The sequence below is a fragment of the Oliverpabstia intestinalis genome (assembly GCF_009696065.1).
Taxonomy (GTDB): domain Bacteria; phylum Bacillota; class Clostridia; order Lachnospirales; family Lachnospiraceae; genus Oliverpabstia; species Oliverpabstia intestinalis.
Map to the genome: position 1 here is coordinate 115,007 of NZ_VUMS01000004.1, position 56,590 is coordinate 171,596.

General features: G+C 46.5%; 48 protein-coding genes, 1 pseudogene and 1 riboswitch. Of the genes and pseudogenes, 9 read left to right on the forward strand and 40 right to left on the reverse strand.

The window, feature by feature from the left end; translation table 11 throughout:
* Positions 1 to 123: 123 nt before the first annotated feature.
* The 4 genes from metK to FYJ57_RS03110 all read right to left on the reverse strand — a co-directional run bounded on the left by metK (position 124) and on the right by FYJ57_RS03110 (position 5,566).
* Positions 124 to 1,311, reverse strand: a complete 1,188-nt coding sequence (gene metK, locus FYJ57_RS03095; protein WP_022171844.1) for a methionine adenosyltransferase — start codon at positions 1,309 to 1,311, stop codon at positions 124 to 126.
* 150 nt (positions 1,312 to 1,461) lie between these two features.
* A riboswitch (SAM riboswitch) is annotated at positions 1,462 to 1,559 on the reverse strand.
* 101 nt (positions 1,560 to 1,660) lie between these two features.
* Complete coding sequence (locus tag FYJ57_RS03100; protein ID WP_154431487.1) at positions 1,661 to 3,046, reverse strand: MATE family efflux transporter; 1,386 nt, start codon at positions 3,044 to 3,046, stop codon at positions 1,661 to 1,663.
* Positions 3,047 to 3,309: 263 nt separating this feature from the next.
* Complete coding sequence (gene glgD / locus FYJ57_RS03105) at positions 3,310 to 4,425, reverse strand: glucose-1-phosphate adenylyltransferase subunit GlgD (RefSeq protein WP_022398745.1); 1,116 nt, start codon at positions 4,423 to 4,425, stop codon at positions 3,310 to 3,312.
* 1 nt (position 4,426) lies between these two features.
* On the reverse strand, positions 4,427 to 5,566 hold the full coding sequence (locus FYJ57_RS03110) for a glucose-1-phosphate adenylyltransferase (RefSeq protein ID WP_154431488.1): 1,140 nt from the start codon (positions 5,564 to 5,566) through the stop codon (positions 4,427 to 4,429).
* Between the two features lie 363 nt (positions 5,567 to 5,929).
* On the opposite strand from FYJ57_RS03110, the gene FYJ57_RS03115 reads away from it, so the two are divergent.
* Together FYJ57_RS03115 and FYJ57_RS03120 are read left to right on the forward strand one after the other, a co-directional pair.
* Entirely contained in the window at positions 5,930 to 7,423 is a 1,494-nt protein-coding gene (locus tag FYJ57_RS03115) for a HAMP domain-containing sensor histidine kinase (RefSeq protein WP_154431489.1), read from the forward strand.
* Entirely contained in the window at positions 7,416 to 8,105 is a 690-nt protein-coding gene (locus tag FYJ57_RS03120) for a response regulator transcription factor (protein ID WP_154431490.1), read from the forward strand. The genes FYJ57_RS03115 and FYJ57_RS03120 overlap by 8 nt, the downstream gene beginning before the upstream one ends.
* A 445-nt stretch (positions 8,106 to 8,550) precedes the next feature.
* On the opposite strand, the gene FYJ57_RS03125 is transcribed toward FYJ57_RS03120, so the two are convergent.
* The 3 genes from FYJ57_RS03125 to bglX all read right to left on the reverse strand — a co-directional run bounded on the left by FYJ57_RS03125 (position 8,551) and on the right by bglX (position 16,897).
* Positions 8,551 to 11,013 (reverse strand): glycogen/starch/alpha-glucan phosphorylase, encoded by a 2,463-nt coding sequence (locus FYJ57_RS03125; protein WP_154431491.1) that lies wholly within the window; start codon positions 11,011 to 11,013, stop codon positions 8,551 to 8,553.
* A 156-nt stretch (positions 11,014 to 11,169) separates the two neighbouring features.
* A complete protein-coding gene (gene ileS / locus FYJ57_RS03130) occupies positions 11,170 to 14,325 on the reverse strand; it encodes an isoleucine--tRNA ligase (RefSeq protein WP_154431492.1) in 3,156 nt (1,051 codons plus the stop codon).
* A 352-nt stretch (positions 14,326 to 14,677) separates the two neighbouring features.
* Positions 14,678 to 16,897, reverse strand: coding sequence for a beta-glucosidase BglX (bglX, locus tag FYJ57_RS03135; protein WP_154431493.1), 2,220 nt, complete (start codon positions 16,895 to 16,897; stop codon positions 14,678 to 14,680).
* Positions 16,898 to 17,207: 310 nt separating this feature from the next.
* Here bglX and FYJ57_RS03140 point away from each other — a divergent pair, with 310 nt between their 5' ends.
* A complete protein-coding gene (locus FYJ57_RS03140) occupies positions 17,208 to 18,791 on the forward strand; it encodes a D-alanyl-D-alanine carboxypeptidase family protein (protein ID WP_205839898.1) in 1,584 nt (527 codons plus the stop codon).
* 215 nt (positions 18,792 to 19,006) lie between these two features.
* On the opposite strand, the gene FYJ57_RS03145 is transcribed toward FYJ57_RS03140, so the two are convergent.
* The 6 genes from FYJ57_RS03145 to FYJ57_RS03170 all read right to left on the reverse strand — a co-directional run bounded on the left by FYJ57_RS03145 (position 19,007) and on the right by FYJ57_RS03170 (position 25,350).
* The gene (locus tag FYJ57_RS03145) at positions 19,007 to 20,185 is read right to left on the reverse strand and encodes a YkvI family membrane protein (RefSeq protein WP_154431495.1); all 1,179 of its coding nucleotides are present in this window, start codon (positions 20,183 to 20,185) and stop codon (positions 19,007 to 19,009) included.
* A 43-nt stretch (positions 20,186 to 20,228) separates the two neighbouring features.
* Positions 20,229 to 21,647, reverse strand: a complete 1,419-nt coding sequence (locus FYJ57_RS03150) for an FAD-binding oxidoreductase (protein WP_154431496.1) — start codon at positions 21,645 to 21,647, stop codon at positions 20,229 to 20,231.
* 3 nt (positions 21,648 to 21,650) lie between these two features.
* A complete protein-coding gene (locus tag FYJ57_RS03155) occupies positions 21,651 to 22,841 on the reverse strand; it encodes an FAD-binding protein (RefSeq protein WP_117525180.1) in 1,191 nt (396 codons plus the stop codon).
* A gap of 15 nt (positions 22,842 to 22,856) precedes the next feature.
* On the reverse strand, positions 22,857 to 23,645 hold the full coding sequence (locus tag FYJ57_RS03160) for an electron transfer flavoprotein subunit beta/FixA family protein (protein WP_118576480.1): 789 nt from the start codon (positions 23,643 to 23,645) through the stop codon (positions 22,857 to 22,859).
* Between the two features lie 357 nt (positions 23,646 to 24,002).
* Positions 24,003 to 24,392 (reverse strand): VOC family protein, encoded by a 390-nt coding sequence (locus tag FYJ57_RS03165; RefSeq protein WP_022172864.1) that lies wholly within the window; start codon positions 24,390 to 24,392, stop codon positions 24,003 to 24,005.
* Between the two features lies 1 nt (position 24,393).
* Positions 24,394 to 25,350 carry a 3'-5' exonuclease gene (locus FYJ57_RS03170; RefSeq protein WP_154431497.1) on the reverse strand — a complete coding sequence of 319 codons (957 nt, stop codon included), beginning with the start codon at positions 25,348 to 25,350 and terminating at the stop codon, positions 24,394 to 24,396.
* Between the two features lie 214 nt (positions 25,351 to 25,564).
* On the opposite strand from FYJ57_RS03170, the gene FYJ57_RS03175 reads away from it, so the two are divergent.
* Positions 25,565 to 26,239, forward strand: a complete 675-nt coding sequence (locus FYJ57_RS03175; protein WP_154431498.1) for a response regulator transcription factor — start codon at positions 25,565 to 25,567, stop codon at positions 26,237 to 26,239.
* Positions 26,236 to 27,669: a sensor histidine kinase gene (locus FYJ57_RS03180; protein WP_235904364.1), complete on the forward strand. Its 1,434-nt coding sequence runs from the start codon at positions 26,236 to 26,238 to the stop codon at positions 27,667 to 27,669. The genes FYJ57_RS03175 and FYJ57_RS03180 overlap by 4 nt, the downstream gene beginning before the upstream one ends.
* A 314-nt stretch (positions 27,670 to 27,983) precedes the next feature.
* On the opposite strand, the gene recQ is transcribed toward FYJ57_RS03180, so the two are convergent.
* From recQ to FYJ57_RS03225, 9 genes are all read right to left on the reverse strand, one after another.
* Positions 27,984 to 29,822 (reverse strand): DNA helicase RecQ, encoded by a 1,839-nt coding sequence (gene recQ, locus FYJ57_RS03185; protein WP_154431499.1) that lies wholly within the window; start codon positions 29,820 to 29,822, stop codon positions 27,984 to 27,986.
* Positions 29,823 to 30,155: 333 nt separating this feature from the next.
* Entirely contained in the window at positions 30,156 to 30,365 is a 210-nt protein-coding gene (locus FYJ57_RS03190; RefSeq protein ID WP_154431500.1) for a hypothetical protein, read from the reverse strand.
* Positions 30,366 to 30,805: 440 nt separating this feature from the next.
* Positions 30,806 to 31,237, reverse strand: a complete 432-nt coding sequence (locus FYJ57_RS03195) for a M67 family metallopeptidase (RefSeq protein ID WP_154431501.1) — start codon at positions 31,235 to 31,237, stop codon at positions 30,806 to 30,808.
* Positions 31,238 to 31,330: 93 nt separating this feature from the next.
* Positions 31,331 to 32,167, reverse strand: coding sequence for a HesA/MoeB/ThiF family protein (locus tag FYJ57_RS03200; protein ID WP_154431502.1), 837 nt, complete (start codon positions 32,165 to 32,167; stop codon positions 31,331 to 31,333).
* Entirely contained in the window at positions 32,168 to 32,374 is a 207-nt protein-coding gene (gene thiS, locus FYJ57_RS03205) for a sulfur carrier protein ThiS (RefSeq protein ID WP_106491304.1), read from the reverse strand.
* 33 nt (positions 32,375 to 32,407) lie between these two features.
* Positions 32,408 to 32,725, reverse strand: a complete 318-nt coding sequence (gene trxA / locus FYJ57_RS03210; protein ID WP_154431503.1) for a thioredoxin — start codon at positions 32,723 to 32,725, stop codon at positions 32,408 to 32,410.
* Positions 32,725 to 32,976: a sulfurtransferase TusA family protein gene (locus FYJ57_RS03215; RefSeq protein WP_106491306.1), complete on the reverse strand. Its 252-nt coding sequence runs from the start codon at positions 32,974 to 32,976 to the stop codon at positions 32,725 to 32,727. The genes trxA and FYJ57_RS03215 overlap by 1 nt, the downstream gene beginning before the upstream one ends.
* A gap of 13 nt (positions 32,977 to 32,989) precedes the next feature.
* On the reverse strand, positions 32,990 to 33,859 hold the full coding sequence (locus tag FYJ57_RS03220) for a ferredoxin-like domain-containing protein (protein WP_154431504.1): 870 nt from the start codon (positions 33,857 to 33,859) through the stop codon (positions 32,990 to 32,992).
* Positions 33,860 to 33,877: 18 nt separating this feature from the next.
* The gene (locus tag FYJ57_RS03225; protein WP_154431505.1) at positions 33,878 to 35,113 is read right to left on the reverse strand and encodes an O-acetylhomoserine aminocarboxypropyltransferase/cysteine synthase family protein; all 1,236 of its coding nucleotides are present in this window, start codon (positions 35,111 to 35,113) and stop codon (positions 33,878 to 33,880) included.
* Between FYJ57_RS03225 and FYJ57_RS16490 the strand changes: the two are divergent.
* Positions 35,112 to 35,258, forward strand: a pseudogene (locus FYJ57_RS16490) (DUF6783 domain-containing protein); the annotation flags it as partial. The gene FYJ57_RS03225 and the pseudogene FYJ57_RS16490 sit on opposite strands and share 2 nt — an antisense overlap.
* Here the strand turns inward: FYJ57_RS16490 and FYJ57_RS16495 are convergent.
* From FYJ57_RS16495 to FYJ57_RS03290, 14 genes are all read right to left on the reverse strand, one after another.
* Positions 35,187 to 35,348 carry a DUF6783 domain-containing protein gene (locus FYJ57_RS16495; protein WP_408636456.1) on the reverse strand — a complete coding sequence of 54 codons (162 nt, stop codon included), beginning with the start codon at positions 35,346 to 35,348 and terminating at the stop codon, positions 35,187 to 35,189. The pseudogene FYJ57_RS16490 and the gene FYJ57_RS16495 overlap by 72 nt on opposite strands.
* The gene (locus tag FYJ57_RS03230) at positions 35,336 to 36,235 is read right to left on the reverse strand and encodes an NAD(P)/FAD-dependent oxidoreductase (RefSeq protein ID WP_154431506.1); all 900 of its coding nucleotides are present in this window, start codon (positions 36,233 to 36,235) and stop codon (positions 35,336 to 35,338) included. The genes FYJ57_RS16495 and FYJ57_RS03230 overlap by 13 nt, the downstream gene beginning before the upstream one ends.
* A 16-nt stretch (positions 36,236 to 36,251) precedes the next feature.
* A complete protein-coding gene (locus FYJ57_RS03235; protein ID WP_154431507.1) occupies positions 36,252 to 37,751 on the reverse strand; it encodes an aryl-sulfate sulfotransferase in 1,500 nt (499 codons plus the stop codon).
* Positions 37,752 to 37,782: 31 nt separating this feature from the next.
* On the reverse strand, positions 37,783 to 38,097 hold the full coding sequence (locus tag FYJ57_RS03240; RefSeq protein ID WP_022172657.1) for a thioredoxin family protein: 315 nt from the start codon (positions 38,095 to 38,097) through the stop codon (positions 37,783 to 37,785).
* A gap of 22 nt (positions 38,098 to 38,119) precedes the next feature.
* Complete coding sequence (locus tag FYJ57_RS03245) at positions 38,120 to 39,166, reverse strand: ABC transporter substrate-binding protein (protein WP_205839899.1); 1,047 nt, start codon at positions 39,164 to 39,166, stop codon at positions 38,120 to 38,122.
* A 99-nt stretch (positions 39,167 to 39,265) separates the two neighbouring features.
* Positions 39,266 to 40,066 (reverse strand): ABC transporter permease, encoded by an 801-nt coding sequence (locus FYJ57_RS03250; protein WP_154431509.1) that lies wholly within the window; start codon positions 40,064 to 40,066, stop codon positions 39,266 to 39,268.
* A gap of 17 nt (positions 40,067 to 40,083) precedes the next feature.
* On the reverse strand, positions 40,084 to 41,145 hold the full coding sequence (locus FYJ57_RS03255; RefSeq protein WP_154431510.1) for a sulfate/molybdate ABC transporter ATP-binding protein: 1,062 nt from the start codon (positions 41,143 to 41,145) through the stop codon (positions 40,084 to 40,086).
* Positions 41,146 to 41,369: 224 nt separating this feature from the next.
* The gene (locus tag FYJ57_RS03260) at positions 41,370 to 42,407 is read right to left on the reverse strand and encodes a DUF5692 family protein (RefSeq protein WP_154431511.1); all 1,038 of its coding nucleotides are present in this window, start codon (positions 42,405 to 42,407) and stop codon (positions 41,370 to 41,372) included.
* A 32-nt stretch (positions 42,408 to 42,439) separates the two neighbouring features.
* Positions 42,440 to 42,784, reverse strand: coding sequence for a hydrogenase maturation nickel metallochaperone HypA (locus tag FYJ57_RS03265; RefSeq protein WP_022399064.1), 345 nt, complete (start codon positions 42,782 to 42,784; stop codon positions 42,440 to 42,442).
* A 12-nt stretch (positions 42,785 to 42,796) separates the two neighbouring features.
* On the reverse strand, positions 42,797 to 45,583 hold the full coding sequence (locus FYJ57_RS03270; RefSeq protein ID WP_154431512.1) for an FAD-dependent oxidoreductase: 2,787 nt from the start codon (positions 45,581 to 45,583) through the stop codon (positions 42,797 to 42,799).
* A gap of 108 nt (positions 45,584 to 45,691) precedes the next feature.
* Positions 45,692 to 46,366: a hydrogenase nickel incorporation protein HypB gene (hypB, locus tag FYJ57_RS03275; RefSeq protein WP_328597424.1), complete on the reverse strand. Its 675-nt coding sequence runs from the start codon at positions 46,364 to 46,366 to the stop codon at positions 45,692 to 45,694.
* On the reverse strand, positions 46,363 to 46,920 hold the full coding sequence (locus FYJ57_RS03280) for a TetR/AcrR family transcriptional regulator (protein WP_205839900.1): 558 nt from the start codon (positions 46,918 to 46,920) through the stop codon (positions 46,363 to 46,365). Before FYJ57_RS03280 ends, hypB begins: the two co-directional genes overlap by 4 nt.
* Before the next feature lie 167 nt (positions 46,921 to 47,087).
* On the reverse strand, positions 47,088 to 47,951 hold the full coding sequence (locus tag FYJ57_RS03285) for an MBL fold metallo-hydrolase (RefSeq protein WP_154431514.1): 864 nt from the start codon (positions 47,949 to 47,951) through the stop codon (positions 47,088 to 47,090).
* 44 nt (positions 47,952 to 47,995) lie between these two features.
* Positions 47,996 to 48,634, reverse strand: coding sequence for a Crp/Fnr family transcriptional regulator (locus FYJ57_RS03290; protein ID WP_154431515.1), 639 nt, complete (start codon positions 48,632 to 48,634; stop codon positions 47,996 to 47,998).
* A 140-nt stretch (positions 48,635 to 48,774) separates the two neighbouring features.
* On the opposite strand from FYJ57_RS03290, the gene FYJ57_RS03295 reads away from it, so the two are divergent.
* Both FYJ57_RS03295 and FYJ57_RS03300 read left to right on the forward strand, forming a co-directional pair.
* Positions 48,775 to 50,565, forward strand: coding sequence for a flavin reductase (locus FYJ57_RS03295; RefSeq protein WP_154431516.1), 1,791 nt, complete (start codon positions 48,775 to 48,777; stop codon positions 50,563 to 50,565).
* A gap of 162 nt (positions 50,566 to 50,727) precedes the next feature.
* A complete protein-coding gene (locus FYJ57_RS03300; protein WP_154431517.1) occupies positions 50,728 to 51,873 on the forward strand; it encodes an endonuclease/exonuclease/phosphatase family protein in 1,146 nt (381 codons plus the stop codon).
* Positions 51,874 to 51,992: 119 nt separating this feature from the next.
* On the opposite strand, the gene FYJ57_RS03305 is transcribed toward FYJ57_RS03300, so the two are convergent.
* The 4 genes from FYJ57_RS03305 to FYJ57_RS16500 form a co-directional block, all read right to left on the reverse strand.
* The gene (locus FYJ57_RS03305; protein WP_154431518.1) at positions 51,993 to 52,697 is read right to left on the reverse strand and encodes a TMEM165/GDT1 family protein; all 705 of its coding nucleotides are present in this window, start codon (positions 52,695 to 52,697) and stop codon (positions 51,993 to 51,995) included.
* Between the two features lie 38 nt (positions 52,698 to 52,735).
* The gene (locus FYJ57_RS03310) at positions 52,736 to 53,737 is read right to left on the reverse strand and encodes a calcium/sodium antiporter (RefSeq protein ID WP_154431519.1); all 1,002 of its coding nucleotides are present in this window, start codon (positions 53,735 to 53,737) and stop codon (positions 52,736 to 52,738) included.
* A gap of 350 nt (positions 53,738 to 54,087) precedes the next feature.
* Positions 54,088 to 55,425 (reverse strand): MATE family efflux transporter, encoded by a 1,338-nt coding sequence (locus FYJ57_RS03315; RefSeq protein ID WP_154431520.1) that lies wholly within the window; start codon positions 55,423 to 55,425, stop codon positions 54,088 to 54,090.
* Positions 55,426 to 55,454: 29 nt separating this feature from the next.
* Positions 55,455 to 55,526, reverse strand: a complete 72-nt coding sequence (locus FYJ57_RS16500; RefSeq protein ID WP_408636457.1) for a DUF6783 domain-containing protein — start codon at positions 55,524 to 55,526, stop codon at positions 55,455 to 55,457.
* 423 nt (positions 55,527 to 55,949) lie between these two features.
* Between FYJ57_RS16500 and FYJ57_RS03320 the strand changes: the two genes are divergently transcribed.
* Entirely contained in the window at positions 55,950 to 56,468 is a 519-nt protein-coding gene (locus FYJ57_RS03320; RefSeq protein ID WP_154431521.1) for a helix-turn-helix domain-containing protein, read from the forward strand.
* The last annotated feature ends 122 nt before the right edge of the window (positions 56,469 to 56,590 follow it).

Below are 56,590 nucleotides of genomic sequence, written 5' to 3' on the forward strand. Positions count from 1 at the left end.
AGTTAAAATTCCTGCGGCAGTTTCGTTTCTCAATCGTAACGATTCAGTACCCTCGCGAAATACTGCCTACTGAATCGTTACTCTCAACCTTTATATTGTATATTTACTCTGTGCAAAAATATCTTACAGATATTTTTTCAGGACATCTACTTTATCCAGTTTTTCCCACGGCAGATCCAGATCATTTCTTCCGAAATGTCCGTAAGCTGCAGTCTGTTTGTAGATCGGTCTTCTCAGATCCAGCATCTTAATGATTCCGGCCGGTCTCAGATCGAAGTTTTCACGGATGATCTCTACCAGTTTTTCATCGCTCACTTTACCGGTTCCTGCGGTGTCTACGTTGATGGAAGTCGGATGTGCCACACCGATCGCATAAGACAGCTGGATCTCACACTGGTCAGCCAGACCTGCTGCTACAATATTCTTTGCAACATAACGTGCTGCGTAAGCTGCGGAACGGTCAACTTTAGTGCAGTCTTTTCCGGAGAAAGCTCCACCACCGTGACGACCATATCCACCGTAAGTATCTACGATGATCTTTCTTCCTGTCAGACCACTGTCACCGTTTGGTCCGCCGATTACGAATCTTCCTGTCGGATTTACAAAGAATTTGGTATCTGCATCTACCATCTCTGCCGGAAGAACCTCATCGAAGACATATTTTTTGATATCTTCGTGGATCTGTTCCTGTGTTACATCCGGATCGTGCTGTGTGGACAGTACGACTGCATCCAGACGGTATGCTTTTCCGTTATCATCATATTCTACAGTTACCTGAGATTTTCCGTCCGGTCTCAGATAAGCCAGTGTGCCGTCTTTTCTTACCTTTGTCAGCTGTCTGGTCAGTTTGTGTGCCAGAGAGATGGCCAGCGGCATATATTCTTCTGTCTCGTTGGTTGCGAAACCGAACATCATACCCTGATCTCCTGCTCCGATGGCATCGATCTCTTCGTCAGACATTTTATGTTCTTTTGCTTCCAGCGCTTTGTCGACACCCATAGCGATATCGGTGGACTGCTCGTCGATGGCTGTGATCACACCACAGTTCTCTGAATCAAAACCGTATTTTCCTCTGTCATATCCGATCTCACGAACGGTATCTCTTACGATTTTCTGGATATCTACATATCCTTTTGTTGTGATCTCACCCATAACCAGTACCAGACCAGTGGTGATGGCTGTCTCGCAGGCTACACGGCTCATCGGATCCTGTTCCATCAGTGCGTCCAGGACTGCATCGGAAATCTGGTCACAGATTTTGTCCGGATGGCCTTCGGTTACAGATTCTGAAGTAAACAAACGTTTTTCCATTCTCATTCTCCTTTTTCTCTGGGGTTTACCCCTGGGTGCTTTTCTCCCGGGTTTATCGTTTAAGATAATGTCATATCGCATTTTCTTTCCAACGTATAATCTAAAAATGAGCCCGCCAAAAGCGGACTCAATACTTCGATATATCAAATCCCCTTATTGTTCGATTACTCGCTCAGGTAGGCACCTTCCGTATCCGGGGTTGCCGTGACTTCACAGATCCTATGTATCTCCATCACTCTGAATAAGAGAAAAGCTTTCTATACAATTTACGTCTAATAACATAACGCAGTTTTGCCTGTTCGTCAAGGGGGTAAACGGTGTCAGGCACCATAAAATTTTTATAAATAGGTCAAATCCTGATTTTCATCCACTTTCCGTTCCGGAACCGTATGCCGCTTAGCATCAGACGACAGAACTGATCCGCTACGATACCCATCCAGATTCCGTAGATTCCCCAGCCAACAATATAGCAACATATATACGAAACAGCCGTTCTCACAAAGGTAACGCTGATGGTAGAACTGATCATGGTGTACACCACATCGCCCGCGCCGCGCAGTGCTCCGGTGAATACCACCTGACAGATCTGGAACAGCACGATCACTATCAGAATCCGGCTGATCCTCGCACCGATCTCCACGATATGTGCTTCTGCAAAGAACAGTCCGAACAGCCACTTTCCGCAAAACAGATAGAACATGGACATAAAAACAGCCATCACAAGTGCCACTTTTTCACAGGTCATCCCGTGTCGCTTTGCCTCCTGCGGTTCTTTGCTTCCGAGACTCTGCCCGATCAGTGCCACGGCTGCCGCCTGCATACCATCACCGAAAGAGAACGACAGGCTCAGCGCATTCATTCCCACCTGATGTGCCGCCATCGCCGCCGTTCCCATGTCAGCTGCCATCACAGCGGTTGACATAAAACCGATACGCATCAGAATCTGCTCCACGAATGTACTGCTTGAAAGTTTTAAGATTATTTTTACCGATTCGAACCGTTTCCACAGCCCTTCTTTTATAATATACGGAATACTGAGGAAAGAATCCTTCCGAAACAGTGACATTACACTGATCGTACACCCCACAACCGTTCCAAGCACCGTCGCCAGTGCTGCTCCGCGAATCCCCAGTTTAGGGAATCCAAGATGACCGCCGATCAAAAGATAATTTCCAATAATATTGACGATGCTGGATATGGTGTTGGTATACATCGCGATTTTGGTGTTTCCTGCCCCTCTCTGTGCAGCATTGATCACCATGGATATAATATTAAAGATCATCCCACCCATAATAATCTGAAAATAAATCACCGCTCCGTCATGGGTATCCGGTGCGGATCCACACTTTTCCATCAGCCATCCTGCCAGACTCACACAGGCAACCGTGATGACCGCGCCGAAGAGAATCGTAAGAAGGATTGCCTCTGCCAGCGTTTCATTTGCTCTTCTTTTGTCTTTTTCTCCTGTTCGTCTGGCAACGATCGCGGCAATCGCCACGTTCATCGCAAAAAATAAAGACAGTCCGAGGAATTTTGGCTGTGTCGTCAGTCCCACCGAAGCCACTGCTTCCGAACCGAGTCCACTGACCATATAGACATCAATCATGCCCGCCAGCGAGATAAAAAAAGACTCAAAGACTGCCGGCCATGCGATTTTCAATACTTTCGTCAATTGCTTTTTCTGTTCCACCCATCCGTTTTTCCGGCTTTCGCCGGATACCGAGTGTCCTTCCATCTGCTCACTCCTTTTCTTTCTCATGTACTCTCGGAATCTTCATAAATTCAAAATTCAAACACTTCCGGAAAAATAATCGGAATAAAATAAGTAACAGAAGCTCTTTTTCTACCGATCGTTCAGTAGCAAAAGAGCTTCCGCTTTTCGTATGCATCTTCGTCACTTTCCCACAGAGATACGATTATTTACGTGATCAATAAACCATGGGATCTTTTGATCCGTGATCCTGCCACACAATCTGCATTATAATATCCTGTCTGTTCTTACAGCTTGTCTCCTCTGCGGATATAACCCGGTTTTTCCGGCTCTGCAATAATCTGATTGCTGTGGATCAGTTTCGCATGTTTGTCAATGACCATATTTTCCACATGCACATCTTTGCCGATCACTACGTCTGCATTTACCACACAGTTGCGGACAACCGCACCCTTCCTGATCTCACATCCACGTCCAATGATTGAATTTTCTACCATTCCTTCTATCAGACATCCATTGGAAATTACGGATGATTTTACATTGCTGCCTTCAAAATACTGGGTCGGGCAGGAATCGTTGGTACGGGTATAGACCGTCCACTCTTCATGAAACAGCTCTCTTGCTTTCCTGCGGTCAAGCAGTTCTTCGTTGGCATCAAAATAACTCTTGAGATCGGTCATTGCTGCAAAATAACCTCTGTGAGATACTCCACGGATATCCATCTCTCCACAGGATTCATTGAGTGCATCTGCCAGTGTATATACGGAAGACAGCTTGCGTCCTTTATCGATCAGATCCAGGAAGATCTCTTTTTTCATTACATAGGTGTCCATGAAAATATTTCTGTTTTTTACATTTCCGTGGTTTGGTTCCAGAGACAGCACACCTTTTTGTTTGTTCAGATTCAGCACCTGGCAGTTCAGGAAATGATCTTTTGCATTGTCCACATTCTGATACATCAGTGTGATATCCGCACCGGATTCGATATGGTTCTGTAAAAATTCTTCGTAATCTGCAGTATAAACCATATAGCTTGGTACGATGACTACGTACTCTTCACTCATCTCCTCAATGGCATCCAGGTTTTCCACATAAGCTGCCAGATCCGTACTGTAAATACTATTTTCGTCTCCGTTTTCACAGAACAGAAGATTTAAATTGCCACGTTTGGAATTGATATTGTAGTGGCGTCCTGTTCCCAGATGTTCTACCAGGGAACGTGGCTTTCTACGGATGTACACCTGAATGGAATCAATTCCACTGTTACTCATATTGGAAATCGGGAAGTCGATCACACGATATCTTCCGAGAAAAGAGATCGCTCCGGTCGGACGATAAGCCTGCATCGGATTCCCCTGTATATTATTGCCTGCGAAATTTACGATTCCAAATGCTCTACTCATCTTATTCTTCCCCCTTTACACGTTTTGCAACCAGTTCGATATTTTCACTGTCTGCACTGCCGACAATCGCATTCTTTCCGATCTTTACGTGGTCCGCAACAAGGGCGCGTGTTACAACTGCACCTTCTTCTACTTCCACACCCGGCATCAGTACACTGTCAATAATTTTTGCTCCCGGTGCTACTTTTGCTCCTGTAAACAGGACAGAGTTCTTAACCAGACCATCCACGATACATCCCTGTGTGATAAATGCTCTCTCTATACTCGCCTGCGCACCGATATACTGTGGCAGTGCATCGGTATCCTGGGTATAGATCTTCCAGGAACTGTCGGCAAGATCCAGTGCATTGTTCTTATCCAGCAGATCCATATTGGCTTCCCATAAGGAATCGATGGTTCCCACATCTTTCCAGTATCCTTTGAACTTATACGCATACAGTGTTTTCTGGTCTTCCAGCATTCTTGGGATGATGTCTTTTCCGAAATCATGGTTGGAATCCGGATCTTTCATATCAGCAAGAAGCATCTTCCGAAGCAGTTTCCAGTTAAAGATATAGATTCCCATGGATGCCAGATTGCTCTTAGGCTCCGCAGGTTTCTCCTCGAATTCTACGATTTTTCCGCCTTCTTCTGTATTCATGATACCAAAACGGCTTGCTTCTTTCATCGGAACCTCGATAACGGCGATGGTTGCATCTGCATGATGTTCTTTGTGGTAATCAAGCATCTCATCGTAGTCCATCTTGTAAATATGGTCACCCGAAAGAACCAGCAGATATTCCGGTGCATAGGTATCAATAAAGTCAATGTTCTGAGAAATAGCATCCGCAGTTCCTCTGTATACGTCCAGGTTTGCATCTGCTTTTTCCCGTGGTGGCAGAATATATACGCCGCTGTCTTTGGTATCCAGACCCCATCTTCTTCCTGCGGCTGCATAACTGTTCAGCAGGACGGATTCGTACTGAGTCAGTACGCCGACTACATCGATTCCACTGTTTGCACAGTTACTCAGTGGAAAATCAATGATCCGATATTTTCCGCCGTATGATACTGCAGGTTTGGCAACTTTTTTTGTCAGGTCATGAAGTCTGCTTCCTCTTCCTCCAGCCAGGATCATGGCCAACATGTTATTTTGCTTCATATGTAAGCCCTCTCTTTCATATTTCTGTGTCTATTATACTATTTTTTATGCTATTATGCTACATATTTCCAGAAGAAAACTGAATTTATTGAATGATTTTACCAAATTCTAACATTTATATTTTTATTTTTCAGAACATTCTTCTGTTTCTTTCCATCGCTCTTATGTTTTCTCCGCAGGCACAGACATTGCCGGGGTTTCTGTTTTTTCACGGCAGACACGGGAGGCTTTCTCATAATTTTACAGAATCTTTAGAATTATCCTACTTTGTTTAGATGAAAAAGCACATGCTATATGCTATACTTGATATATCATTATGGGTACTTCTGCCCGTCTATATCAAAACAGAAAACAGGTGAAACTATGAAACTGAAAAATCGTATGGTTATCTCATTTTTTGTGATCATTCTGGTTCCTCTGATCCTGACCGGTGTTGCAGTTACCGGTTTTACCATGTATCAGGTCTGGTCACTGGAAAAGAAATATGGAATCGAAGGGGTTACTTATGAAAATCTCTCCAACAATACCATGCTGTTGAGCAAAATGACGCAGAAAACATTCTCCACTCTCGAGAAAACAGCCTCTTCGGATCCGGAAAAGCTGGAGGAAACTTCTTATCTGAATTCGCTGAATCAGGATCTGACCGGGAAAAATGCTTATCTGCTGATCCGGAAGGGTAACGATATGTTTTACTGTGGTTCCCCGACACAGGATGAACTGCTCTTTTCCGAACTTCCGGAATACGGCGATCCTTCTGCCGACAATGACCGTGGGGTCTATATCGGTGCCGATGTGCAGTCCCTTATCAAGCAGGTGGATTTTACCTTTACTGACGGTGTCAAAGGAAGTGCGTTTATTATTTTCCATTCCAATTCCATGGTTCCTCAGTTAAAGAAGATCCTGCTGGATACTGTGTTTGTGATCATCCTGATCCTGATTCTCACTGCCCTGGGGCTTTGTACCTGGACATATCGCGGCGTAATGACTCCACTGACTCAGCTGAAGGAAGCAACAAAAAATATCAAGGAAGGCAATCTGGACTTTACAATTGAAAAAACAGGTGTGGATGAGATCGGAGATCTATGTGATGATTTTGAGGAAATGCGCAAACGCCTGAAGGAGTCTGCTGAAGAAAAAGTGGCATTTGACAAGGAAAATAAGGAACTGATCAGCAATATTTCCCATGATCTGAAGACACCGATCACAGCTGTCAAGGGTTATGTGGAAGGCATCATGGACGGCGTGGCAGACACGCCGGAGAAGATGGACCGATATATCCGCACCATCTATAATAAGGCAAATGAAATGGACCGGCTGATCAACGAACTGACCTTTTATTCCAAGATTGATACAAACCGGATCCCGTATACGTTCAACAAGATTCATATCAGTGATTATTTTGAAGACTGTGTAGATGAACTGAGTGTAGAACTGGACTCAAGCGGTATATCGCTGACATATTTCAATTATCTGGAAGAAGATGCGGTGGTAATTGCAGATGCAGAGCAGTTAAAACGTGTCATCAACAATATCATCAGCAATTCTCTGAAATATATGAACAAACCGAAAGGTGTGATCAATATCCGCCTGCGGGATGTAGGAGATTTTATTCAGATTGAAATTGAAGATAACGGAAAAGGAATCGCACAGAAGGATCTGGCAAATATTTTCGAGCGTTTCTACCGCACGGATGCTTCGAGAAATTCTTCTAAGGGCGGAAGCGGTATCGGTCTTTCCATCGTTAAAAAGATCATGGAAGATCACGGCGGTCAGGTCTGGGCAACAAGTAAAGAAGGCACAGGTACTACCATGTATCTGGCTTTGAGAAAATATCAGGAGGTACCTGTACATGAGTAAAATATTAATTATCGAAGATGAAGAAGCAATCGCAGATCTGGAAAAGGATTATCTGGAGCTGAGCGGGTTTGAAGTAGAGATCGAGCATCGGGGTGATGTCGGACTAAAACGTTCTCTGACAGAAGATTTTAATCTGGTGATCCTGGATCTGATGTTGCCGGAGATGAACGGGTTTGATATCTGCCGGGAGATCCGGGCCCAGAAGAACACGCCGATCATTATGGTTTCTGCCAAGAAAGATGACATTGACAAGATCCGGGGACTTGGACTCGGAGCAGATGATTACATGACAAAACCTTTCAGTCCCAGTGAACTGGTGGCAAGAGTAAAAGCGCATCTGGCGCGGTATGAGCGGCTGATCGGATCGGGTGTACAGGAAAATGATATTATTGAGATCCGCGGGATCAAGATTGATAAGACAGCACGAAGAGTCTGGGTGAATGGAGAGGAAAGGAATTTTACCACCAAGGAATTCGATCTTCTGACCTTCCTGGCACAGAATCCGAACAGAGTGTTTACAAAGGATGAGTTATTCCGGGAAATCTGGGATATGGAGTCTGTGGGAGATATTGCTACGGTTACGGTGCATATTAAGAAGATCCGGGAGAAGATCGAGTTTAATACGGCAAAACCGCAGTATATTGAAACGATCTGGGGGGTTGGATATCGGTTTAAAGTTTGATAAAAACAGGGATTCGTTCCTATATTTACGGTACTGACAAAGGTCCGTCGAAGAAAGGCGCCCTCATGGAAAGCAGGCAGGGTCTGCGCTCGGTTTGAGCCTGTAGTCTCAAACTCGTGCTCGACAATCTGCCAACTTTCCATGAGGGCGCCTTTCTTCGACTGCGATTGTGGTGTGGAGAAGGTTGCGGTCGTAATTGTATAGATTTTCCATTTGCCAACGCACAGCAATCGGCTGACCGTTTCCGGTCCAGGCAACACTGTGTGGGCGCTTAAGGGAAGCTTTGAAATCCGACGCTTACGTAGACTTTTGCTTGGGTCAGCTGACCCAAGCAAATTATAGTCGGAGTTAGCGGCTAGTTCAAAGTTCCCCTGCCCACGTTGCCGGGACCGGAAACGGTCATCCGGCCGCGTCCGTCCTACAACATATGATTTACTAAATAAAATTACTCTTCAATCGTAACCTTATCCAGATGCCAGATCTCATCCACATACTGCTGAATCGTTCTGTCAGAAGAGAATTTACCTGCACTGGCAGTATTCAGAAGAGCCATCTTCGCCCATCTTTCGCTGTCTCTGTAAGCAGCTTCCACCTTCTTCTGTGCTTCTGCATAAGACTTGAAGTCTGCCAGGATAAAGTAAGTATCTGCACGATCACTGCAGTTTGTGTTCAGCAGAGAATCGTAGATCTCATGGAACATGTTGAAATCTCCGTTGGAGTAAGTTCCATTGATCAGCTGCATCAGTACGTTACGGATATCCGGATCGTTGTTGAAGTACTGCATTGGATCGTATCCGCCGTTGTTTTCGTAGTTGATAACCTGATCAGCGGTCAGACCGAAGATGAATGCATTCTCTGCACCAACTTCTTCTACGATTTCCACGTTTGCACCATCCATGGTTCCCAGAGTCGGTGCACCGTTCAGCATGAACTTCATATTACCGGTACCGGATGCCTCTTTACTTGCAGTGGAGATCTGTTCGGAAACATCTGCTGCTGCGAAGATCAGTTCCGCATTGGATACACGGTAGTTTTCGATAAATACAACTTTCAGTTTACCATTGATAGAAGCATCGTTATTGATCACATCTGCAACAGAATTAATCAGTTTAATGGTCAGTTTTGCACGGCGATATCCGGCAGCTGCCTTTGCACCGAAGATGAATGTTCTTGGATAGAAATCCATTTCCGGATGTGCCTTAATCTCGTTGTACAGATACATAACGTGCAGAATATTCATCAGCTGACGTTTGTACTCATGCAGTCTCTTAACCTGAACATCGAAGATAGAATGAGGATTGACTTCGATTCCGTTGTGCTCCTGGATGTATTTTGCCAGACGTACTTTGTTCTGATATTTGATATTCATGAACTCCTGCAAAGCTTTCTTGTCATCCACGTAAACTTTCAGTTTTGCCAGTTCCGGCAGATCGGTGATCCAGCCGTCACCGATGTGATCTGTAATCCAGTCAGCCAGCAACGGGTTCGCATGCATCAGGAAACGTCTCTGTGTGATACCGTTTGTCTTATTGTTGAATTTCTCCGGATACATCTCGTAGAAATCTTTCAGTTCCTGTTTCTTCAGGATCTCTGTATGCAGTCTTGCAACACCGTTTACAGAATAACCGCCGGCGATTGCCAGGTGAGCCATCTTAACCTGTCCGTCGTAGATGATTGCCATTTTCCGGATCTTTTCCTGATTTCCCGGATATTTGTTCTGGATCTCCAGGATAAATCTGCGGTTGATCTCTTCGATGATCTGATATACACGAGGAAGCAGTTTGGAGAACAGCTCGATCGGCCATTTTTCCAGAGCTTCTGCCATGATGGTATGGTTGGTGTATGCACAGGTATGCGTTGTGATATCCCATGCTTCTTCCCAGGTCATTCCTTCTTCATCCAGCAGGATACGCATCAGTTCGGCAACCGTCATGGTCGGATGGGTATCGTTCAGCTGGAAGGTTACTTTCTTCGGCAGATCATGCAGATCGTCGTGGTTCTTTTTGAATTTTGCGATTGCTTCCTGGATACTTGCAGAAATGAAGAAATACTGCTGTTTCAGACGAAGCTCTTTACCTGCATAATGGTTATCATTCGGGTACAGAACCTCTACGATATTCTTAGCCAGGTTTTCCTGTTCAACGGCTTTATGATATTCTCCCTTGTCAAACAGATCCAGACGGAAATCAGTGATCGGTTCTGCATCCCAGATTCTCAGAGTGTTGACGATCTTGTTATTGTAACCAACGATCGGCATATCGTAAGGAATAGCCATTACAGACTGATAACCTTCCTGGATGAACTGATTTCTTCCGGTAGCTGCATCATATTCCACGCGTACATATCCGCCGAATTTTACTTCTTTTGCATATTCCGGACGACGCAGTTCGAATGGATAACCATCTTTCAGCCAGTTATCCGGTACTTCTATCTGATAGCCGTCTTCGATTTTCTGTTTGAACAGACCATAGTGATAACGGATACCACAGCCATATGCACAGTATCCCAGAGTTGCCAGAGAATCCAGGAAACATGCTGCCAGTCTTCCCAGACCACCGTTACCCAGTGCCGGATCCGGCTCCTGATCTTCGATCACGTTCAGATCAAATCCCAGCTCGTCCAGTGCTTCCTTTACTTCTTTATATGCAGTCAGATTGATCAGATTATTACCCAGGGCACGACCCATCAGAAACTCCATGGAAAGATAATATACGATCTTCGGATCATCTTTCTCATACTGTTTTTGAGTTGCCAGCCAGTTATCGATAATAACATCTTTTACAGCCAGAGAAACGGCCTGGAAGATCTGCTGCTGTGTTGCTTCATCGATTGTCTTACGGTAAAGCATCTTTACGTTTTCTTTGACCGCTTTTTTAAACTCTTCTTTTTTGAAATGACTGTCTAACATTGGAAACCTCCTCATTTGCAATGATATTTATAATGATACAGAAAGCAAACAGATCCTGTATCATGAAAAAAGGGGCTGATACATTTGTACCCGCCCCCTGATCCACATACTTTGTTACAATTTGCTAATTGTAAAGGTACTGAATTTTCAATACAACTAATTCATTTTCTCAACTCCCAGTGTTACTTCCTGGGAATTGATATTCCAGGATTTTACATAACCCTGAGCAGTATCGGTAAGTAGCTTCTCTGCCAATACCTCTGCCTGAATCTCTTCCGCATGTGCCTTCATAATGTCTTCAATTACTTTGTTGTCTTTCACATACACCTGGATCTTATCCATTACTTCAAAGCCAGCTTCTTTTCGCATGGTTTGGATCTTGCTGATGATCTCTCTTACGAAACCTTCTTCGATCAGTTCCGGAGTCAGATTGGTATCCAGAACAACTGCGATATCGTTGTCAGACTCGGTTACATAACCTTCCATCTGTGCAGTTTCGATCAGCAAATCCCCTTCTGATAATACAACTTCATTACCGTCGATGTCAAGTTTTAACTCGCCGTTTGCACGAAACTCAGCCATGGCTTTGTTTCCGTCAAGTTCGCTTAATGCTTTACGGATACCGTTTAAAAGTTTTCCGTATTTCGGTCCTACGGTCTTCAGCTGCGGTTTGAAGCTGTAAGAAATAAAGTTTTCGATGTTATCGGTGAATTTTACTTCTTTTACGTTCAGCTCGTCTGCGATGATCGCGGTAAAGTATTCGGACAATCCGTACGGAGCTTTTACATACATGGCTGCGATCGGCTGACGGTTCTTGATGTTTGCAGTATTTCTGCAGGCACGGCCCATAACAACCACATTCAGCAGGTGGTCCATATTTGCTTCCAGATCTTTGTCGATCCATTCTTTGTTGGCAACCGGGAAGTCACACAGATGAATGCTTTCCGGAGCATCTTTATCGATGCTTCTTACCAGGTTCTGGTAGATATCTTCGGTCATGAACGGAATCATCGGAGCAGCAACTTTGGAGATGGTTACCAGAGAAGTGTACAGTGTCATATAGGCATTGATCTTATCCTGTTCCATTCCTTTCGCCCAGAAACGTTCACGGCTTCGTCTTACATACCAGTTACTCATATCATCTACGAATTCCTGCAGTGCTCTTGCAGCTTCCGGGATCCGGTAGTTGTTCAGGTTGTCGTCTACGGTCTGGATCACGGTATTCAGTTTGGACAGCAGCCATTTGTCCATAACGGACAACTTATCATAATCCAGGGTGTATTTTGTTGCATCGAACTCATCGATATTTGCATAGAGTACAAAGAACGCATAGGTATTCCACAGAGTACTCATGAATTTTCTCTGACCTTCCTGTACCGCTTTTCCATGGAAACGGTTCGGCAGCCACGGTGCACTGTTGATATAGAAGTACCAGCGGATCGCATCTGCCCCGTATGTCTGCAGTGCATCGAACGGATCTACCGCATTTCCTTTGGACTTACTCATCTTCTGACCATTTTCATCCTGTACATGACCCAGTACGATAACGTTCTGGTACGGAGCCTTGTTGAATAACAGGGTGGATTCCGCCAGCAGAGAGTAGAACCATCCACGGGTCTGGTCTACTGCTTCTGAGATAAACTGTGCCGGGAACTGCTGTTCAAAAAGTTCTTTATTTTCAAATGGATAATGATGCTGCGCAAATGGCATTGCTCCTGAGTCGAACCAGCAGTCGATAACTTCCGGTACTCTGTGCATCGGTTTTCCGCACTCCGGGCATTTGATGGTGATGTCATCGATGTACGGACGATGGAGTTCTACGGTTTTTGCACGCTCGTCACCGCTCATCTCATACAGTTCTTCTCTGCTTCCCACAGAATGCTGGCATCCGCACTCACATTCCCAGATATTCAGAGGAGTTCCCCAGTAACGGTTTCTGGAAATACCCCAGTCCTGCACATTCTCCAGCCAGTCGCCGAAACGACCTTTACCGATGCTTTCCGGGATCCAGTTGATGGTATTGTTGTTACGGATCAGATCATCTTTTACCGCTGTCATCTTGATAAACCAGGATTCTCTTGCATAATAGATCAGTGGTGTATCACAACGCCAGCAGTGTGGATATTCATGCTCGAATTTCGGTGCTTCGAAGAGTTTTCCTTCTTTGTCCAGATCCACCAGAACTTTCGGATCAGCATCTTTTACAAAGATATCTGCATACGGAGTTTCTTTGGTCAGATGACCTTTTCCATCTACAAACTGTACGAACGGCAGATTATAGTTGCGTCCGATACGGCTGTCATCTTCACCGAAAGCCGGTGCGATATGAACGATACCGGTACCATCGCTCATGGTTACGTAAGTATCGCAGGTAACAAAATGTGCTTTCTTTTTCTGTTTTGCTGCTGCTTCGCCTGCGCATGCATACAGCGGTTCGTATTCTTTGTATTCCAGATCTTTTCCTGTATATTTCTCAAGAACTTCGTAAGCCGGTTTTTCTTCGTCTCCCAGTTTGCCAAGCACTTTGTCCAACAAGGCTTCTGCCATGTAATAGGTGTATCCGTCAGCTGCCTTTACTTTACAGTAAGTCTCATCCGGGTTCACACACAGTGCCACGTTGGAAGGCAGTGTCCACGGAGTTGTGGTCCATGCCAGAAAATAAGCATCTTCGCCGATCACTTTAAAGCGAACGATCGCGGAGCGTTCTTTTACGGTTTTGTATCCCTGAGATACTTCCTGTGCGGAAAGCGGTGTTCCACAGCGCGGACAGTAAGGTACGATCTTGAATCCTTTATATAACAGACCTTTGTCCCAGATCTGTTTCAGTGCCCACCACTCAGACTCGATAAAATTATCATCATAAGTTACATATGGATGCTCCATATCAGCCCAGAAACCTACCGTAGAAGAAAAATCTTCCCACATGCCTTTGTATTTCCAGACACTTTCTTTACACTGCTGGATAAATGGTTCCATACCATATTCTTCGATCTGTTCTTTTCCGTCCAGCCCCAGTTTCTTTTCTACTTCCAGCTCTACCGGAAGACCATGGGTATCCCAGCCGGCTTTTCTCGGTACCATGTATCCTTTCATGGTACGGTAACGTGGGATCATATCCTTGATGACACGGGTCAGTACGTGACCGATATGCGGTTTTCCGTTTGCTGTCGGCGGTCCGTCATAAAATGTGTAGGTTTCTCCCTGTTTTCTCTGTTCCATACTTTTTTCAAAAATATGATTTTCCTTCCAGAACTGTTCTGTCTTTTTCTCTCTGTCCACAAAGTTCAGATTGGTTGACACTTTCTGATACATCTCAGAATCCTCCTTTATTATTTTCAAAAGCGGTTTGTTATACTTCTTCCTGTAAATCCAAAAAGCCTTCGTCCCTGTAACAGGACGAAGGCTACATTACCATCGTTATACCACCTCTTACAATGTACGGGCTCTTCACCGATACACCTTCCCTTTAACGGCGGAACAACCGGCATCTCCTACTACCCGCAGGTTTCAGAGTGCAACTCAGGAGTGATGTTCATCTGACCGACCGGCACCGGGCTTCCACCTCCCCCGGCTCGCTGAGGCTTTCAGGCACAGACTACTGTCTCCGTCTTCGTTTTTACTAACCCTCATTATATATACCTGGCAAAGTGGTTGTCAAGGAATTTTACTGTTTTTCAAGGGTAAATTTCGCTTTATTTGTTGTTGTACTGTCCGTACCGATAAAAATTTCGAAAATACCTGCTTCACTCTCAAAAATATTATTTTCACTCAGGAAACAAAGCTGTGGTTCCGTAATGGTAAATTCCACTCTTGCCTCTTCTTCCGGCTGCAGGGTAACTTTCCGGAAATCTTTCAGTTCTTTAACTGGTCGTACCACGCTTGCGGCAACGTCATGGAGATACAGCTGGATGGTTTCGGTTCCGGCACAGGTGCCTGTATTTTTTACGGTTACCGCTGCCCGGATGCTTTCTCCGTCTTTCATGCTGTCTTTGTCCAGAGAAACTTCCGAAACAGTAAAGGTCGTATAGCTCAGCCCGTAGCCGAACGGATACAGCGGTGCGTTCGGGATGTCCAGATATTTGGAACGGAAACGATCCTTGTCTTTGCCTTCCACATGGGGACGGCCGGTGGCATATTCGTTATAATGAACCGGAACCTGTCCCACACAGTACGGGAAACTCATCGGCAGTTTTCCGGTCGGGTTGTATGCACCGTACAGAACATCTGCGATCGCTCCGGCTCCCTCTGTGCCGGGCATCCATACTTCCAGAATGGCTTTTACTTTCGCCTTGATGTCGCGGATATCTAACGGACGTCCGGAGAACAGAACCACGACGATGTTGTCATTGACTTCTGCTACCCGATCCAGTAATTTCTGCTGAATCTCCGGAATCTGAATATTCGCATTACTGGTTGCCTCTCCTGACTGCAGACGGTCTTCACCGATACAGAGGACTACTTTTTTGGCTCCGGCTGCTGCCTTTACTGCCTCTTCCAACATCTGTGCCTCTTCCTGCGGTGTACAGGAAGATTCCTGTGTTCCCTCGGTGAATCCTTCCAGAACCACATCCGCGCCAAGCATCGGGGAACCCTGTGCAAAGACTACATTTTCTGCCAGATTTTCCTGTTTCAGCACTTCCCTGATTGTTTTTACATCTTTCGCCTCTCCGATGATCGACCAGGATCCCATCAGATTTCTGGTGTTTACATAAGGTCCGATATATGCTGTTTTTTCCGTTTTCTTTAGCGGCAGTATCTGTTCTTCATTTTTCAGCAGAACAAAGGATTTTCTTGCTGCTTCTCTTGCCAGTCTGCGGTGTTCTTCACATAGGATCACCTGTTTTTCCTTTTCTTCATCCGCATCTTTATACGGATGTTCGAACAGTCCCAGTTTATTTTTCAGCTCCAGTATCCGCATACAGCACTCGTCTATCAGTTCTTCCGAAATCGTTCCTTCCTTCACCAGACGGCACAGGTTATCGCTGTAGATTCCTGCCATCATATCGATATCCACACCGGCTTTTACCGCACGGATTGCAGCCTCTTCTTTATCTGCACAGTATCCGTGATAAATCATCTCTTCGATCGCAGCCCAGTCAGAGATCAATACACCGTCAAATCCCAGTTCATCGCGGAGAATATTCCGCATCAGCTTTTTACTGCCCGTGGCCGGTACACCGTTCAGCGTATTAAAGGATGTCATCACAAGCGCAGCTTTCGCATCGATCCCGGCCTTGTAGGACGGCAGATAGAACTCACGGAAGGTATGCTCGGATAACTCTACCGTGTTATAATCTCTTCCGGCTGTCGGTGCACCGTATCCTGCAAAATGTTTCACGCAGGCACCGATCCGGTATTCCTCACGCAGATCCTCTCCCTGGAAACCGCGTACCATACTCTCACAGAACAGTCCATTCAGATACGGATCCTCCCCGGTGGACTCCATCACGCGTCCCCATCTGGCATCACGTACCAGGTCTGTCATCGGGGCAAAGGTTACATGCAGGCCGCTGACAGCAGCCTCTTTTGCTGCGACAGCAGCACATTTTTCTGAAATTTCCGGTTCAAAGGTTGCTCCCTGAGCCAGCGGGATTGGAAATACCGTCTTGTATCCGTTGATGATATCCAGCATAAATAACAGCGGAATATGATGTGGATGTTTTTCCATGTAGGCTTTCTGGATCTTTTTTACATTCTCCGCACCCATCGATCCGATAACAGATCCGGACAGTGCGATATTTTCCTCTGTAAATCCCATCTCTGCCATCGGTCCTGTGATCACCGTATCGTCTGCAAAGAATCCGCCGACCACCTGGCTCATCTGATTGACTTTTTCTTCCAGGGACATATCATTTAATAAAGCGATTAACTGCTCTTTTGTCATCGTTCTTCTCCTTATTGCGTCTTTGTAGTATTGGTTTTATTCTCCATAAGTTTACATAATGTTATTTTTAAATATCTTACTGTTTCTGATCCAACCATATATTTTATATCCACTATATAACACTCTGCCACTGTTTTGCAAGTCCGTTCAGATACATTTTCTGTTACTGTGTACTGTACCCATTTCTTACAACCCGACGGATTCCAGGTTTTTTGTCGTATTTTGTCCATGGCTGTGGTATAATAGTTGAAATCAGGGTCTGCAGACCCTGTATTTTATAATGCAAAAATGGAAATCAAAGGAGTTTTTTATGAACAATCGAAGATACCGTCATCGCCTTCTCGCGCTCTCGGCGTCTATTTTGCTGGGCCTGTCCGGTCTGTCTTCTTCTGCGGTTGATGCTGCAGAAGTTACTGTTGAGCAACCGGCGGCAGATACCACGGTTTCTCAGGACACGGGAAATCCATCCGCAGACACCAAAGAAGCGGCAGAAGGTCAGACCGAAGGCGAAACGACGGAACCGGAACGAATCGAACCGGATGCCTACTTTGAGCCAATCCAGTCCAACGACACCGCCAACTGGCCACAGGGGCCTGCCGTATGGGCAGAATCAGCCGTTGTCATGGATCTGGACAGCGGGACTTTCCTCTATTCCAAAAACATGGATGTCGCAAAGTATCCGGCCAGTATCACTAAGATTCTCACCACACTGATCGCGATCGAACATTCCCGTCCGTCCGAAAAAGTCACTTTTTCGGAAAATGCTGTCTACGGCATCGAACAGGGAAGTTCCAATATCGGGATCCGGCTTGGGGAAAACCTGACTATGGAAGACTGTCTGTACGGCATGATGCTCGAATCTGCCAATGAAGTCTGTATCGCCGTGGCGGAACATATCAGCGGCAGTGTGGATGCATTCGTGGAACTGATGAACCAGAAAGCAGCTTCCCTGGGATGCACGAACACGCATTTTACCAACCCGAACGGGCTTCCGGACGAGAATCATTATACGACGGCACATGATATGGCACTGATCGCACAGGCGGCATACAACAATGCAACGTTCCGCAAGGTCTGCCAGACGACTACCTACTGCATCGGAAAGACCAACAAGTGTGGGGAAGAGCGATGGCTGAGCAACCATCATAAGATGCTTCCGGACAGGGATTATACGTATGAGGGATGTACCGGCGGCAAGACCGGATTCACCCAGGCGGCCTTAAACACACTGGTCACTTACGCAGAGCGGAATGGCCGACAGCTTGTATGTGTATCGCTTCGAACCAACGGAAGACAGATTTATACGGATACGGCTTCCCTTCTCGATTACGGATTCAATAATTTCCAGAATTATTCCATCTTCAACCGGAAAACCTGGGCAGATGCAAAGATGCTGTACCCATCGCTGTACTTCGGACAGCCCGAGACAGTTGCAAATCTCCGCCCGACCTGCACGGTAACGCTGCCGGCCGGCATGGATCTGTCCTCCGTAGAGACCACCTGCAACCCGGGAGACGGAACCCTCTGCCGCAGCTATACATACAACCAGTATCCGGTAGGCTACGAATCCATCCCGGACACTGCGATCCAGGCACTGTTACACAGTGAACCCACAAACATCTGCAAAAAGTCCGGCAGCGCTGCTGCATCTGATCTCGGAAATTCTGCAAAAGAAACAGCTTCCGGTATTTTCCAGAAAGTACTCGCATTTGTCGCTCCTGTGGGCACGGTGATTACTTCTTTTGTCACCTCTGTCTTTACAGCTGTCCCCTGGTATTACTTTGCACTGGGCGGTGTGTTGTTTCTGATCATCATTATGGAGATTGTGCTTGCGATGAAGAAAAAGAAGAAACGTAAGAAGAAAAAAACAGCCAGAAAGAAAAACGTAAAATAAAGAAACAGGCAGATATGAATTCATAAAATCATATCTGCCTGTTTCTTTGCATCGTATACCAATAATTATTTCTTATCCACTTTTCTTCTGCAATCTATTTTTCTATCGTTACCTGATTTACGCCAAGGATCTTTGAAATCATTGCATTCGGTATGTTTTCCTTTATCTATCTATCATAGAACGACAAATCTCTTTTTTCGTATTTTACACTCCGATTAAATCTCTTTCCCTTTCGTTCCGATCGCATGTACCACAAACGGAATAAACAGTGTGATCAGTGCTGCATAACCAAGGTAAGCATATCCTTTCTTGACAACTGTCATCAGACCGAACTGTGCGATTGCGAAAGCCAGGAAGGTAAAGATTGCAGTGAAGACTGCATTTCTTGCCAGATGGCCTTTTGCTTTTTTCTCTTTGCTGTCCATGCGGCGTTCCATCGCGTTAACGCAACGGGTTACAATACCGGAGATCATGTTTACGGCTGTGGAGATAGCGCCGAGGATGATCAGGATCGAGATGATCGGGGTCAGGATACCGGAACCTACGCCATTTTGCACCAGAACCAGCATCGGAACGGATGCGGTGGCCAGCTCTGCCACGTAGGCGATGGCCAGCAGACCGAAGATGGAAAGTTCCATGGCCAGGAAGTTGCAGATGAACATCCAGATGGCTGCTTTGTTGATCTGCTTTACATCGGTAACATCTTCCATATGCTGGTACATAACAGATACCGATGCCAGCTGGAAGAAGAAATACAGGACTGCGGACCACAGTGCCGGGCCGAATGCACCGGTCTCAGACGAGATCACCGGCATCTCTCCGGAAGTCATGCGCCCGATGGAGGCTGTGATATCACCCCACTGTGCGATGATATTCGGAACCAGTACCAGTACCAGACCGATGATGATCAGCACACTCAGAGTAGAAGCACATTTTCTTACTACATTGGTTCCATACAGAGCAATGAAGAAGATAAATGCTGCGATGATCAGTGTACATACCCAATATGGGATGCCAAACAGTGTCTGTAAGGTAGAACCTCCGGTTGCAAATGCTGCAGCGGATGCGGTACCGATCATGATCAGGTAACAGATCTCATACAGGTTGGACATCACGTGGCGAGTCTTACCATACATGCTGTCTGAAAAACTTCTGTAGTCGTATGTTTTGTGTTTGTATGCATAACGCATGCCATACCAGAAAAACAGTGCATATAAGCCCTGTGTGACCAGTGGCAGGATCAGACACCAGATACCGTAATTAATAAAGTACTGATAGATCTGTGCGCCGGATGCGAATCCTCCGCCAAACTGTGTGGTAAATGCCACGAACGCAAGTCCCATCGCCAGAGGCATCTTACTTTTATCGACCAGTAATGATTTTTTCTCACTCATATTTTCTTTCCCCCGATTTCCTTTATTGTCGGAATATTTCTGATTATTTATTAAACTCGATCACCTTACCCGGATTGAGGATCAGTTTATCATCAAACGCCAGCTTGATGGATTTGTACAGCTGGATCATCCGCGGTCCCACGAACTCTTCCAGGAATTCCAGACGGCCGTTTCCGATACCATGCTCTCCGGATAACTGTCCACCCAGTTCTTTGGACAGTGCGTACAGTTCTGTCAGACTGGCGTGGGTTGCTGCCTTCCACTCTTCATCACTCATCTCCGGTCCTCGAAGCATCTCGGTGTGGATGTTTCCGTCTCCACAGTGACCACAGGGCTCTACACGGATGCCATGGGCACTTGCGATCTTTTTCGCTGCCTTTACATACTCTGCGATTCTTGCTCTCGGGACAACCACATCACACTCTTCCTGTGCCACTGAATCCGCTTTCATGCCTTCCAGGATACCGCCGCGCACACTCCATACCGCTCCGGCGCGTTCCGGTGTTCCGGCGATTGCACAGTCCAGAGCTCCGTTTGCCAGTGCTGCCTCTGCAGCGGCTTCCACAGCACTGTCAAGTTCCTGCTTACTCGAAGCATCGTACATTACGATCAGAACTGCCTCACCCTCTTTCACCGGAAACATTTTGTTCAGGTTCCGCTCTACAATGTCTATCAATTCTCGCTCAAGGAATTCTATCGCAGTCGGTACAAATGGCAGTTCCAGTACCTTCGGAACCATATCCGCACACTCTTCAAGGCTCTTAAACGGCATAACCAGCGTACAGGTGCAGGTCGGTGCCGGAAGCAGTTTTAATGTCACTTCCGTCAGGATACAAAGGGTTCCCTCGGAACCGATGATCAGGTCTTTCACATCATATCCGGTCGTATTTTTCACAACATTGGATGAAAAATTCATGATCGATCCGTCCGGCATAACTGCCTCGATACAGCGGACAAAATCTCTCGTCAGTCCGTAACGGACCGCTTTCATACCGCCGGCATTTGTAATGACATTACCGCCAATGGATGCAGTCTTTTCCCCCGGATCCGGCGGGTAGAACAGTCCGCCTGCTGCGGCTGCCGCCTGAATATCAATCAACAGTGCACCCGGCTGGGCAGTGATCGTCTGATTCTTCCGGTCAATCGGGAAAATCTTGTTCATCCGCATGACAGATAACATGATACCGCCGTATTTGCAGGTAGCTCCTCCTGCCAGACCGGTTCCCGCTCCACGGCAGACCACCGGGATATTTTCTTTATACGCATATGCCATAATGGCTGATACTTCTTCTTTGTTCACAACTTCCACGTACAGATCCGGCTGATACACGCCGTACTCCGGCATCTCATCCCGATAATATTCGCTGGCGATCTCCGCTCCCACCCATACACGGTCAGGCGCGGTGACAGAACGGATATAGTCACAATCCTGGGAAGTCATTTTCTTATAAGGGTATGCCATGACTTAGTCCTCCTTCTGTTTTTTTGCCAATGCTGTCAGTTCTGGGACAACCTGGTATAAATCATCTACGATACAGTAATCTGCCACACCGAAGATCTGTGCCTGTGGATCTGTGTTGATCGCTACGATACATTCCGATCCGTTCATACAGGAGGTGAACTGGATCGCTCCGGACACCCCGCAGGTGATGATCAGTTTCGGCCGCACGGTACGGCCGGACAGACCGATCTGATGCGCCGTATCGCCAAATCCGTTTTCCACCATCGGACGGGTAAAGGCCAGCTGACCGCCAAGGGCTTCTGCCAGTTCCCGGCACATTTCCACATCTTTTTCATTTCGTACGCCACGGCCTGCTACCACCAGCACATCCTCTTCTTCCAGGCTCTTGACTTTATCGATCACCTCAGAAGAAAGGATCTTGATTCTCGATTCTGCCATCTTTTCATTGACCGGACAGACAACCACTTCGCCGTGCGGGTTCGCTACCACTTCAGCTTTATCCATGACTTTATATCTCACCGTCGCAAACTGTGGTCTGGACTTTGTGATTCCGATCTGTGCCATGATATTGCCGCCAAATGCAGGACGTACCTGGATCATATCGGTATTTGGTTTGATATCCAGTGTGGTACAGTCTGCGGTCAGACCGGTATGGAAACGGGTCGAGAGCCGCGGTGCCAGGGAACGTCCCAGTGCGGTTGCTCCGATCAGTACAGAACTCGGTTTATTTGCCGCGATACAGTCTGCCACTGCATCTGCATAGCAGTCTGCCCGAAATCCTTCAAATCCCGGATCTTCATATACATACACATGGTCCACACCATAAGGAAGCAGCTTTTCGGCATTTTCCTTCGTTCCTTCGCCGCCTACGATCACACAGTTGACTTCGTAACCGACTTTTCCTGCCATCTTTCTGGCTTCTCCCACAAGTTCGTAGGTCACCGGATGGATCTCGCCACGCTCCTGTTCCACATAGATCAGGAAGTTTTTCCAGTCATCTTTGTTAAATGCTTTTGCTTTCTGCTCAAACTGTATGGCCTTCTCCGGACAGTTTCTCACACAGAGACCACACATACGGCAGCTTTCGCTGACTACGATTCCCGCTCCCTCTATGGTCAGCGCACCAAAAGGACATTTTTCCACGCAGATTCCGCAGAGACTACATTTGTCTGCATCAAATTTCATAAATTCCATATGTATCTGTTCCTCCTATATGATCTTCTTTCCGGTTAAGATGGAAAAAAGTTCCTCTGCTTTTTCTTTCGCACTGCCTTCCAGATAGACCTGTTTTTCTCCTTCCGGTGGTGCAAACATACGCTCTACAGAGGTAGGAGATCCTACCAGACCATATCGGCTCAGATCCTGATCCGGCATATTCTCAAAGCTCAGAATACGGATCGGACGGTCTGCGGTTGCTTTTTTTAGCAGATAGGACGGCAGACGCGGTACACAGGTATCTTTGTCGATTGTCAGAAGACACGGATACGGTATCTCGGATATCTGAGATACACTGACCAGATCCTGACGGACCTGAATGGCTTTCTCATTCACATCCACGATCTCTGCCACCCATGCAGCATGCGGAATCGTCAGATGTTCTGCGATCGCCGGTCCTACCTGTGCGGTATCGCCATCGGTTGTCTGTCTTCCGCAGATGATCAGGTCCGCGCCGCCAATCACCTGGATCCCCTGTGCCAGCGCATAAGAGGTGGCAAGCACATCGGCTCCTGCAAATTTTCTGTCAGAGAGTATCACCGCATCGTCAGCACCCATCGTATAAGCATCGCGCATCATTTCCTCTGCCTGCGGCGGTCCCATCGTCAGTACCGTTACGGTTCCTCCCACTTTTTCACGGATCTGAAGGGCTGTCTCCAGCGCGAACAGATCGTAAGGATTGGTCCTGGTCTCCCCGGACATTCTCTTCATGGCACCGGTTTCCGGATCAATATCTACTTTGGAACTGGCCGGTACCTGTTTCATACATACTACGATTTTCATACTTTCTACTTCTTTCTTTACTTTCTCGCTTCAACGCTTTAAACGGTTGTATTATTATAACATTATACGGTTGAATTGTCGAGGTTTTTATGGCAATTTCACAGATGGCTTCTTTTCTACTCTCACCACTCAGAAACATACACCACAAGATGCACAATGACAGGGCAGGCATTATTTATTCTTCACTAAATGAAATTTAAATAAAAAATTCCCGGACAGATGTTCCTCTTCAGGTTTGTCCGAGAATTTTTTAATATTATTTAAAGTAAATAATTTCCGCGATCGTACAGTTCATAAACGGTATACCGAAAGTATAGAGTTTCATGTAGAGTACCGCTCTGTCCATCAGCGGATGTTTTATTTTTCCTGGAAGAATTCAATTTCTTCTCCCACCGGTCCATTGCAGAAAGCCACACGAACCGGAAATTCCGGTTGGGACGGAATCACGATGTCTTTTGGCTCTACGGTGATCGGATATCCTGCCTCACGGACTGCCTTCACGCATCCGTCCACATCATCCGTCTTCAATGCAAAATGCCGGATGCTTCCCTGGGGCAGCTGTCCCTCGGCATCGGTAAATACTTCCACAAGTCCTGCGCCTGTATCAAACATGAAACCTGCCAGTTCCGGTTCTCCCCAGGAACGAATCACAGGCATACCCAGCACTCCCTGATAAAATTCTTTTACTTTTTCAATCTCCGATTTTTCGCATCGGATACATACATGATGAATTCCCTGTACCAACATATTATTTTTCTCCTTTCTTACGTGCCCGTCTTTTTCTTTTGATTTCTTCTTTTTTGGTCCGTATCTCCATGGCTTCCTCTTCCGTGGTATATTTCATGGTCTTTACCGCAAATACTCTGCCCTGCTCCGTCTTCTTCATCCGGATCTTGCCCTTCATCCAGCCATGTACCGGACAGTACGCCAGGCAGTAATAATTCTTCTGCCCCGCCGCAAACCACCGGATCTTTTTGCGGATATTTTTTCTGCACAGATGACAGCGGCTGCTGGTGATCTCCTTATCCGCCATGGCTTCTTCTTTGGAGTCAAATTCCCGGGAAATAAATTTTTCATACCCCGGATAAAAGACTTTGATCTCTTCTTCCTTTCGTTTCGGATTCTGATAGCAGTCAATAGAATAAAACGTGTCCACAATCTCGCTTCGGAGCCGCATCAAAACCTTTGCCGTATACCAGGAATCCGCCAGTGCCCGGTGAAATTCCTGCTGTTTTTCTATCTCCAGTACATCCACGGCATATTCCAGAGACCTTCTGCTGTCTCCGTCCTCCCGGTCGATACTGAACAATTTTTGCACATCCAGATAACGGATCGGTCCTTTTAAAAGCTGCAGGATGCCGTAGTATTTCATGTTTCGCTGCAGTTCCAGCAGATCGGAATTGCCCCAGCTGCAAAAAAGGGCATCCTCACCGCACCATTTCAAGAATTCTTTGACAGCACGGTAAAAAGGAATCCCTTCCCCTTCCAACAGTTTCATATCCATCTGGATGATCTCTCTGGTACGGTGATGAAGTTTCTTATATACCCGCGGCTGTATCAGTACCTGATACTGGTCTATGATCTGTCGCTCACTGTTCAGTTTTACTGCTCCGATCTCAATAATCTCAAAGGGAATTCTTTCATTTTCCTGGCCTTTTCCGTAAGGACACTGATTCCACTCCAGATCAAAGACAATATAATTCATAAGTGTCGTTCCTTCCTTTTTCCTCTATCTGCAAGTATAATGTATTCTTTCTGTATGGTCAACCTGTTGTTACAGGATGTTGCGGTCACTCCATTCACAGCAGCTACAGAATTTCTCTGACCCTGCACACAGTATTTTCATTTGATTTTTCTCCTTTTTTGCCATACTGAGTTCAGAAAAATATATGTTATCCATAACCTGAGGTGTATGTTTTATGCGATTACTGATAGCAGAAGATGAAAAATCCCTGTCCCGGGCTCTGGCTGCCATTCTGACCCGGAATAATTATTCTGTGGATACGGTCTATGACGGGGAAGCCGCCCTTGAATATCTGGAAGCCACCAATTACGACGGGCTGATCCTCGATGTGATGATGCCGAAGATGGACGGCATCACCGTCTTAAAGACTCTTCGTGCCCGGGGTAACACAACCCCTGTGCTGATCCTGTCCGCAAGATCGGAGATTGATGATAAAGTCCTGGGGCTTGACAGCGGCGCCAACGACTATCTGACCAAACCGTTCGATGCAAAAGAACTCCTCGCCCGGATCCGCGCCATCACCCGGATCCAGAACATCGGTACCAGTTCCCAGATCACCTATGGCAATATCACCCTGGACTGCGCGACTTACGAGCTGTCCTCGGCTTCCGGTTCCTTTAAGCTGGCAAACCGCGAATTTCAGATGATGGAACTGTTAATTTCCAATCCCACTCACCTGATCCCGACGCAACGGTTCCTGGAAAAAATCTGGGGATATGACAGTGATGTGGAGATCCATGTGGTGTGGGTGTATATTTCTTATCTTCGCAAAAAACTGGATGCCCTCGGTGCTACGATCCAGATCAAAGCTGTCCGTAACGCCGGGTACTTTCTGGAGGAAAAAGCATGATTCGAAAATTACGGAAAAAACTGATCGCGGTGTCTATGGTATCGCTCTGTATTGTTCTTTTTTGTATCTTTGGATTTGTCGGGCTCCTGAACTATCGTAAAATGGTCTCAGATGCCAATCATACGTTGTCTATTCTGGCGGATAACGATGGGACGTTTCCGGAACCGAAAAATGACGAACCAGATCACGCAGGTAAATTGCCTGACGCAAAGGATCCCTCTCAACCGGATCCATCCAGCCAGGATGCCGGTTCTGCTTCTTCGGCATCCGATTTGTCGGCGAACTCCGATCCGTCCGCAGATACAGACCCCGGCAATCTCAAAAACAGTGGGAAGAGTGGAAAACCGTCCGACCTCCCGGAGTCAAAACAACCCTCCGGGAACCCGAAAGACTCCCCGGAGCTTCCCTTCGAATCCCGATATTTCTCTGTCCTGCTCGACAGCAACGATGCTTCTGTCCTGTCCACCGATACCGGCATGATCGCCGCCGTTGATGAAGATACGGCTGCTGCATATGCAACCTCTATTTTTAAGAGCGAAAAAACAAAAGGATTTCTCCACAGCTACCGATATACCACCGTCACCTCAGACAGCGGTACCCGTGTGATCTTTCTGGACTGTCAGCGAACGCTTTCGTCCTTCCACACACTGGTCTTTACCAGCGTAAGTGTATGTCTGATCGGTATGCTTCTGGTTTTACTTTTGATGTTTCTGCTGTCCGGTTACATCATCAAACCGTTTATCGAGAATCACGAAAAACAGAAACAGTTTATCACCGATGCCGGACATGAGTTGAAAACCCCGCTGACCATCATCAATGCAGATGCGGAGATTTTAGAGATGGATTATGGACAGAATGAATGGCTGGCAGATATTCAGGAGCAGACAAAACACCTGACTTCCCTGACCAATAACCTGATCACACTCTCCCGGCTGGAAGAGGAACGCACCCGGCTGCAAATGATCGATTTCCCATTCTCGGATGTGGTAGAAGAAACGGTACAGTCTTTTCAGGCACTTGCCCGCACACAGAACAAGACTTTTGAAACCTCGATCCAGCCGATGATCTCCCTGTACGGAGACGAAAAAGCACTCACACAGCTGGTATCGATCCTGTTAGATAACGCGATGAAATACTCCACTCCGGAAGGCGAGATTTCCCTTCGTCTTGAAAAAGCAGGAAACAACGTGAAACTTTCTGTATACAACACCGCCGACTCCATCGACCGTGAACAGCTGCCACACCTGTTCGACCGTTTTTACCGGACAGATAAGTCAAGAAGTTCCCGGACCGGTGGCTACGGTCTCGGACTCTCCATTGCCGCTGCCGTGGTCAATACCCATAAAGGAAAAATCACATCAACCACGCAGGATGAACACTCTCTGCTGATCACTGTGACGCTTCCGTTGAAGGCGCAAGAACGCAAGTAAATGCAATAATACCAGTTGTCGTGCCAGATTTTTAATTCTCTTATCTGACAGGCAACTGGTATTTTATGATTTTTCGTAACTATTCAGTAGCCACTGTCCCGCGAGGTGTTTTGACATGAATATGTCAAAATCCCGAGACATACAAGCCAAAATGCCATCACCGAAGGTGATTTACGCGAGCAACGAGTCAAAGTCCGTGCTTGCACGAAACCTTGAGGAGTGCCGCGATAACGATAAAAACTCGCAAAGCGTGTTTTTATCGTTTAAATGCATTTTGGTTCGTAACTGTGAAGGTACTGAACAGTTACGATTTTTCAGACACGCTCTAGTTCCTCTAAGAACCGTTCCCCATATTTCTCATACTTCGCCTCACCCACGCCGGACACCTCCAGCATGGAAGCCCGGTCGGTGGGTTTTTTCACGCACATATCAATCAACGTTTTATCACTGAATACGATATACGGCGGCACTTTCTGTTCTCCGGCGATCGTGAGGCGAAGCTGACGCAGCCGCTCAAATAACTTCCAGGAGGCAGCATCCAGATCTTCCGTAAGCCCGGCGCGTTTCCGGATCTTTTTCCCGCTGCCATCCGTTTTCGTCTTTTTCTCCTTTGGTTTTGAGAATTTCATCACGATCTTCTCATCCTCCTCCAGAAAATCCTCGCCCTTTTCTTCCAGATGAATCAGCGCATATTTGTCCGGTGTCGCCCACAGATACCCCTGTGCCAGAAGTTCCCCGATGATCTCCTTCAGGCGCGGCTCGGTAATCTGTTTCTGTTTTCCATAACTTTCCACAGCTTCCAGCCCATACGATTTTACTTTCGCATTCTGACTTCCCCGGAGAACCGCGGCGATCGTTCCTGCACCGTAATTTCTCGGCAGTTCCGTGATACATTCCATAATATCCCGGCAAATCTCCGTCACATCCTCCTCCACATACTCATGGAGGCAGTTCGAACAGTTTTCGCACCGCCTCGGACCTTTCTCACCGAAATATTTCAGGATAAAACCACGCAGACAGTCCTTTGTCGTGCTGTAAAACGTCATCATCCGCAGACGCTGTGCATCCCGCTCCCGGACTGCTTCCGCCTCTTCCCTGTCCATATCCTCCCGCAGATCCTTTTCCTCTAACAAAAACTGATTGATCCGGACATCCTGTGGGGAATACAGCAGGATACATTCTGCCCGCTCCCCGTCACGCCCGGCTCGTCCCGCTTCCTGATAGTAATTTTCCATGCTCTGCGGCATATTATAATGTACCACATACCGGACATTTGACTTATCGATCCCCATACCAAATGCATTCGTCGCCACCATCACCGGCTTTTCATCAAAAATAAAAAGATCCTGATTGCGCTTTCTCTCTTCCGCAGAAAGCCCCGCATGATATCTGGTCGCCGGTATATCTTCCATCTGTAACATCGTGCATACCTCTTCCACGTTCTTTCTGGTCGCACAGTAAACAATCCCGCTCTCCATCCGGTGTTCCTTCACATAATCCAGCAACTCCGCCTTCTTATTCCCTGTCCGCACCTCAAAATAAAGATTCGCCCGGTCAAACCCCGTCACCAGCACCTTCGGACTCCGAAGCCCCAACACACACAAAATATCGTCCCGCACCTGCTCCGTTGCCGTCGCCGTAAACGCACTCATCACCGGCCGCACCGCCAGCTGATTCACAAACTCCACAATATTCAGATAACTCGGCCGGAAATCCTGTCCCCACTGGGAAATACAGTGTGCCTCATCCACCGTCACCATACTGATCTGCACCCTCTGTGCAAAATCAAGAAACAGCGGCGTCAACAACCGTTCCGGTGCCACATAAATAATCTTATACCGCCCCTGCACCGCATATTCCATCGCCTTATAAATCTGACCTTCCGTAAGCGAACTGTTAATATACGCCGCATGAATCCCGGCCTCATTCAACGCCCGCACCTGATCCTTCATCAAGGAAATCAACGGAGAAATCACAACCGTAATCCCCGGCAAAAGCAACGCCGGAACCTGATAACAAATCGACTTCCCCGCCCCCGTAGGCATAATCCCCAGAACATCCCTCCCGGATAAGATCGCCCCGATCAGATCCTCCTGCCCGTTCCGGAACCCGTCATACCCGAAATATCGTTTCAATACTTCATACATATCCATATATTATTTTACTTTTCCTTTCCTACACTATAGCGTGTCTGAAAAATCATTTCACCTTCCCGCCGCCAACATCCAGAAAGCCCACACTGACCCGGTAAGGCCAGACAGCCTTTTGCTGGCGCTCTTAGCCAGGATGAGATCCAGTCCTTAGAAGAACTTGACAGTGAGCGACTCTCCGCGAACTGGCATAATAGTTCTTCTTAGGACTTAGCTCAGCTTGGCGTTGCCAGCGGTTGTCTGACCTTACCGGGTCAGTGCGGGCTTTCGTCTGTGCAGCCAGTCTTTCGTCCGTGCAGCCAGTCTTTTCAGACTTTCGTCCATGCAGGCAATATCTCACTTTACCAACTCCTGCCTTTCATCAAACCAAACCCGATCCCCTTCATTAATATCTCTGTCATACAACATCTGATCCCTCTGCCGAACGATTTTTACATCCCCGTCCTCGTCCTCCAGCCGAACCACCGCCATCACCGGATCTCCCTCTTTCCGCTCCTCGCAGCCAAACTCCACATCTTCCTCTATCCGTAACACTCTATAATTCATAATCCGTATTTTCCCTATATTAAAACCCTTAACTATTTATTATTCATATGCTATAATATCACGCCCCCAACCCCTTTACAAGAAAGAATCCAAACACAGCAAACCACAACTATGAGAAACACGCTTTGTGAGTTTCTCAAGTTATCGCGGCAGTCGCCAAGGTCTCATGCAAGCATGGACTTTGGCTCGTTGCTCGCGTAAAAAAAGTACGAACCATACCGCTTACTTTCAAACGATACACTTCGCACTTCTCTTCTTAGCATTAATATTATATAAACGTAACTGTTCAGTACCTTCACAGTTACGTGCCAAAATGCATGTAAAATCACCTTCGGTGATGGCATTTTGGCTTGTATGTCTCGGGATTTTGGCATATTCATGCCAAAACACCTCGCGGTACAGTGACTACTGAATAGTTACATATAAAGTATCCGCAAGCCTCAGAAAAAATACTCCTCAGAATAAATCCTCAGATCCTCTTTTTCCCAGACTCCGCTTTCCACATGAAAACTGTTCAACACCGGATACTCCGCCATCAACGACAAAATCAGATAACTGGCCTTCGAATCAAACGCCAGCCGAATATCCTCCACCGACGGCCGTGACGGAGAAGACGGATGAGAATGCCAGTTTCCCAGCGGTTTTAACCCATTGGCGCGCATATCCTTGATTGCATTCATCTGATCTCTCGGATCCAGCATAAAGTGATCTTCCGCATGATCCTTATTCTCCAGAAAATACACCTTCTGGATCACTCTTCCCTCTTCTGTTTCCACCCCGGCGAGAAGACCGCAGGCTTCCTCCGGAAGATGTTCCTTTGCATAATTTACAATCTCATCATAGAGATGATCTCTCATTCTTATAATCGCCATAACTGTCTCCTCTTCCCATTCTGCCTTTTCTGTTTCCTCTGATTCTGCCCGGAAACACCAGACACTCCGGGAAGCTGATATTGATATTCTTCATTACTGCTCGTCTCTCGCCGCAAACCGCCCTGCTGTCTCCTCGCAGACTTCCTGCTCGTAATCGATCGGCTCCAGGATCGTCGGGTTGTCTCCGCATACCGGGCACTTATGTGTATCTTTCGGCAGTTTGATCTTGTGGAACTCCATCGTCAACGCATCAAACGTCAACAGAGAACCTGTTAAAAGATCTCCGACACCGATCAGATACTTGATCGCTTCCATCGCCTGTAAAGATCCGATGACACCACCCATCGCTCCGATAACACCTGCCTGTTTACAGGTCGGAACGGCATCTTTTGGCGGCGGATTCTTGAATACACAACGGTAACACGGTCCCTGCCCCGGTACATAAGTCATCAGCTGACCTTTGAAACGGATGATTCCTGCATGAGAAAATGGTTTTTTCTCCAGGACACAGGCATCGTTAATCAGAAATTTTGCCGGAAAATTATCCGTTCCATCAATGATAAAATCATACTCCCGGATCAGTTCCCGGATATTGGATGCATCCACGAACATCCGGTAAGTTTTAACCTCTATATCCGGATTCATGGCGTTCATAGTCTCTTTCGCTGATTTTACCTTTGCTTTTCCGATATCTGCGGTACTGTGGATAATCTGTCTTTGCAGATTGGAAAGATCCACCTCGTCCGCATCCACGATACCGATGGTTCCCACGCCGGCTGCTGCCAGATACATGGCTGCCGGTGCACCAAGACCACCGGCTCCGATGATCAGCACTTTGCCTTTCAGGAGCTTCTTTTGTCCTTTCGCACCAACTTCTTTTAAGATGATGTGGCGGGAATAACGCTCGATCTGTTCATCTGTCATTGCCATTTAGCATCCACCTCCCATGAAGTACAGGAACTCTACATTGTCTCCCTCTTTTAACACGGTAGACTCTTTATCCTCGGTTGCAATAAATTCTTCATTGATAGAAACGGTTACATATTCCGGCATCTCTACATTTTCCTGCTCGATCAGCTCCGGCAGTGTCAGTCCGTCTTTTACTTCTTTTTTCTCTCCTGCTACTGTGATAACCATGTCTTTTCTCCTTTATGTCTCTCTATACTCTCTTCAGATCTGTTCTTCGATCCAGCTGTTTAAATCTGCCTGTTTCATTGCACCCACTTTCCGGTCTTTCACCTGTCCATCTTTAAAGAGGATCAGGGTCGGATTAGACTGCACTTCATACTGCTCAGCCAGTTCCACATCAAAGTTCGTATTTACCTTATATACTTTGATCTTATCTTCATAATCATCTTCCGCGTTTTCTAACACCGGCGCCAGTTTTTTGCAGGCCACACAGGAATCGGAATAAAAATCCACCAGAACCGGAAGCGATTCGTTCAATACTTTCTCTTCAAAATCTGCTTTGCTTACCCGTACTGCCATTATTCTTCCACCTTTCTTACATACATGGTGTAAGTGCCGTCTTCATTGTCGGTTAATTTCAGTACTTTATGTCCTTCTTCTTTCATGCTTCGCGGAACATTCTGTACCGGTTCCCCGTCGTTCATGCGGACAGCCAGGACCTCTCCATCCTCCAGTTCTTCGATGGCAACTTTTGCCTTTACGAATGTCAGGGGGCATACTTTATCGGTAATATCAACCTCATCGGTTACTTCAAAATCTAATTCAGCCATGATGGTTCTCCTTTCACTGTCCCTCGTACGCTTCTTTCAACTGCTTGCGGAAATCTTCCTCTCCCACACGCTGCAACGTCTTACGAAAACGTTCGCTTGGATTTGCATTTTTCTCAAAGAAAGTGATCGCCGCATCAGTCACACGAAACAGTGTTTCCTTGTCCGAGATCAGCGGAAGCAGTTCTTCTCCTTTGTAGATGTTATTTCCGAAAGTTCCTCCAAAAGATACAATATATCCCGGAGTTCCCTCCCATGCATCCACCGGGCAGCTCTTGACACAGCGACCGCAGTGATTACATTTCTCTGCATCCAGCTCTACTTTACCGTCCACCATTTTCAGTGCTTCCTGGCGACAGGCTTTCACACATACACCACAGGAGATACAGTCGTCTTCTTTGTATGCGATGTTCATACCACCTTTGATTCCCACATCATTTTCTTCGGCTTTCAGACAGTTATTCTGACATCCGGTAACACCGAATTTGAACTTATGCGGAAGTTCCCGTCCGAAATATCTGGCATCCAGTTCTTTTGCCAGTGTGTAGGTGTCGACACATCCGCTGGGACAGACTTCCGATCCCTGGCAGGCTGTGATGGTACGGACACGTGGGCCGCACACGCCGGTTCCCACACCGCCTTTTGCCAGTTCTTCTTTTACCTCGGCAAGTTCTTCCACTTTGATAAACGGAATCTCGATTCCCTGACGGGATGTCATATGTACATAGCCGCGGCCGTATTTTTCTGCTACTTCCGCCACTTTTTTGATATTTTCTGCTGTCAGGTTACCACCGATCACGGCCAGTCGCAGGGAACCGTAACCTTTCTGTTTCTGTCTCATATAACCGCCCTTTTTTAAGGCTGCATAATCTACTTTTTGTGCCATCGTTCTCTCTCCTTTACCTTACAGCTGTCCGATCTTTTCAATCGCCTGTGCAAAATCTGCTTTCAGATCTTCGATATCTTCGATTCCCACACTGACCCGGATCAGATCTTCGAAAACACCTGCATCTTCTTTTTCCTGTTCTGAACTGTGAAGACTGATCGTGGATCCCGGATGGATCACCAGTGTCTTCGTATCCCCGATATTGGAAAGTGTGTATGGGATTTTCAGTGCATCAATCAATGCAAATGCATTTTCCTTACTTCCCACCCGCAGCGTCAGGATTGCTCCATATCCTCTGGAAAACTGTTTTTCAGAGATCTCATACCAGTTGCTGCTTTTCAGTCCCGGATAGTTGACAGTAACAGACGGATACGTCTCTTCTAGCCACTGTGCAAGTTCCAGCGCATTGCTGCACTGCCGTTCCATCCGCAGTCCCAATGTCTCCATCCCGATCAGATTCAGATACGCGTTCATCGGTGCCAGACATGCACCGGTGTCACGGAAAAGGCTGTTTCGGAGTCTTGCAATATAAGCCATCGGGCCAAATTTTTTGTAAGCTGCAATCTGAGGATACATCTCGGAATCCCATTGAAATCTTCCACTGTAAGTAAGAATACCGCTGATCGAATTGCTGCTTCCGTTGATGTATTTAGAAGAAGAATTGACCACGATATCTGCACCATGTTTTAGTCCTTGGAAAAGGTACGCTGTTGCTGTCGTGTTGTCCAGGATCAGTGGAATCTTATGCGCATGTGCAATTTCTGCCAGTCTTTCCACATCGGTCACATCCAGACAGGGATTGCCGATCGTCTCTGCAAAAAGCAGGCGGGTATGTTCGTTGATAGCTCCCTCGATCGCTTCCCAGTCATTGTTTTTTACATACCGGGTTTTGATACCAAATTCCTCGATATCACGAAACAGATCGATGGATCCTCCGTAAAGACTTGCAGAAGAGACAATCTCGTCCCCGCTTCGCACAATATTTAAAATGGCGTTCATGATCGCCGCCATACCGGAAGCACAGGCGATCGAAGCCATGCCGCCTTCCAGTTTTGTGATTCTGTTTTCAAATGCGGTTACTGTCGGGTTCCCTACACGGGTGTAACAGTAGCCGGGAGCTTTATTTTCAAATATTTTTTCCAGATCTGCGGCTGTGTCCTGTTCGAACGCACTGCTTTGACAGACCGGGGGAAGGGTTGCTCCGTTTGCCTCCCGAACCACTCCTGCATGGAGAAGGTCTGTATTAAAACTCATACGCTTATTCCTCTCTCACAGTAACGCGTCCTCTAGAGCGTGTCTGAAAAAGGCTTTTCGTGAGCTGCGAGTCTCAGTTTGTGGGAGATTTTATCCGAATGAGGGCGGCGTAGCGGGCTACGGCAACCGAATGAGGGTAAAATATACCGCAAAGTGGGGCTTGCAGATTGCGGAAATGATTTTTCAGACACGCTCTAGGATCATCCTGCGGAACGTTACTTTTTATTTCAAATATTCAGCCACCGCTGTTGCTGCGTTGGCTCCGTCGGAAACCGCTGTCACTACCTGGCGCAGTTTCTTTGTTCTGACATCTCCGGCCACATACAGTCCTGCCAGACTGGTTTCTCCGGTTTCGTCTGCTTTCACATAGCCTGCCGGGTCCAGTTCCACCAGATCCTTTACCAGTGCCGTCTGCGGAACCGATCCGAAGGCTACGAATACGCCATCTACATCGATCACTGTTCCGTCTTCCAAAGCAACACCTGTCACTTTCGCTTTTCCGGTGATTTCTTTCACCTGATGTTCCAGTACAAACGTGACATTCTCTTTTTCTTTCAGTTTTTCTACTGTAACGACTGCGCCACGAAACTCTTTTCTTCTGTGGATCACATACACCTGCTCCGCCAGACCTGCCAGATAAGCGGCATCATCCAGTGCGGTATCTCCGCCGCCGAGCACGGCAACTTTTTTGCCCCGGTAAAAGGATCCGTCGCAGATTGCACAGTAGGAAACGCCTTTTCCCACATATTCTTTTTCTCCCGGAATATCAGCCCTCCGTGGGGATACTCCCGCTGCATAGATCACGGTCTTTGATTCGATCACAGAACTGTCTGAGAAGGTCATCTGAAACTGTCCGGACTCTTCTTTTTGGATCCTGGTCACTTCCTGTTCCAGAAATTCGACTTCGAGTTTTACGGCATGTTCCCGGAATGTCTCTCCCAGATCATACCCGCTGATTCCCGGCATTCCCAGATAGTTGTCTACCCGACCGCTCTCTGCGATCTGTCCGGTTCCTTCATATTCTTTTTCTATCACTATAGCTGACAGGTTTGCCCGCTTCGCATAGATCGCTGCGCTTAAACCTGCCGGGCCGCTGCCGATGATACTTACATCATATACCATATCTTTCGTTTCCTTATTATTCTTCTTTCAGATCGCCCTTCTTTACAGAAGCCACGCAGAAGTCCAGTCTCTCTTCATCACTGTCTTCGTCATCCCCATTCATACCTGTTACACTGGATCGGTTCGGATCCACCCCTGCAACTACGGTTACCTTTCCGGTTCCTGCTCCTTTGGATGCTCCCGGTACACGGAAGGTTTCCACATCCAGCGGTTCGATAGATACTTCTTCTGCATGTGTTGCCTGCGGTACCCATTCGTATGGTGTGCGGTATGCACGGTAAACCATGTTCATCTTGAAATTTCCGCCGATATTTTTAAAGTAAGGGTTCACATATTCCCATACGATCTCATGTTCCGGTGTCACTTCGATCAGATGTCCGTCTGATCCTTCGGTGATCAGTGTGTTGCCGTTTGGCAGTCGCTGTGCAGAACTGATGTAGGAACTGTAAAACTTGGAAGCATCGGTAAATAACAGGTTTCCTGCTTCCAGTGGGGTGTACTGCCAGATGATCTCCAGTGTGATCGGATCAAATTCCAGAACACGGGAGTAATCTCTGTGTGCGTTGTTGTTTCCGGTCGGTGCGGACGAGTTCGGATTACCATAACCACCTTCACCACCGTTATCGAATACCAGCAGATTGCCTTCTCCCGGCAGACCCTTCGGAATCATGTGGAAATGATGCTGGCCGATGATCCATCCCAGTTTGCGAAGCTCTTTCGTTTTAGAAAAATCAGGTCCGATCTGCCATACGATTTCTCCGGTTTTCTTGCTGATGATCGCCAGAATATTTGCATTTCTCGCATCAAAGATCAGGTTGTCCGGATGGAATCTCTCATCTCCCGCATCGTACCATTTGTTCTCTCCGAGAACAGATACGCAGTTAATGTGCATCCAGTCACCACCGGCTTCTCCGTGAAGTCCCGGATTACGGAACAGAACATTTTTGGCAGCTTCATCAAAATCAAATTCTTCAAAATGATCAGAAGCACGCCAGCTCCACAGAATATTCCCTTCCCAGTCTACTTCGATGATCTTGTCATCGATCAGTTTTTTATCGGAAATCTCATGATTGTATACATTTTCATGGGTCAGGATGATGGTATTTCCACTGTCGGTTTTCGGTTCGCCGCCCGGATAATAATATCCGACGGTATTTCCTTCTCTCTGGTAATCGTGATGCTGTCTTGCCTGCCAGGTCGGTTCTTTTCCCGGATCTGCGATCAGTTCCGTGTGATCGAATTTCCAGACGATATTTCCGTCATAATCCACCTGCACCAGATCCAGCTGATCCTGATATGCATATTTTCCACCACGCTCTCCGGTAGTTCCCATTACATACCCACCCGGAAGGATCTTGTTCGGAAATCCGCCAAGACCTGCCCACAGATTCACTTCGTTTCCGTTCATATCGATCAGAAGTGCTCCTTTTGCGGATGGATAAATTGTGTATCCGTTATACGCTTTCTCTTTGTTATATACTAAAACTCCTGTTGGAAATACAGTTGGATAACCCATATTCTTTTACCTCCTGTGATCTGTTTTTTCTCTATGCCAGTTTTTTAATCTCTTCCTGAATGATCAGCGGATGAACCTCACCCACCAGTCTGTTTTTTATCTCTCCGTTTTTGATAAACAACAATGTCGGTACTGCCGAGATATCAAATCTGCTCTGTAACAGTGCTTCCTGATCAATGTTGCATTTTCCGAAGAATACATCGTCTCCTTTTTCTTCGGAAAGTTTATTTAATGCACCCGCCAGCTTCTTACAGTGGCTGCATGCGGTGGTGTAGAACTCTACAACCACCGGTTTGTCTTTATTGATTTCCTGGTCAAAATTATTTACGTTCAGTTCCTGTATCATAACTGTGGTTCTCCTTTGTCTCTTATTCGATGGTCACATTATCCGGAAATGCGATTTTGGCCACATCGGTGTTGATAAAATCGCGGACATTATAATCTTTCGGGAAGCTTCCGTGTTCAAATCCCCATTTTTCGATGTCTTCCAGATGTGTCGTTGCTTCCTCGGAAAATCCAGGCTCAAAGCTGTAGTTTTTCCAGTTTTCTTTAAAGTCTTCTGCTTTCAGACCAAGTTTGTCTGCCAGGTATTCTGCAGATTCATCCAGATGATCGTTGATATACTGCGTACTTTCATCGACAGCCTGCAGGAACTTAGCAAGAGTGTCTGTATTTTCTGAAATATATTTGTCGGTTGACAGGAAGTAGGATCCGGTCTGAATACCGATTTCCTGGGAAGTTGCCACCTGTACCCAGCCGGCTTCTTCGATATACTTTGCTTCGGAACCGTTGGCATACACAGCGGATGCACCGCCTTTCTGGATCAGCGCCAGTCTGGTCTGAGAAGAATCGGTGTTGATCAGGTTCTGTTTGCTCTCATCCAGACCCAGATATTCGATGCACTTACTTGCATAATAGTATGTTACCGTTCCTTCCTGGTACATGAATCCTGCGGAACCATCCAGGCTCTTCGGATCATCTGCGTATTTCGGATCTACATACAGACCACCGGACAGGGCCGACTGACCACCGGAGATCTGAGAAAAGATCTGCAGGTTTGTGGCATCCAGGGTATTTCCCAGACGATTGACTGCTGCATAATCTGCCATCATTCCGATGTCTGCGGTTCCGTTGACTACCGCATCGATGGTATTGATACCGGCTACAAACTCTGTCGTCTGTAAGTCAATGCCGTATTTTTCAAAAATCCCCTGCCAGAGACCAATTTCTGTCGCATACTGATCAAGCTGACCGGTCATCACTGCATCTCTCATGGTCACCAGATCTCCACCGGATGAAGATGCATCGGAGGATGCTGTTTTGTCTGTTGTCTGTGTGCTGCTATTTCCGCATCCGGCAAGTGTTCCAATGACAAAAACTGCTGCGGCTGCCAAGCTGATAATTCTTTTTTTCATAATAATGTTTCCTCCTCTTTCTAAAGCTGTTTTATGGTTTCCGCGAAACTGCTTTCTCCTCATATCACAATCTCGCAGGTATTTTTCTCTTCCGGATTCCTACGCTTTTCTCACTCCGAAGTGCTTTAAGAATGTACAACCAAAAAGCTGAAGCAGACGGTCCGCAACGAATCCGATCAGTGCCAGGGTAACGATTCCTGCGAATGCCCAGGCTGTTTTGTAGTACATCTTGGAACTCTGGATCAGATATCCAAGACCGTCGTTGCCAACCAGCATCTCTGCCGCGATCACACAGATGATACTGCTGCTGAGTCCCAGCCGGATACCGGTGAAGATATTCGGAACTGCGGAAGGCAGTACCACGGTGAAAAACACTCTCAGCCGGCTGGCGCCCATACAGGATGCCGCCTCCATCAGAGAATGATCGGTAGCAACCACTCCTGCAATCGTATTGACCAGCACCTGGAAAAATGCTGCATACAGAATCAGTGCTACTTTGGAAGTCTCATCCACCCCAAACCACATCAGAAACAGGGATGTCAATGCGATGGCCGGGATAAAACGAAACAGACTTAAGATCGGTTCCACGATCCAGCGGATCGGTTTGAAATGTCCGACCACCAGTCCGACCGGTACGGCAATAACTACCGCCAGTCCCCAGCCTTTCAGTACACGGCTTACGGACGCTGCAATGTCCGCCCACAATGTGCCGTTGCTTACCAGTTCCTTGATCGCTGTCCAGGTCTCTGCCGGACTTGGGAGGAAGATCTCATCATACTGTAAGGATCCCAGTCCCCAGAACAGAAAAACGATCAGCCAGGAGACGATTCCTGTTTTGATAACCTTCAAAGGCAGATCCCAACTGCCTGTCTTTTTTGTATTTGCTGTCTGTGACGCCATGGCTTTCTGCCTCCTTCCTAAATATAGTACATACTGGATACATCCAGTCCTTTGTTTGTCAGTGTCGTTGTCGTCTTATCATCAAAGACATACATCTGATTGATGACTACCCATACTTTGTCGCCGCTCTTTAACGGTCCGTTGACCAGCGGGGAATTGGTTCTTATAGTGATACCCTTGATATTTAACAGTACCTCGAAGTAATTGCCACGGAAGATACTCTGTTCTACGGCAGCCTGTTCGTAGATAGAACTCTGTTCCGTCACATCTTTCGGGCTTTTAATCTCTACAAATTCCGGTCGAATGATTGCCCTCGTATCCGGTCCGATGGAATCAAATCCTTTTAACTTTCCGTATTCTTCAATGATCGAAGATTTTCCGATAAACTGTGCCACAAACGGTGTCTTCGGATGCAGGTAAATCTCCACCGGATCCCCCATCTGTTCTACGCGGCCCTCGTTGGTGATGATGATCTCATCCGCTACCTCGATCGCCTCGTCCTGATCATGTGTTACGAAAATACTGGTAATTCCGATCTTATCGATCGTCTCTCTTAACCAGGTACGAAGTTCCTGTCGAACTTTCGCATCGATTGCTGCAAACGGTTCATCCAGAAGCAGTACTTCCGGATTCGGTGCCAGTGCTCTTGCAAGTGCGATTCGCTGTCTCTGACCACCGGAGAGCTGATCCGGATATCTCTTTTCCAGCCCCGGAAGCCCTACCAGATCCAGCAGCTCGGTTACTCTCTGTTTGATAAATTTCTTATCTTTCTTCTGGATCTTTAACCCATAAGCGATGTTGTCATATACCGTAAGATAAGGAAATAATGCGTAATTCTGAAATACGAATCCGATTCCTCTCTGGCTCGAAGGAAGATCGTTTACCACATTTCCGTTGATACAGATATCTCCGGAATCCTGATGCTCCAGCCCGGCAAGCATTCGGAGAATCGTTGTCTTTCCACTTCCTGACGGTCCGAGAAGACCAACCAGTTTTCCTTTTTCGATTGCAAAGTTCACATCTTTCGATGCCTGAAAATCACCGAAGGATTTATTGATATTTTTTAATTCAATATACATAGCTTGTCGTCCTTTTCTCTCTCCTGTGCCTGTTTTGTATTACCTATTATTCCTATCGAATTAGTATGTTGTATTCGTTGTAGAGATAATATCACTTATACGTTTTTATGTCAATAAATGTAGTTATAGGAATTTTTTAGGATTGGCTATAGGTTTTTCCTATAGCAAAAAGATCCCGTACAGTTTTATACTCACCTGTACGGGATCTTTTCTATATGTTTTCTTTATTTTGCTCTCGCCATAGCCTCCTGATAATCTTTCGTATCCACGAAGATCTCTTCTTTCCATGGGTTCTTCTTCTGTGCTTTTGCTCTCTTTAATATATAAGCAAATACGAACACGTTCACAGCAAAGGATACTACCGAGATCAGTCCCTGTGCCGTCGGACTGGCAACGGTCGGCATGGTGCTTCCCGTCGCTGCTGCGATACCGCCTTCTCCATAGACAGCGGTGACGGTTGTAAAGCGACTCGCATCCTGAAACAGTGGGAACACCTGCGCAAACATGCACCACAGTGCCAGGGTGTTTGCACGGTTCTGGATCCAGCCGCCTTTGTTCCACAATGCTGCTGCGAAGGTCGGTGCCAGAAGCAGTGCCAGACCACAGTACCAGGAATGGGTCGGCAGGTTCAGGTAAGTATACTGGAAGTTCCAGACATCATAGGCCAGAACATATACCCAGATCATATCCGGCCACAGCATATCCTGCTTGTTTTTGGAAGAGTAGATACCCCACCAGCCGGTCATACAAACAATATTGAAAAGCCCTGCCAGACCGTTCAGTACATTCCACCAGCCGCCGTACAGCCATACGCCTTCAGATGACATCCACCAGCCGCCTGCCAGAGAACCTGCGCGGATCGCGGATTCAAAATCAGATGCTACTGCGATCAGGATATTGATTGCTACAATAACAAACGGAAATGCTTTGAACCAGTGTGCTTTTCCCAGTTTTCCCCAGTGGTACTTCAGGATCATAAATCCGATACAGCCTGCGGTTGCCGCATACAGTTTCGCATAATGGAACCAGCTGTTCATATGTACGTAAGTATCATTGTTCAGCGCCCATTCCGCACCGGATGCCGCACCGATATAGATGGCAATAAAGTACACAGACAATACCGCCGGGAGCACCAGGAAACATACGATTCCTCCCCATTTCGACCGCCTTGCGATCTCATTCATGATTACCAGTCCTGCAAAGACTAACAGCCAGCCAAGCAGCTGCCATCCTGCTGTTTCTCCGTAAATCTGAAAAAACATACACTCACTCTCCTTTTTCTTACGCGGAATCTTTATTCCACTTCTATTTCCTTAATGTTGAATTCACTTCCCTGCAAAAGATACGTGTGTTCACTGCCACAGTGCGGACAGATCTTTCCATATTCTATGGTCGAATAGGTCTTCTCACATTCCTCACAGTATGTAATTGCAGGAAGTGTCTCCACAATAAGTTCTGCTTCCTCAAACAGCGGCCGTTTCTTCGCCGCCCACGTCCAGCAGTTCTGCAGGTAAGATTCGATCACCGTCGAGACCTCCCCAAGTTCCAGCACTACTTTCCGTATTTTTTCCACTTCGTTCTCCTTTGCCACCTTTTCCAGATGATCCATGATATGAAATGTCACGCCAAGTTCATGCATATCTGCATTCTCCTATTTCTTCTTCGCAAACTTCACTTTGATGGACTGTTTCACCATATTCGGAAGAATATACTTCAGTTTATCCTCAGATGCCCGCATCACAGACGCTCCCGGAATCTCTCTGTGCAGATGGATCGCATCAAAGACACATTTTGTGGTACATACTCCACAGCCGATACATTTATTCGGATCCACCACAGAAGCTCCACAGGACAGACAACGGGAAGTCTCTGCTTTTACCTGTTCTTCCGTCAGACTGTGAGACAGGTCGCGGAAGGTCGCTGCCTGTGCTTTTTCATCTGCTTTCGCCGGAATCTGGCGTTTGGATGTATCGTAACTTTCCACGGAAATATTGTTTTTATCCAGCTCCACAAAATCACGACGGTTTCTTCCTATGGTCAGGGTACAGTTTTCATGTACATAACGATGAAGGGAAATCGCACCCTCCCGTCCTGCTGCGATCGCATCGATGGCAAATCTCGGTCCTGTATACACATCACCGCCGACGAAGATATCCGGCTCAGAGGTCTGATAGGTCAGTTTATCTGCCAGTGCACCGCCGTTCGACCGTCTCTTCAGATCCAGGTTATCCAGCATATTACCCCATTCGATCGCCTGTCCTACGGAAAAGATCACATGCTTACACGGTATGGTCACGGTCTGTTCTTCATCGTATTCCGGTGAAAATCTTCCCTGTTCATCCAGTACACGGATACATTTTTTAAATACCACACCGGCCACTTTTCCGTCTTCTTCCAGCACTTCTTTCGGTCCCCAGCCGCAGTTCAGCTCGATACCTTCTTCCAGTGCTTCCGCAATCTCTTCCTTACTTGCCGGCATATTTTCCCGCTGTTCCAGACAGAACATGGAGATCTTCGCATCCACACAACGGCTGCTGATTCTCGCCGCATCGATAGCTACATTACCACCGCCGACAACCACAACATCACCTTCAAGCGCAAAGCTTTCTTTCGCTCCCGCTTCCCGCAAGAAATCAACGGCTGCATAAGTACCTTTTGCATTCTCTCCTGTGATACCCGGTTTTCTTCCACGCTGGCATCCGATCGCCACGTAGAAACCTTTATAACCCTGTTCCCGCAGTTCTTCGATCGTGATATCTTTTCCGATCTCCACACCACAGCGAATTTCCACACCGAGTTTCCGGATCACATCGATCTCTGCTGCCAGAAGATCTTTTTCTAATTTATAGGAAGGAATTCCGTAACGAAGCATACCGCCCGGTTCCTCATTTTTCTCGAAAATAGTCGGTTTGTATCCGGTCAGCGCCAGATAATATGCACAGGAAAGTCCCGCCGGACCGGCACCGATGATAGCGATTTTCTCATCAAATCCACCTTTCAGGGACGGAATCGTCTTTTTCGGGATATATCTCGTCTCCGCATTCAGGTCACGTTCTGCCAAGAATCGTTTTACTTCATCGATGGCTACCGCCTCATCGACGGTTCCTCTGGTACATGCATCCTCACATCTGCGGTTACATACATGTCCGCAGACTGCCGGTAACGGATTATCTTTTTTGATCAACGCCAGTGCGTCATCGTAACGTCCCTCTTTTGCCAGTTTCAGATACCCCTGTACAGCGATATGTGCCGGACAGGCAGTTTTACATGGTGCAGTACCGGTATCGTAGCAGTTGATCCGGTTCACATCTCGATAGTTATGTGACCACATGTGTTCGCCCCAAGGCTGTTCCGACGGGAGTGGGATCCGCGGATAGGTTACTTCGCAGCCCTCTTTATCACACAGTTTCTGACCCAGTTTTACCGCCCCTGCCGGACAGAATTCCACGCATTTTCCGCAAGCTACACAGTTGGCTTTTTCTACCTTCGCCACGTAAGCGGAACGGGACATATTCGGGGTGTTAAAGAGCTGGGAGGTACGCAGTGCATAACAGACATTCACGTTACAGTTACAGATTGCAAAGATTTTGTTAGCACCGTCGATGTTTGTGATCTGATGTACGAATCCGTTGTCCTCTGCTGCCTTCAGAATCTCCAGTGCCTCCGCTTTATCGATATAGCGTCCGTCTTTCTGTGTTTCCACTACATAATCTGCCATATCTCCGACGGCGATACACCAGCCTTCCGGATCGTCCGCGCAGCCCTCTCCGTGGGTCAGGCGGGAACGACGGCAGGAACACGGGCTTGCCGCGTATTTTCCCTCATATTTGTTCAGCCAGTGGGAAATATGTTCCAGATCTACGGATTCATTTTCCATCTCGATCGCTTTTTCCACCGGGATAACATGCATACCGATACCGGCACCGCCTTCCGGCACGAACGGTGTGATCTTCTCCAGAGGCAGACGGGACATATGTTCAAAGAAAGTTCCCATCTCCGGGTTAGAGTCCAGGATGTTTGCGTTCATGTTGAAAAATTCTGCACATCCCGGTACATACATCGGTAACACATACTGTTTTTCGTGCTTCGGATTCTCCCAGTTGTATTCCAGAAGACCTTTTCTTGACATTTCTTCCAGCAGCGCTTCACATTTTTTCTCTTCCAAACCGGAGAGTTTCACGATCTCTGCCAGTGTCTTCGGTTTTCTCACACCAAGTTTTACTGCCAGTTCTGCTTCCTCATCGGTAAGCACGCCCGCAAGTCCCCAGTACTCCGGATCGTTTCTGGTAATCTTTTTCAATCCCAGTTTCTGCGGAATCCGGTCTGTGATCTTTTTGCCCAGTTTCGCGATCGGCTCCCGGAACGGTTCGTTCGGATCCGGGGTGAATTCCGGATAGACATAATCCGGATACAGCTCTTTATCCAGTTCTTTCTTCATTTTCATCCTCCTACACAGCGCCAGCCTTCTTATCTCCTTTCGGACAGACCGCCCGATATCGCTGAGTTTGAATAGCCGACACTTCCCTTTTGTCACTGTCATATCATCTCAGACACCGGTTTTCCATGCGTTTACCTGCGCAGCCAGCCACTCGGTCCACGCATCCATGCCTTCCCCTGTCTTCGCACTGATCGGAAATACCTTCGCCTGTGGATTTCTCTGATGGATATACTCTTTCACCCGTTCCATATCAAAATCAAAATAAGGCAGTACATCGATCTTGTTGATCAGCACCGCATCACAGATCCGAAACATCAGCGGATATTTGAGCGGTTTGTCATGCCCCTCCGGTACGGAAAGGATCATCACATTTTTCGATGCACCCGTATCAAATTCTGCCGGACAGACCAGATTGCCCACATTTTCCAGGATCGCCAGATCCACATCGTCCACGCCAAGACCCTCCACGCCCTGCCGGGTCATCTCCGCATCCAGATGGCACATACCCCCGGTATGCAGCTGGATCGATTTGGCCCCTGTTTCTGCAATCGCCTTTGCATCCACATCCGAATCGATATCTGCCTCCATCACACCGATCCGGAACCGATCCTTTAACCGCTCGATTGTTCCTTTCAGTGTTGTAGTCTTTCCGGATCCCGGTGAAGACATCAGGTTCATCAGAAATACTCCCTGTTCTTTTAACTCCCGGCGGAGGTTATCCGCCTGCCGGTCATTGTCTGCAAATACGCTCTCCTTGATCTCAAGGACTCTTACCTCTTTCACGTTTCTCTTATCCCTTTCATGATAATCTGTACCATCTCTTCTTTTCCCTGTTCGTAGGTCAGCCCGTTCTTGTAGAGAATATCGCTCTCCAGAAAGCAGGTTACCGTTCCCCGGATCATCGCCATAACGACCGGTTTCGAGATATCCTTCCGGATCTTTCCTTCCCGGATACCTTTCTCCAGATACTGCTCGGCAAGTGCCCACCCCTGACTGACTGCTTCCATCAGGTACTTATACTGCTTCGGATACTTCTGTGCCAGTTCGAAGATCCTGCTAAGTCCGATGTTATAATACTTGGTCGGAATTGCGCAAAACAGCCGTTCCAGCTTTTCCAGTGTATCCAGTTCGGTATCCGCCTCGATCTCCTGCCGCATATCCGTAAAATCACGGGCATATCGGTCTGCAATCGCCATCAGCACATCCTGTTTACTCTCGAACACCGTATAGATGGTTTTTTTACTGATCCCCAACGCTTTCGCTACATCATTCATCGTAAATTTCAAACCATTCCTGGTAAATTCTTCAATTGCTGTATCAATGATTTTTTCTCTCATTTCTCTCTCCTGTCCTGTTCTCATTTACGGTTCAGCGAAAAAGGAAACCGGGAAACTGAGAACAGTTTCCCGGTTTCCTTCATTGTAACATTACACTGACTACCGGTCAATTCACTATATTTGACAAAAAAATCACATTGTTTTTATGCAGAACCTCTTATTTCCTTTCAGACCTCGATCTGTAAACCGTCATAAGCCAGTTCCAGTCCTTCTGACGCCACAATCGATTCGTACCAGTCATGCGGCGGACACCAGTGTGGGGACAGATGCGTCAAAAGAAATCTACTATTCTCACACAGGCACTTATTTTCCTTCAATCGGTCCCTTATTCGGATATTGTTCATCAGACACATATGTCCGCCATACTGTTCATTCAGTCCTGTAGTTCCTTCCATAATAACTGCATCGTACTGATGTTCCTGTATCAATGCAAACTGATCCTCGTCATAACTTCCGGAATCCAGCGCATACAATAACGTTTTTCCATCTTTCTGAATGATATAACTGTGGGAAAATCCCCGTTGCGATCCATGATTTCCGCGAACCGGCAAGATTCTGTACCCATCCGTTTTCTCTTCCTTTCCCTCTCTGATCTCATGCAGATTTATTTTCAGTTCTTCCATGTCATCCAGACTTTTTCTGAGTGTTTCCATCACGAAAGAATTCCCGTAAATATTCAGCTGCGGGATATCGGTAAACCGTGGACCTCCATGTCTCATTTTTTCGACATAAGTAAGCGGCAGCAAGCTTTCGTCTGTATTTCTCCAGTGCAGATGCTGCGGATACAGATGATCTTCATGAGGATGTGTGACCAGAAGTGTCTTGAGCTTTGATAAATTCACTCCGAACCGGGCTGCATTATCAAAACACGATGGTCCGATATCGATCAGCAGTTCTTCGTCAATCACCATGCTGCTGTTTGTTCTCAGGTTTTTTCCTCTGTGTTTTCTTGCATAAGTACAATGAGGACATTCACACCAGTATCCTGGATATGTTTCCCCTGCTCCTGTTCCTAAAAATGTCAGTTTCATACACGTACCTCTTTTCCTTAATTATAGATCTCTTTTCTTCCATTTTACAACAAAATCCGTATATTTTTCCCTTCCCGGAACAAAACTCCCTCTTCCGACAGATTTTTAAATTCCCGCATCATTGCACTCCGGTCCACGCACAGATATTCTGCCAGAGTCGTATAAGATACCGGCAGTGTAAATACCTGTTTCTTTTTCCCTCCTCCCACTTCATTCAGATACGCCATAATTTTTTTCCGGGTACTGTTTCTCGATAAGACATAGATCCGGTTTGCCTGCTGGCTGGCACGCATGGCGATCATCTGTAACAGATTGCTGAGCATCTGGCTGTGAAATTTACATGCATTTTCACACCGCTTGATCACATGCTCATAATCAATAAAGATCACACGCGTCTTCGCCTTCGCACAGACATAATAATGCTGCGACATCTCCGGTAACAGCAGCGGTTCCCCGAAGACATCATCTTTTTTCAGTTCATCCATCAGATACTGATTGCCCTCCGCATCGCTGCCATATAAAGAAGCCTGTCCCTCCGCGATCAAACCGATCTTTTTCATCGTATTCGTATACTCCATGATGATCTCGTTATTTTCATATACAATCTCACGCATCTGAAAACAGACCCACATCCGTTCCTGTTCTTCCGGCAGGATATGTGAAAACAATGTCACTTTCTCCATCTGTATTCCCCCGTCTTTCTTTTTTTGTGTTTTTTTTAACATACTCCAATTTTGTTGCTTTTGCAACAGAATTTTCCGGTTTTTCCGGGTATACTAACGATAACAAGAAAACAGATTCCACACACAGGAGGTTCCCATATATGAAAATCACAGATACTATCAAATACATAGGCGTCAACGATCACAAAGTTGATTTATTTGAAGGACAGTACCCGGTAGCCAACGGTATGGCTTACAACTCTTACGTGATCCTCGATGAAAAGATCGCTGTCATGGACACCGTAGATGCAAACTTCACCCACGAATGGCTGGATAACCTGGAGCAGGTACTTGATGGCCGCAAACCGGACTACCTGATCGTGCAGCACATGGAACCGGATCATGCAGCCAACGTGGCTAATTTCCTGAAAGTTTACCCGGACACCACCGTTGTCGCCAACGTGAAGACCTTCCAGATGATCTACAACTTTTTCGGACTTACTCTGGAGGGACAGAAGCTCGAAGTTACCAACGGTGGCACGTTAAGCCTTGGAAACCATCAGCTGACCTTTGTATTTGCTCCGATGGTACACTGGCCGGAAGTTATGGTAACTTACGACAGCACTGATAAAGTGCTCTTCTCCGCTGACGGCTTCGGCAAATTCGGTGCCCTGGATGTGGAAGAAGACTGGGATGACGAAGCCCGCAGATACTTCATCGGCATCGTAGGAAAATACGGCACACAGGTTCAGTCCCTCTTAAAAGTGGCTGCAACCCTCGATATCCGGATCATCTGCCCACTCCACGGACCGGTACTTTCAGAAGATCTCGGACATTATATCGGTCTGTATGACACCTGGTCCTCCTACACACCGGAAGAAGAGGGCATTGTGATCGCCTACACTTCCGTCTATGGTCATACGAAAAAAGCAGTCGATCTGCTGGCTTACAAATTAAGAAGCAAAGGATGTCCGAAGGTTGTCGTATACGATCTGGCAAGAGACGATATGTCCCTGGCTCTCTCCGATGCTTTCCGCTACAGCAAACTGATCCTTGCCACCACAACCTACAACGCAAGCATCTATCCGTTTATGCACGACTATATCTCCCGTCTGGTGGAACACAACTTCCAGAACCGTACGGTAGGTCTGATCGAGAACGGTTCCTGGGCTCCTCTGGCTGCCAAGGTGATGCGTGAGATGATGGCAAAATGTAAAAAGATCAACTGGCTCGATACCACCGTAAAGATCCTCTCTGCCATGAATCAGGACAATCAGGATCAGCTGGAAGCCATGGCAGATGAACTGTGCAAAGAGTACATTGCCCAGAACGATACCCTTGCCAATAAAAATGACCTGACCGCACTGTTCCGGATCGGTTACGGCCTGTATGTGGTAACTTCTAACGACGGTAAAAAAGATAACGGTCTGATCGTAAACACCGTCATCCAGCTGACCGATACCCCGAACCGTGTAGCAGTTAATATCAACAAAGCAAACTATTCACACCATGTCATCAAACAGACCGGTATGTTAAATGTCAACTGTCTGTCCACGGAAGCACCGTTCTCCGTCTTCCAGCAGTTTGGCTTCCAGACCGGACGAAGCGTGGATAAATTCGCCGGTCAGACCGTACACCGTTCCGACAACGGACTGGTCTTCCTGGATAAATACATCAATGCCTTTATGTCTCTCAAAGTAGAAGACTATGTAGATCTCGGTACCCACGGTATGTTTATCTGCAGCGTGACCGAAGCCCGCGTGATGAGCAATCAGGAAACCATGACTTACACCTACTACCAGAACAACGTAAAACCAAAACCGGAAACCGAAGGAAAGAAAGGTTTTGTCTGCAAAGTCTGCGGTTATATCTACGAGGGCGATGAACTTCCGGCAGACTACATCTGCCCGCTGTGTAAACACGGAGCTGCTGATTTTGAACCGATCGGATAACAGAAGCAGAATCTTTCAACTGTTACAAACAGAGCAAGCCGTAACACATTTTCACCAAATATCTATGAGATTAAATATTGCTCTATAGAGTTTTCGCCCTGAATATGATACACTCAAAGAAATAAAAACTTTACCTGGATTTTACAAAGAGAAAGACATACTATGAAAAAAACCGTAAAGAAAATTTTTAAAGTACTTGGTATCGTACTCGGGGTGATTTTGCTGGTGCTGATTGCTTATATCATCTATCTATATGCCAGCTATCATCGCATCGAAGACAATCTGGTTCTGGAAGTGGAATCTGCCCCTGACGCCGGAGAAGATCTGGAGGGACTGACTTCCGGAGCCCTCCCGGCTTCTGCATCCGCACGGTATAACACGGCACTGACTGCCGGGGAAACCTACTCCGCACTGACCTACAACCTTGGTTTCGGTGCTTACACACCGGACTTCAGTTTCTTCATGGACGGCGGCAGATCCTCCTGGGCAAAAAGCAAAGAAAGTGTGCAGAACACCATACAGGGAGCCGGTGAACTCATTGCTTCTTATGAACCTGATTTTGCATTGCTTCAGGAAGTAGATCTTGATTCCACCAGAAGTTATCATGTAAACGAATATTCCATCTTAAAGACTTGCCTGAGTTCCTACAATTCTGTCTTCGCACAGAACTATGACTCCGCGTTTCTTTTCTATCCGTTTACCCAGCCACATGGAAGCAGCAAATCGGGGCTTGCTCTGTTTTCCAGATATCTGGTGACCGATTCTCTGCGGAGAAGTTTCCCGGTGTCTACATCCTTCAGTAAATTTTTTGACCTGGATCGCTGCTACAGTATTTCCAGACTGCCTGTAGATAACGGAAAAGAACTTGTAATTTTTGAACTCCACATGTCCGCCTACGGCAACAGCGACGCAATCCGTGAGGGTCAGATCCGTATGCTTGCCGATGACATGCAGAAAGAATACGAGGCCGGCAATTACGTCCTGTGCGGCGGTGATTTCAACCATGATCTGAAAGCCTCCGAGGACGATTCCGAAAATCTTGAATCCTGGGCATACCCCTTCCCGAGAGCCAGCCTTCCTGACCACTTTTCTTTCTGCATCGATCAGCTGACGGACGAGGAACGGGATTCCCTGTGGGACAGCGCCAGAAACGCCGACATGGAATATGTGCCGGGTGAAACGTATACCGTAACACTGGATGGATTTATTATCTCGGACAATATCGAATGCGTCTCCTACGACAACATCAACACCGGATATACCTATTCGGATCATGATCCGGTATATCTTGAATTCACATTAAAATAATATAAGACAAAAATATAAGGGAACAGACCTGTACAACGATCTGTTCCCTTATATTTTACTCAGAAATCTGTCCGGCAATCGTATCCTCGATCACCCACAGGCTTCTTATCCTTCAAAAACTATCCTTTATCCGCTGACACATCCTGGCCCTTTTTCTTTTTCATATAAAGCCAGACGCAAATCACCACGAAAACCACCGTAACAGCTGACAGAAGCGGCCATACGGTGATCGGACAGACGTTTTCACTGATCAGGTTCAGTGCCTGATAAGCTGTGTAGATACCGAAGATTACAAAGATCACAAATGCCAGCGTATTTAACAGTCCATCCGGAGTCTTACTCTTTAACAGATATCCCACCAGCATACCAAGAATGTCCGCCAAAAAAAGTCCCAGAGAGCATCCGATCCATACGATAAACGCAGCCCCCATCCCTTCATTGGCACCAAAGGTAATGGCTGTCAGCTGTGTTTTGTCTCCCAGCTCTGCTACAAAGAACATGCAGAACACTGCCAGAGGAGCAAATTTGATCTTGCTCTTTCCGCCCTCTTCTTCCTCTTCATCCTCGTCTCCTGCAAGCGTCGATGCCGCAAAATAAAGGAAGGCAAAAGCTGCAACAATCTTAATCAGCCATTCCGGGATAAATTCGCTGACCAGTCCGCCCGCCAGTACCGCAAGACCATTCAGCACCAGGATCGCTGCCGCCGTTCCCATGATAATATCTTTTAACTTATACTTGGAAGTCAGCGCGATCAGCATCAGCTGCGTCTTGTCACCCATTTCCGCGATAAATTCCGTAAAAAATACCTTTAAAAATAATAACATGTTCTCCCTCTCTGTGATTCAATAATTGTTTTTAATTATTATCTGATCACAATATAAATCGCATACGCCACATAAAGTGCGATCATACAGAACCCTTCCACTTTTCCGATCCGTTTCTTTGTCACCGCAAAGATCCACACACATACGGTAAATACAATCAGCACACACAGATCGATGATATTTTCTCTGATGAGCGTAATCGGGCTGATCGCAGATGCGATACCGAGAACCATCAGAATGTTAAATATATTGGATCCCACTGCGTTTCCAAGTGCCATATCTACTTCGTTCTTTTTCGCTGCAACGATTGAAGTTACCAGTTCCGGCAGAGAAGTTCCGATGGAAACGATCGTAAGTCCGATCAGCGTCTGACTCATCCCAAGATCACCGGCAATTCTTGCTGCCGCATCAACAGTAACATCTCCACCAATGGCAATAGCAACCGCACCTCCAACGATAAAAAGAATACTTAACGGCATGGATATCAGCCTGATCTCTTCGTCCGAACCACCTTCAATCTCCACTTGTTTTCCTTCTTTACTGGCTTTCATCGCTGTACGGATCATATAGAAAATATAACCGGCAAAGCATCCCAGAAAGATTACGCCATCCAGATGCCCCAGTATCATCGAAGATGTATCTCCGATTCCGGCGATTCCAAAGAGCAGTAACATACCGGCACAGATCAGTGAAAACGGGATGTCTCTTCGAATCGTCTCTTTTGCCACATTGACCGTAGCCAGCACGCCGCAGACACCAATAACCACCATCAGATTAAAGATATTGGAACCTACGACATTGCTCACAGCAAGTTCATTATTTCCTGTAAGAGAAGCCGACACACTGACCGCCGTCTCCGGAAGCGACGTTCCCATCGCCACGATCGTAAGTCCGATGATGATTGCCGGCACATGCAGACGCTTTGCTACACTTGAACTTCCCTCCACAAAATAATCCGCTCCTTTGATCAACAGCACAAACCCAATCACAAGTACAACCAGAACCAGCGCAAATGGAGCATTGTTAATAAAGTTTTCCATAGTTTCCTCCTTTTTTCTCTCCATGAGTTTCCGTCATCCCAACATCTTTTCCTGTCTTCCAGCAGCTTACAGCACTCTGCTGGTTGGTACAGACACGACGTCGACCCGCTGCCTGCGTAAAAAAAGACTCATGTATATCTTCACCTCGGATCAGACTTCTTATTCCGAAGTAAAGATATACATGAGTCTCATTATTTAAGATTTGCCAGATTGTACTCTGTACTACAATCAGAATGTTGACAAACCACACTTTCGCGCTAACTACTCCCTCATGGAATATTTTATTACCTGATAAATAATATCAAATAGAATGTAGTATGTCAACGGGAAATCCGAGTATAGTATAGTTGTTAAATTTCTCCCCTTTCAGTTGGCCACGATTTTCTGAGTGCCACATAAGAAATCAAAAAATTAGCCAACCAGCCGGCAGGTACAGCAAGCCAGACAAATACGATGCCAAAACGAGGTGCGCAGATCAAAGCAACTGACAGACGGATTGCCAGGTTGACCATATTTGCAATGAGAAAAGGCCGCATGATTCCAAGTCCACGAAGAACGCCATCCGTTGCCATCTTGATACCCATGAAAATGAAAAAGTAACCGAGCCATCTCATATAATCCCCAGATACCTGATATGCTAAAGCGGTTCCATCTTTCCCCAGGAATAACGAGGAAATTTGAGTATGCAGTGTTTCAATGACTACAAAAGCAAGAACTGCAAACCACAGATCCAACACCAGTGCAGCGTGATATCCTTTTTTGAGACGTTCTATTTTCTTTGCGCCAAGATTCTGGGATACATACGGTGAGACTGCATTTCCAATGGATACAAAAATCAGTGAAAAAACATTTTCTACCCGCATCGTTGCCGAATAACCGGCGAGTGCCTGTGTACCGAATGGATTTACAACTGCCTGTACGATCATCATACCAATTGATACTGTGGATTGCTGGAGAACTGATGGTACGGCGATTCGAAGCATAGAACGTAACTCTCTCCCATCAAACCAGGCAAAATGGCTTTTATACCGGCGCATCCGACTAAAGAAAATCAAAAGTGAAAACACTCCGGAAATCCCCTGTGCAATGAGAGTTGCAAGGGCTGCACCGAACACCCCCAGGCCAAGTCCTGCCACCATCCAAAGATCCATAAATATATTCAAAACAGAAGAAAATATCAAAAGACCCAGTGGAATTTTTGACTCTCCGATCGATGTAAACATCGTTGAAAGGATATTGTACATAAACAAAAACGGAAAGCCCACAAAATAAACACGAAGATACAGTACTGCTGCCTCCAGTATATCAGCAGGTGTCTGTAATAACCTCATCATCGAATGGGAAAAGCAAAAGCCAAAGACACCCAGAAGTATACTTAGAATCAGGAAACTGATCAGTGATGTTGACACGATTGTTTTCATTTTGCTGTAATCTCTGGCTCCAAAATAACGACTCACAAGCACACCGGCACCTACACCGGCACCCAATGCTATACAAATAAAGACATTCGTAAGTGCAGCACAGGCACCAACTGCCGCAAGTGCAGAGGAGCCAACAAACTGACCGACGATAATAGAATCCACCATATTATATACTTGCTGAAAAAAGCTGCCCAGAATCATTGGCATTGCAAAAACAGTCAGTGCTTTAAGGGGCGCATCTGTGATTAAATATTCATCTTTTGACATTGTCTTATTTCTCCTTAAATCCCTGTCTTTTACCCGGAAGCTCTAGAGCGTGTCTGAAAAAGGCTTTTCGTGAGCTGCGAGTCCCAGTTTGTGGAAATAATTTTTCAGGCACGCTCTAGCATGACAAGTGCCACTAATACATTATAAGGCTATGATTGAAAGCGCTGTCGGAATTTCACTTAATCTCCTTCCGCAAGAATTCATTTTACATCTTCAATATACAAAATGCAAATTTTGTCACTTCTTGTTCGTCTTATTTTACTACCTCTCTTTCTTTGTTCACTCTTTCTGGCTTCCTATCCATTTATGAACTTGTTGTTGACTGATGATTCAAGTATAATAAACTCGTAACTGTTCAGTACCTTCACAGTTACGAGCCAAAATGCATTTAAACGATAAAAACACCTCGCGGGACAGTGGCTACTGAATAGTTACATAAACTCTATATAAGAAATACATGTCTTGCATGTGATCTTATGTATTGATGATTCTCATGTTCTGCGATATACGGGGAGGAAATTCTCATGGGTAAACAATCTACCAGGGAAAACAAAACAATTTACCAGCTTTGCCGGGAAGCTGCAGGGCTTACAAGGGCAGAAGCAAGTGATAAAATGGAGGCTGTCTCGGATTCTAAAATCGAAAAATTCGAATACGAAACACAGGAGCCTACACCTTACGATATCATTCAAATGGCTGATGCTTATAAGCGACCGGATCTCTGCAACTATTACTGCTCACACAAATGTGAAATAGGCCACCGCTATGTTCCAGAAGTAGAAGTGACTGATCTGTCAAATATCATCCTGGAGACAATTGCCGGTCTGAATGAAATCAATCCTCTTACCGGTCGTCTGATCCAGATTGCCCGTGACGGTAAGATCAGCGATGATGAAATGAAAGATTTTGCTTATATCAGTAAAAAACTTGATGAAATTTCTTTAGCCATAGACTCTTTGAATCTTTGGGTAGATAAGACCGCCGGAGAACAAGGGCTTAATCTTGAGCTCTTAAATGCCGAAAAAGAAAAATTAAAATGGTAGTGTAAAAAAGTTTGTGTTTCTGGTAAAAAATGGCTCCTTTTTGGTAAGAATTCAGATATGACAATTCTTATCGAAAAGGAGTATTTTTATGGCAGTTGCAAAGGAACAAATTCGACAGATTA

What these genes read in the sequence shown, in the direction of transcription:
- metK (WP_022171844.1), bottom strand. Translation starts at nt 1,311, where the DNA reads ATGGAAAAACGTTTGTTTACTTCAGAATCTGTAACCGAAGGCCATCCG.
- FYJ57_RS03100 (WP_154431487.1), bottom strand. Translation starts at nt 3,046, where the DNA reads ATGGAAGGACACTCGGTATCCGGCGAAAGCCGGAAAAACGGATGGGTG.
- glgD (WP_022398745.1), bottom strand. Translation starts at nt 4,425, where the DNA reads ATGAGTAGAGCATTTGGAATCGTAAATTTCGCAGGCAATAATATACAG.
- FYJ57_RS03110 (WP_154431488.1), bottom strand. Translation starts at nt 5,566, where the DNA reads ATGAAGCAAAATAACATGTTGGCCATGATCCTGGCTGGAGGAAGAGGA.
- FYJ57_RS03115 (WP_154431489.1), top strand. Translation starts at nt 5,930, where the DNA reads ATGAAACTGAAAAATCGTATGGTTATCTCATTTTTTGTGATCATTCTG.
- FYJ57_RS03120 (WP_154431490.1), top strand. Translation starts at nt 7,416, where the DNA reads ATGAGTAAAATATTAATTATCGAAGATGAAGAAGCAATCGCAGATCTG.
- FYJ57_RS03125 (WP_154431491.1), bottom strand. Translation starts at nt 11,013, where the DNA reads ATGTTAGACAGTCATTTCAAAAAAGAAGAGTTTAAAAAAGCGGTCAAA.
- ileS (WP_154431492.1), bottom strand. Translation starts at nt 14,325, where the DNA reads ATGTATCAGAAAGTGTCAACCAATCTGAACTTTGTGGACAGAGAGAAA.
- bglX (WP_154431493.1), bottom strand. Translation starts at nt 16,897, where the DNA reads ATGACAAAAGAGCAGTTAATCGCTTTATTAAATGATATGTCCCTGGAA.
- FYJ57_RS03140 (WP_205839898.1), top strand. Translation starts at nt 17,208, where the DNA reads ATGAACAATCGAAGATACCGTCATCGCCTTCTCGCGCTCTCGGCGTCT.
- FYJ57_RS03145 (WP_154431495.1), bottom strand. Translation starts at nt 20,185, where the DNA reads ATGAGTGAGAAAAAATCATTACTGGTCGATAAAAGTAAGATGCCTCTG.
- FYJ57_RS03150 (WP_154431496.1), bottom strand. Translation starts at nt 21,647, where the DNA reads ATGGCATACCCTTATAAGAAAATGACTTCCCAGGATTGTGACTATATC.
- FYJ57_RS03155 (WP_117525180.1), bottom strand. Translation starts at nt 22,841, where the DNA reads ATGGAATTTATGAAATTTGATGCAGACAAATGTAGTCTCTGCGGAATC.
- FYJ57_RS03160 (WP_118576480.1), bottom strand. Translation starts at nt 23,645, where the DNA reads ATGAAAATCGTAGTATGTATGAAACAGGTACCGGCCAGTTCCAAAGTA.
- FYJ57_RS03165 (WP_022172864.1), bottom strand. Translation starts at nt 24,392, where the DNA reads ATGTTGGTACAGGGAATTCATCATGTATGTATCCGATGCGAAAAATCG.
- FYJ57_RS03170 (WP_154431497.1), bottom strand. Translation starts at nt 25,350, where the DNA reads ATGAATTATATTGTCTTTGATCTGGAGTGGAATCAGTGTCCTTACGGA.
- FYJ57_RS03175 (WP_154431498.1), top strand. Translation starts at nt 25,565, where the DNA reads ATGCGATTACTGATAGCAGAAGATGAAAAATCCCTGTCCCGGGCTCTG.
- FYJ57_RS03180 (WP_235904364.1), top strand. Translation starts at nt 26,236, where the DNA reads ATGATTCGAAAATTACGGAAAAAACTGATCGCGGTGTCTATGGTATCG.
- recQ (WP_154431499.1), bottom strand. Translation starts at nt 29,822, where the DNA reads ATGGATATGTATGAAGTATTGAAACGATATTTCGGGTATGACGGGTTC.
- FYJ57_RS03190 (WP_154431500.1), bottom strand. Translation starts at nt 30,365, where the DNA reads ATGAATTATAGAGTGTTACGGATAGAGGAAGATGTGGAGTTTGGCTGC.
- FYJ57_RS03195 (WP_154431501.1), bottom strand. Translation starts at nt 31,237, where the DNA reads ATGGCGATTATAAGAATGAGAGATCATCTCTATGATGAGATTGTAAAT.
- FYJ57_RS03200 (WP_154431502.1), bottom strand. Translation starts at nt 32,167, where the DNA reads ATGGCAATGACAGATGAACAGATCGAGCGTTATTCCCGCCACATCATC.
- thiS (WP_106491304.1), bottom strand. Translation starts at nt 32,374, where the DNA reads ATGGTTATCACAGTAGCAGGAGAGAAAAAAGAAGTAAAAGACGGACTG.
- trxA (WP_154431503.1), bottom strand. Translation starts at nt 32,725, where the DNA reads ATGGCAGTACGGGTAAGCAAAGCAGATTTTGAAGAGAAAGTATTGAAC.
- FYJ57_RS03215 (WP_106491306.1), bottom strand. Translation starts at nt 32,976, where the DNA reads ATGGCTGAATTAGATTTTGAAGTAACCGATGAGGTTGATATTACCGAT.
- FYJ57_RS03220 (WP_154431504.1), bottom strand. Translation starts at nt 33,859, where the DNA reads ATGGCACAAAAAGTAGATTATGCAGCCTTAAAAAAGGGCGGTTATATG.
- FYJ57_RS03225 (WP_154431505.1), bottom strand. Translation starts at nt 35,113, where the DNA reads ATGAGTTTTAATACAGACCTTCTCCATGCAGGAGTGGTTCGGGAGGCA.
- FYJ57_RS03230 (WP_154431506.1), bottom strand. Translation starts at nt 36,235, where the DNA reads ATGGTATATGATGTAAGTATCATCGGCAGCGGCCCGGCAGGTTTAAGC.
- FYJ57_RS03235 (WP_154431507.1), bottom strand. Translation starts at nt 37,751, where the DNA reads ATGGGTTATCCAACTGTATTTCCAACAGGAGTTTTAGTATATAACAAA.
- FYJ57_RS03240 (WP_022172657.1), bottom strand. Translation starts at nt 38,097, where the DNA reads ATGATACAGGAACTGAACGTAAATAATTTTGACCAGGAAATCAATAAA.
- FYJ57_RS03245 (WP_205839899.1), bottom strand. Translation starts at nt 39,166, where the DNA reads ATGAAAAAAAGAATTATCAGCTTGGCAGCCGCAGCAGTTTTTGTCATT.
- FYJ57_RS03250 (WP_154431509.1), bottom strand. Translation starts at nt 40,066, where the DNA reads ATGGCGTCACAGACAGCAAATACAAAAAAGACAGGCAGTTGGGATCTG.
- FYJ57_RS03255 (WP_154431510.1), bottom strand. Translation starts at nt 41,145, where the DNA reads ATGTATATTGAATTAAAAAATATCAATAAATCCTTCGGTGATTTTCAG.
- FYJ57_RS03260 (WP_154431511.1), bottom strand. Translation starts at nt 42,407, where the DNA reads ATGTTTTTTCAGATTTACGGAGAAACAGCAGGATGGCAGCTGCTTGGC.
- FYJ57_RS03265 (WP_022399064.1), bottom strand. Translation starts at nt 42,784, where the DNA reads ATGCATGAACTTGGCGTGACATTTCATATCATGGATCATCTGGAAAAG.
- FYJ57_RS03270 (WP_154431512.1), bottom strand. Translation starts at nt 45,583, where the DNA reads ATGAAGAAAGAACTGGATAAAGAGCTGTATCCGGATTATGTCTATCCG.
- FYJ57_RS03280 (WP_205839900.1), bottom strand. Translation starts at nt 46,920, where the DNA reads ATGAGAGAAAAAATCATTGATACAGCAATTGAAGAATTTACCAGGAAT.
- FYJ57_RS03285 (WP_154431514.1), bottom strand. Translation starts at nt 47,951, where the DNA reads ATGAAACTGACATTTTTAGGAACAGGAGCAGGGGAAACATATCCAGGA.
- FYJ57_RS03290 (WP_154431515.1), bottom strand. Translation starts at nt 48,634, where the DNA reads ATGGAGAAAGTGACATTGTTTTCACATATCCTGCCGGAAGAACAGGAA.
- FYJ57_RS03295 (WP_154431516.1), top strand. Translation starts at nt 48,775, where the DNA reads ATGAAAATCACAGATACTATCAAATACATAGGCGTCAACGATCACAAA.
- FYJ57_RS03300 (WP_154431517.1), top strand. Translation starts at nt 50,728, where the DNA reads ATGAAAAAAACCGTAAAGAAAATTTTTAAAGTACTTGGTATCGTACTC.
- FYJ57_RS03305 (WP_154431518.1), bottom strand. Translation starts at nt 52,697, where the DNA reads ATGTTATTATTTTTAAAGGTATTTTTTACGGAATTTATCGCGGAAATG.
- FYJ57_RS03310 (WP_154431519.1), bottom strand. Translation starts at nt 53,737, where the DNA reads ATGGAAAACTTTATTAACAATGCTCCATTTGCGCTGGTTCTGGTTGTA.
- FYJ57_RS03315 (WP_154431520.1), bottom strand. Translation starts at nt 55,425, where the DNA reads ATGTCAAAAGATGAATATTTAATCACAGATGCGCCCCTTAAAGCACTG.
- FYJ57_RS03320 (WP_154431521.1), top strand. Translation starts at nt 55,950, where the DNA reads ATGGGTAAACAATCTACCAGGGAAAACAAAACAATTTACCAGCTTTGC.